The sequence below is a fragment of the Streptomyces sp. OR43 genome, from assembly GCF_008042275.1.
Lineage (GTDB): Bacteria > Actinomycetota > Actinomycetes > Streptomycetales > Streptomycetaceae > Streptomyces.
In genome coordinates, this window is sequence record NZ_RDBK01000043.1 from 3666076 (window position 1) to 3721943 (window position 55868).

General features: G+C 69.5%; 56 protein-coding genes and 3 pseudogenes (1 of these 59 running past the window's edge). 28 read left to right on the forward strand and 31 right to left on the reverse strand.

Features of this window, described 5'->3' with window-relative positions; genetic code table 11:
* Positions 1 to 158 (reverse strand): annotated as a pseudogene (locus EAO72_RS35705) (ATP-binding protein); the annotation flags it as partial.
* A 66-nt stretch (positions 159 to 224) separates the two neighbouring features.
* On the opposite strand from EAO72_RS35705, the gene dprA reads away from it, so the two are divergent.
* The 3 genes from dprA to EAO72_RS35720 all read left to right on the forward strand — a co-directional run bounded on the left by dprA (position 225) and on the right by EAO72_RS35720 (position 3378).
* Positions 225 to 1379, forward strand: a complete 1155-nt coding sequence (gene dprA, locus EAO72_RS35710; RefSeq protein WP_148021165.1) for a DNA-processing protein DprA — start codon at positions 225 to 227, stop codon at positions 1377 to 1379.
* 290 nt (positions 1380 to 1669) lie between these two features.
* Positions 1670 to 2506, forward strand: a complete 837-nt coding sequence (gene whiG / locus EAO72_RS35715; RefSeq protein WP_148021166.1) for an RNA polymerase sigma factor WhiG — start codon at positions 1670 to 1672, stop codon at positions 2504 to 2506.
* Positions 2507 to 2802: 296 nt separating this feature from the next.
* Positions 2803 to 3378, forward strand: coding sequence for a TetR/AcrR family transcriptional regulator (locus tag EAO72_RS35720; protein ID WP_148022225.1), 576 nt, complete (start codon positions 2803 to 2805; stop codon positions 3376 to 3378).
* 62 nt (positions 3379 to 3440) lie between these two features.
* Here the strand turns inward: EAO72_RS35720 and EAO72_RS35725 are convergent.
* Positions 3441 to 4013: pseudogene (locus EAO72_RS35725) on the reverse strand (peptidoglycan DD-metalloendopeptidase family protein); the annotation flags it as partial.
* A gap of 489 nt (positions 4014 to 4502) precedes the next feature.
* Here EAO72_RS35725 and rpsB point away from each other — a divergent pair.
* The 5 genes from rpsB (at position 4503) to EAO72_RS35750 (ending at position 9109) form a co-directional block, all read left to right on the forward strand.
* Entirely contained in the window at positions 4503 to 5426 is a 924-nt protein-coding gene (gene rpsB, locus EAO72_RS35730) for a 30S ribosomal protein S2 (protein ID WP_148021167.1), read from the forward strand.
* Positions 5427 to 5525: 99 nt separating this feature from the next.
* Positions 5526 to 6362 (forward strand): translation elongation factor Ts, encoded by an 837-nt coding sequence (tsf, locus tag EAO72_RS35735; RefSeq protein ID WP_148021168.1) that lies wholly within the window; start codon positions 5526 to 5528, stop codon positions 6360 to 6362.
* A gap of 158 nt (positions 6363 to 6520) precedes the next feature.
* Entirely contained in the window at positions 6521 to 7297 is a 777-nt protein-coding gene (gene pyrH, locus EAO72_RS35740) for a UMP kinase (protein WP_148021169.1), read from the forward strand.
* Positions 7298 to 7466: 169 nt separating this feature from the next.
* On the forward strand, positions 7467 to 8024 hold the full coding sequence (gene frr, locus EAO72_RS35745; RefSeq protein WP_024488459.1) for a ribosome recycling factor: 558 nt from the start codon (positions 7467 to 7469) through the stop codon (positions 8022 to 8024).
* Positions 8024 to 9109: a phosphatidate cytidylyltransferase gene (locus EAO72_RS35750; protein WP_148021170.1), complete on the forward strand. Its 1086-nt coding sequence runs from the start codon at positions 8024 to 8026 to the stop codon at positions 9107 to 9109. The genes frr and EAO72_RS35750 overlap by 1 nt, the downstream gene beginning before the upstream one ends.
* Before the next feature lie 186 nt (positions 9110 to 9295).
* On the opposite strand, the gene EAO72_RS35755 is transcribed toward EAO72_RS35750, so the two are convergent.
* From EAO72_RS35755 to EAO72_RS35795, 9 genes and pseudogenes are all read right to left on the reverse strand, one after another.
* The gene (locus tag EAO72_RS35755; protein ID WP_148021171.1) at positions 9296 to 10564 is read right to left on the reverse strand and encodes a tyrosine-type recombinase/integrase; all 1269 of its coding nucleotides are present in this window, start codon (positions 10562 to 10564) and stop codon (positions 9296 to 9298) included.
* Between the two features lie 66 nt (positions 10565 to 10630).
* The gene (locus EAO72_RS35760) at positions 10631 to 10873 is read right to left on the reverse strand and encodes a helix-turn-helix transcriptional regulator (RefSeq protein WP_148021172.1); all 243 of its coding nucleotides are present in this window, start codon (positions 10871 to 10873) and stop codon (positions 10631 to 10633) included.
* A 440-nt stretch (positions 10874 to 11313) separates the two neighbouring features.
* Positions 11314 to 12792, reverse strand: coding sequence for an ATP-binding protein (locus tag EAO72_RS35765; RefSeq protein ID WP_148021173.1), 1479 nt, complete (start codon positions 12790 to 12792; stop codon positions 11314 to 11316).
* 2 nt (positions 12793 to 12794) lie between these two features.
* Entirely contained in the window at positions 12795 to 13634 is an 840-nt protein-coding gene (locus EAO72_RS35770; RefSeq protein ID WP_148021174.1) for a bifunctional DNA primase/polymerase, read from the reverse strand.
* Positions 13631 to 14359, reverse strand: a complete 729-nt coding sequence (locus EAO72_RS35775) for a DNA cytosine methyltransferase (RefSeq protein WP_148021175.1) — start codon at positions 14357 to 14359, stop codon at positions 13631 to 13633. The genes EAO72_RS35770 and EAO72_RS35775 overlap by 4 nt, the downstream gene beginning before the upstream one ends.
* Positions 14360 to 14446: 87 nt before the next feature.
* Positions 14447 to 14709: pseudogene (locus tag EAO72_RS43535) on the reverse strand (hypothetical protein).
* 197 nt (positions 14710 to 14906) lie between these two features.
* Entirely contained in the window at positions 14907 to 17003 is a 2097-nt protein-coding gene (locus EAO72_RS35785; protein ID WP_148021176.1) for an FtsK/SpoIIIE domain-containing protein, read from the reverse strand.
* Positions 17004 to 17038: 35 nt separating this feature from the next.
* Positions 17039 to 17359, reverse strand: a complete 321-nt coding sequence (locus EAO72_RS35790) for a hypothetical protein (RefSeq protein WP_148021177.1) — start codon at positions 17357 to 17359, stop codon at positions 17039 to 17041.
* A gap of 74 nt (positions 17360 to 17433) precedes the next feature.
* Positions 17434 to 17808, reverse strand: coding sequence for a DUF6251 family protein (locus EAO72_RS35795; RefSeq protein ID WP_148021178.1), 375 nt, complete (start codon positions 17806 to 17808; stop codon positions 17434 to 17436).
* A 35-nt stretch (positions 17809 to 17843) separates the two neighbouring features.
* Between EAO72_RS35795 and EAO72_RS42320 the strand changes: the two genes are divergently transcribed.
* Complete coding sequence (locus tag EAO72_RS42320) at positions 17844 to 18005, forward strand: hypothetical protein (protein ID WP_187285321.1); 162 nt, start codon at positions 17844 to 17846, stop codon at positions 18003 to 18005.
* Here EAO72_RS42320 and EAO72_RS35800 read toward each other — a convergent pair.
* Genes EAO72_RS35800 through EAO72_RS35820 form a run of 5 tightly spaced genes read right to left on the reverse strand, consistent with a single transcriptional unit; the run spans position 18002 to position 19941 of the window.
* Entirely contained in the window at positions 18002 to 18337 is a 336-nt protein-coding gene (locus EAO72_RS35800; RefSeq protein WP_148021179.1) for an RRQRL motif-containing zinc-binding protein, read from the reverse strand. The two genes, EAO72_RS42320 and EAO72_RS35800, sit on opposite strands and share 4 nt — an antisense overlap.
* Positions 18337 to 19200 (reverse strand): protein spdB, encoded by an 864-nt coding sequence (locus EAO72_RS35805; RefSeq protein ID WP_148021180.1) that lies wholly within the window; start codon positions 19198 to 19200, stop codon positions 18337 to 18339. The genes EAO72_RS35800 and EAO72_RS35805 overlap by 1 nt, the downstream gene beginning before the upstream one ends.
* On the reverse strand, positions 19197 to 19481 hold the full coding sequence (locus EAO72_RS35810; RefSeq protein WP_148022226.1) for a DUF6303 family protein: 285 nt from the start codon (positions 19479 to 19481) through the stop codon (positions 19197 to 19199). The genes EAO72_RS35805 and EAO72_RS35810 overlap by 4 nt, the downstream gene beginning before the upstream one ends.
* Entirely contained in the window at positions 19481 to 19678 is a 198-nt protein-coding gene (locus EAO72_RS35815) for a hypothetical protein (protein WP_148021181.1), read from the reverse strand. The genes EAO72_RS35810 and EAO72_RS35815 overlap by 1 nt, the downstream gene beginning before the upstream one ends.
* Positions 19675 to 19941: a DUF6284 family protein gene (locus EAO72_RS35820; RefSeq protein ID WP_148021182.1), complete on the reverse strand. Its 267-nt coding sequence runs from the start codon at positions 19939 to 19941 to the stop codon at positions 19675 to 19677. Before EAO72_RS35820 ends, EAO72_RS35815 begins: the two co-directional genes overlap by 4 nt.
* A gap of 449 nt (positions 19942 to 20390) precedes the next feature.
* On the opposite strand from EAO72_RS35820, the gene EAO72_RS35825 reads away from it, so the two are divergent.
* Genes EAO72_RS35825 through EAO72_RS35835 form a run of 3 tightly spaced genes read left to right on the forward strand, consistent with a single transcriptional unit; the run spans position 20391 to position 23058 of the window.
* Positions 20391 to 21149: a GntR family transcriptional regulator gene (locus tag EAO72_RS35825; protein ID WP_148021183.1), complete on the forward strand. Its 759-nt coding sequence runs from the start codon at positions 20391 to 20393 to the stop codon at positions 21147 to 21149.
* A gap of 53 nt (positions 21150 to 21202) precedes the next feature.
* Positions 21203 to 21742: an AAA family ATPase gene (locus tag EAO72_RS35830; RefSeq protein WP_315986330.1), complete on the forward strand. Its 540-nt coding sequence runs from the start codon at positions 21203 to 21205 to the stop codon at positions 21740 to 21742.
* The gene (locus EAO72_RS35835; RefSeq protein ID WP_148021185.1) at positions 21742 to 23058 is read left to right on the forward strand and encodes a hypothetical protein; all 1317 of its coding nucleotides are present in this window, start codon (positions 21742 to 21744) and stop codon (positions 23056 to 23058) included. Before EAO72_RS35830 ends, EAO72_RS35835 begins: the two co-directional genes overlap by 1 nt.
* Positions 23059 to 23429: 371 nt before the next feature.
* Here the strand turns inward: EAO72_RS35835 and EAO72_RS35840 are convergent, their stop codons facing one another.
* The 3 genes from EAO72_RS35840 to EAO72_RS35850 form a co-directional block, all read right to left on the reverse strand.
* A complete protein-coding gene (locus EAO72_RS35840; protein ID WP_148021186.1) occupies positions 23430 to 24140 on the reverse strand; it encodes a hypothetical protein in 711 nt (236 codons plus the stop codon).
* Positions 24141 to 24224: 84 nt separating this feature from the next.
* Entirely contained in the window at positions 24225 to 24437 is a 213-nt protein-coding gene (locus EAO72_RS35845; protein WP_148021187.1) for a hypothetical protein, read from the reverse strand.
* A gap of 26 nt (positions 24438 to 24463) precedes the next feature.
* The gene (locus EAO72_RS35850) at positions 24464 to 24805 is read right to left on the reverse strand and encodes a DUF6233 domain-containing protein (protein ID WP_148021188.1); all 342 of its coding nucleotides are present in this window, start codon (positions 24803 to 24805) and stop codon (positions 24464 to 24466) included.
* 219 nt (positions 24806 to 25024) lie between these two features.
* Between EAO72_RS35850 and rlmN the strand changes: the two genes are divergently transcribed.
* The 4 genes from rlmN to EAO72_RS35870 all read left to right on the forward strand — a co-directional run bounded on the left by rlmN (position 25025) and on the right by EAO72_RS35870 (position 30201).
* Positions 25025 to 26131, forward strand: a complete 1107-nt coding sequence (gene rlmN, locus EAO72_RS35855; RefSeq protein ID WP_148021189.1) for a dual-specificity RNA methyltransferase RlmN — start codon at positions 25025 to 25027, stop codon at positions 26129 to 26131.
* A 238-nt stretch (positions 26132 to 26369) separates the two neighbouring features.
* Positions 26370 to 27473: a thiamine ABC transporter substrate-binding protein gene (locus tag EAO72_RS35860; RefSeq protein ID WP_148021190.1), complete on the forward strand. Its 1104-nt coding sequence runs from the start codon at positions 26370 to 26372 to the stop codon at positions 27471 to 27473.
* Between the two features lie 86 nt (positions 27474 to 27559).
* Entirely contained in the window at positions 27560 to 29173 is a 1614-nt protein-coding gene (locus tag EAO72_RS35865; RefSeq protein WP_148022227.1) for an ABC transporter permease, read from the forward strand.
* 2 nt (positions 29174 to 29175) lie between these two features.
* Positions 29176 to 30201 carry an ABC transporter ATP-binding protein gene (locus tag EAO72_RS35870; protein WP_148021191.1) on the forward strand — a complete coding sequence of 342 codons (1026 nt, stop codon included), beginning with the start codon at positions 29176 to 29178 and terminating at the stop codon, positions 30199 to 30201.
* A 176-nt stretch (positions 30202 to 30377) separates the two neighbouring features.
* On the opposite strand, the gene EAO72_RS35875 is transcribed toward EAO72_RS35870, so the two are convergent.
* The 5 genes from EAO72_RS35875 to EAO72_RS35895 form a co-directional block, all read right to left on the reverse strand.
* Entirely contained in the window at positions 30378 to 31499 is a 1122-nt protein-coding gene (locus EAO72_RS35875) for an LOG family protein (protein ID WP_148021192.1), read from the reverse strand.
* A gap of 49 nt (positions 31500 to 31548) precedes the next feature.
* The gene (locus EAO72_RS35880; protein ID WP_187285322.1) at positions 31549 to 32733 is read right to left on the reverse strand and encodes a hypothetical protein; all 1185 of its coding nucleotides are present in this window, start codon (positions 32731 to 32733) and stop codon (positions 31549 to 31551) included.
* Positions 32715 to 33452: an ABC transporter ATP-binding protein gene (locus tag EAO72_RS35885; protein ID WP_148021194.1), complete on the reverse strand. Its 738-nt coding sequence runs from the start codon at positions 33450 to 33452 to the stop codon at positions 32715 to 32717. Before EAO72_RS35885 ends, EAO72_RS35880 begins: the two co-directional genes overlap by 19 nt.
* Before the next feature lie 255 nt (positions 33453 to 33707).
* Positions 33708 to 35087 (reverse strand): aspartate aminotransferase family protein, encoded by a 1380-nt coding sequence (locus EAO72_RS35890; RefSeq protein ID WP_148021195.1) that lies wholly within the window; start codon positions 35085 to 35087, stop codon positions 33708 to 33710.
* Positions 35072 to 35563, reverse strand: a complete 492-nt coding sequence (locus tag EAO72_RS35895; protein ID WP_187285323.1) for an Lrp/AsnC family transcriptional regulator — start codon at positions 35561 to 35563, stop codon at positions 35072 to 35074. Before EAO72_RS35895 ends, EAO72_RS35890 begins: the two co-directional genes overlap by 16 nt.
* Positions 35564 to 35741: 178 nt before the next feature.
* Here EAO72_RS35895 and EAO72_RS35900 point away from each other — a divergent pair, with 178 nt between their 5' ends.
* The 3 genes from EAO72_RS35900 to EAO72_RS35910 all read left to right on the forward strand — a co-directional run bounded on the left by EAO72_RS35900 (position 35742) and on the right by EAO72_RS35910 (position 39362).
* Entirely contained in the window at positions 35742 to 37181 is a 1440-nt protein-coding gene (locus EAO72_RS35900; protein WP_148021197.1) for a gamma-aminobutyraldehyde dehydrogenase, read from the forward strand.
* Positions 37182 to 37598: 417 nt separating this feature from the next.
* The gene (locus EAO72_RS35905; protein WP_148022228.1) at positions 37599 to 38762 is read left to right on the forward strand and encodes an extracellular solute-binding protein; all 1164 of its coding nucleotides are present in this window, start codon (positions 37599 to 37601) and stop codon (positions 38760 to 38762) included.
* Positions 38763 to 38816: 54 nt separating this feature from the next.
* Positions 38817 to 39362 carry a hypothetical protein gene (locus EAO72_RS35910; protein ID WP_187285324.1) on the forward strand — a complete coding sequence of 182 codons (546 nt, stop codon included), beginning with the start codon at positions 38817 to 38819 and terminating at the stop codon, positions 39360 to 39362.
* A 1-nt stretch (position 39363) separates the two neighbouring features.
* Here the strand turns inward: EAO72_RS35910 and EAO72_RS35915 are convergent, their stop codons facing one another.
* The 6 genes from EAO72_RS35915 to EAO72_RS35940 all read right to left on the reverse strand — a co-directional run bounded on the left by EAO72_RS35915 (position 39364) and on the right by EAO72_RS35940 (position 45222).
* Entirely contained in the window at positions 39364 to 40566 is a 1203-nt protein-coding gene (locus tag EAO72_RS35915; RefSeq protein WP_148021198.1) for a serine hydrolase domain-containing protein, read from the reverse strand.
* Between the two features lie 84 nt (positions 40567 to 40650).
* Complete coding sequence (locus EAO72_RS35920; protein WP_148021199.1) at positions 40651 to 41379, reverse strand: response regulator; 729 nt, start codon at positions 41377 to 41379, stop codon at positions 40651 to 40653.
* A complete protein-coding gene (locus tag EAO72_RS35925; RefSeq protein ID WP_148021200.1) occupies positions 41376 to 42575 on the reverse strand; it encodes a sensor histidine kinase in 1200 nt (399 codons plus the stop codon). The genes EAO72_RS35920 and EAO72_RS35925 overlap by 4 nt, the downstream gene beginning before the upstream one ends.
* Positions 42575 to 43381, reverse strand: coding sequence for an SAM-dependent methyltransferase (locus tag EAO72_RS35930; protein WP_148021201.1), 807 nt, complete (start codon positions 43379 to 43381; stop codon positions 42575 to 42577). Before EAO72_RS35930 ends, EAO72_RS35925 begins: the two co-directional genes overlap by 1 nt.
* Before the next feature lie 62 nt (positions 43382 to 43443).
* On the reverse strand, positions 43444 to 44163 hold the full coding sequence (locus EAO72_RS35935) for a glycerophosphodiester phosphodiesterase (protein ID WP_148021202.1): 720 nt from the start codon (positions 44161 to 44163) through the stop codon (positions 43444 to 43446).
* Between the two features lie 24 nt (positions 44164 to 44187).
* Positions 44188 to 45222 (reverse strand): adenosine deaminase, encoded by a 1035-nt coding sequence (locus tag EAO72_RS35940; protein ID WP_148021203.1) that lies wholly within the window; start codon positions 45220 to 45222, stop codon positions 44188 to 44190.
* Between the two features lie 119 nt (positions 45223 to 45341).
* On the opposite strand from EAO72_RS35940, the gene EAO72_RS35945 reads away from it, so the two are divergent.
* A complete protein-coding gene (locus tag EAO72_RS35945; protein WP_148021204.1) occupies positions 45342 to 46136 on the forward strand; it encodes a DUF4190 domain-containing protein in 795 nt (264 codons plus the stop codon).
* Between the two features lie 117 nt (positions 46137 to 46253).
* Here EAO72_RS35945 and EAO72_RS35950 read toward each other — a convergent pair whose 3' ends face one another.
* Positions 46254 to 46841: an NADAR family protein gene (locus EAO72_RS35950; RefSeq protein ID WP_148021205.1), complete on the reverse strand. Its 588-nt coding sequence runs from the start codon at positions 46839 to 46841 to the stop codon at positions 46254 to 46256.
* 206 nt (positions 46842 to 47047) lie between these two features.
* Here EAO72_RS35950 and EAO72_RS35955 point away from each other — a divergent pair, with 206 nt between their 5' ends.
* From EAO72_RS35955 to EAO72_RS35990, 8 genes are all read left to right on the forward strand, one after another.
* The gene (locus EAO72_RS35955) at positions 47048 to 48562 is read left to right on the forward strand and encodes a gamma-aminobutyraldehyde dehydrogenase (protein WP_148021206.1); all 1515 of its coding nucleotides are present in this window, start codon (positions 47048 to 47050) and stop codon (positions 48560 to 48562) included.
* Positions 48563 to 48605: 43 nt separating this feature from the next.
* Entirely contained in the window at positions 48606 to 49856 is a 1251-nt protein-coding gene (locus EAO72_RS35960) for a polyamine ABC transporter substrate-binding protein (RefSeq protein ID WP_148021207.1), read from the forward strand.
* A gap of 60 nt (positions 49857 to 49916) precedes the next feature.
* A complete protein-coding gene (locus EAO72_RS35965; protein WP_148021208.1) occupies positions 49917 to 51065 on the forward strand; it encodes an ABC transporter ATP-binding protein in 1149 nt (382 codons plus the stop codon).
* Positions 51062 to 51988, forward strand: coding sequence for an ABC transporter permease (locus EAO72_RS35970; protein WP_148021209.1), 927 nt, complete (start codon positions 51062 to 51064; stop codon positions 51986 to 51988). Before EAO72_RS35965 ends, EAO72_RS35970 begins: the two co-directional genes overlap by 4 nt.
* Positions 51988 to 52788, forward strand: a complete 801-nt coding sequence (locus EAO72_RS35975) for an ABC transporter permease (protein WP_148021210.1) — start codon at positions 51988 to 51990, stop codon at positions 52786 to 52788. Before EAO72_RS35970 ends, EAO72_RS35975 begins: the two co-directional genes overlap by 1 nt.
* A gap of 23 nt (positions 52789 to 52811) precedes the next feature.
* Positions 52812 to 54227, forward strand: coding sequence for an NAD(P)/FAD-dependent oxidoreductase (locus tag EAO72_RS35980; protein ID WP_148021211.1), 1416 nt, complete (start codon positions 52812 to 52814; stop codon positions 54225 to 54227).
* Between the two features lie 157 nt (positions 54228 to 54384).
* On the forward strand, positions 54385 to 54858 hold the full coding sequence (locus tag EAO72_RS35985) for a bifunctional DNA primase/polymerase (protein WP_148021212.1): 474 nt from the start codon (positions 54385 to 54387) through the stop codon (positions 54856 to 54858).
* A 63-nt stretch (positions 54859 to 54921) separates the two neighbouring features.
* Positions 54922 to 55868: the 5' portion of a chitinase gene (locus EAO72_RS35990; protein WP_148021213.1), read on the forward strand. It continues 880 nt past the right edge of the window; only the first 947 of its 1827 coding nucleotides appear in the window; it begins with the start codon at positions 54922 to 54924; its stop codon lies beyond the right edge, outside the window.

Consider the following 55868-nt stretch of genomic DNA (forward strand, 5'->3'; position numbering starts at 1 on the left):
GTCACCCGCAGGTCCACCCGGTCGAGCAGCGGCCCGGAGAGCCTGGCCTGGTACCGGCGGACCGCCGAGGGCGGGCATTCGCACCCGGCCCCGCTCAGGGTGTGCCGCCCGCACGGGCAGGGGTTCGCGGCGAGCATCATCAGGAACCGGGCCGGCCGGGCGAGCCGCGAGGACGGGCGGCCGGTGACCGGCAGACGCCCGGCTGCACGGGTGCCCGCGACGGGGTGAGTGACGGGGAGCGGCTGGCCCGGGCGGCGCTGACCCGGGTGCTGGAGCCGGGGGACGTGCGCGGTGGGCGCTGGCTGCGGGAATGCGGTGGTACGGAGCTGATGCGGCGGATCACCACCCCGGACGGTTCGGCCGAGCAGCTGAGCGGGATGACGGCGAGACGGCTGGCCGGCTACCGGCTGCGGGCCCGGACCGCTGAGCCCGAGCGGGATCTCGCGGCGGCGGCCTCGGCAGGCGGGCGCTTCGTCTGCCCCGGAGACCGGGAGTGGCCGAGCCAGCTGGACGACCTGGGCGACGCCCGGCCGACGGGGCTCTGGGTGCGGGGGAGGCCAGATCTGCGGCTCTGGGCGCTGCGCTCCGTCGCCGTCGTCGGGGCCCGTGCCTGTACACCGTACGGGGCCCACATGGCGACGACCCTCGGCGCGGGGCTCGCGGAACGGGGGTGGGTGGTCGTCTCGGGCGCCGCCTTCGGGGTCGACGGGGCGGCGCACCGGGGCGCCCTGGCAGCCGGTGGCGCGACGATGGCGGTCCTGGCCTGCGGGGTGGACGTGGCGTACCCCCGCGGTCATGCCGAACTGATCGGACGCATCGTCGAACAGGGGATCGTCCTCGGCGAACTGCCACCCGCCGATCACCCCACCCGCAGCAGATTCATCCTTCGGAACCGGGTGATCGCCGCGTTGACGCGGGGCACGGTCGTCGTCGAGGCCGAGTACCGCAGCGGCTCACTGGTCACGGCCCGGTGCGCGCAACGGCTCGGCCGTCACACCATGGGAGTACCGGGTCCTGCCACCAGCGGCCTGTCAGCAGGCGTCCATGAACTCCTGCGGGGCGAGGGCGTGCTGGTCACGGACGCCGCGGAAGTCGCGGAAATGGTCGGTGACATAGGGGATCTGGCTCCGCCGAGGCACGGTCCGATGCTGCCCCGCGACTACCTGGATCCCGTCTGCGGCAGGGTGCTTGACGCACTGCCGGCCCACGGCTCCGTCAACGGACGGGAGGTGGCGCGTGCGGCGGCGACGAGTGAGGACGAGGCACTCGGCAAGCTGTACGAACTGCACTCACTGGGGTTCGTCGAACGCGAAGGCGACGGATGGAGGTTGACGAAGCGGCCGACATGCAATGGCGACGCGCGGCGAGGCGGTTCTTGACCTGGGGCATTCGGGTGAAAAGGTGATGCCGATGACCTCGGTGGATCCTTCGGCGGCGCCTCCGGGGCCGGCGTGTGACGCGGCGGCCCCGGGCGTCCGTCATGTCCTCGCCCAAGTGCGCGGTCGTGTCCGCCGCCGCGCCCCACTCCATGTCCGTTCGCCGGGAAGGCCGCGGCACCGATCCCTTATCCTGCGCGGACCGCGACACCTCAGTCACGCTACGCTCACAAGGATTCCGGCCCAGACGCAAGTCCCCCAGCACTTCACGGCAGAACGGCTCAAGGCACCACATGCCCCAGCACACCTCCGGGTCTGACCGCGCGGCAGTACCACCGGCTGCGCGTGGCACTGTGCGCCCGCCCGCGCCCTCCTCGCTCGACGAGTTGTGGCGTTCGTACAAGACCACGGGCGACGGGCGGCTGCGGGAGCAGCTGATCCTGCACTACTCACCTCTGGTGAAGTACGTCGCCGGCCGGGTCAGCGTGGGCCTGCCGTCCAACGTCGAGCAGGCGGACTTCGTCTCGTCGGGCGTCTTCGGGCTGATCGACGCGATCGAGAAGTTCGACATCGAGCGCGCGATCAAGTTCGAGACGTACGCGATCACCCGTATCCGGGGCGCGATGATCGACGAACTGCGGGCGCTGGACTGGATCCCGCGCTCCGTACGGCAGAAGGCGCGGGCGGTGGAACGCGCCTACGCCACCCTGGAGGCGCAGCTCAGACGCACGCCCTCGGAGGCGGAGGTCGCCGCCGAGATGGGCATCCAGCTGGAGGAACTGCACGCTGTTTTCAGCCAGTTGTCGCTCGCCAACGTCGTCGCCCTGGAGGAGCTCCTCCATGTGGGCGGTGAGGGAGGCGACCGGCTGAGCCTGATGGACACGCTGGAGGACACCGCCGCCGACAACCCGGTGGAAGTGGCCGAGGACCGTGAGCTCAGAAGGCTTCTCGCCCGTGCGATCAACACCCTCCCGGACCGTGAGAAGACGGTCGTGACGCTCTACTACTACGAGGGCCTCACCCTCGCCGAGATCGGCAACGTCCTCGGGGTCACCGAAAGCCGGGTCAGCCAGATCCACACCAAGTCGGTGCTGCAACTGCGCGCGAAACTGGCCGACGCCGGCCGTTGAGGCGGCCCGGACAGGCCCGGACGCCCCGGACGCGTCCCGCGCAGGCCCCGGACGAGCCCTGAACGCCCCGGACACGCCCCGAACAGACCCCGGGCGCTGCTCCGGACGGGCCCCGGCAGAGGCGACCGGGCGCCGGGCAGAGTTCGGACGGGCCGGACGGGCCCCGGCAGGCGTGGACGGGCCCCGGGCGGACCGGCAGCGGCGCTGGCGCTTCGGCCAACGATCGGGGCCGCCCGCCCCCTCTCCGGCACCGGTCGCCGTAGAGTGGTCGTGTGCCCAGGATTCGAGCGGCCTCCGTGGCCGAGCACCGGACCATGCAGCGCGGCGCCCTCCTGGACGCAGCGCGCTCCCTGCTGTCCGAGGGAGGCACGGAGGCGCTGACCTTCCCCGCCCTCGCCGAACGCACGGGCCTCGCACGGTCCTCCGTCTATGAGTACTTCCGTTCGCGGGCCGCCGTCGTCGAAGAGCTCTGCGCCGTCGACTTCCCCGTGTGGGCGGCGGAAGTCGAGAGCGCGATGGAGCGGGCGCGGACGCCCGAGGAGAAGATCGAGGCGTACGTCAGGCGTCAGCTCGACCTCGTCGGGGACCGTCGCCACCGGGCCGTCGTCGCGATCTCCGCGAGCGAACTGGACGCGGGTGCGCGCGAGAAGATCCGGGCGGCGCACGGCGGTCTGATCACCATGATCGTGGAGGCGCTCGGCGATCTCGGACATGAGCAGCCCCGGCTGGCGGCCATGCTGCTCCAGGGCTCCGTGGACGCGGCGGTCCGGCGTATCGAGCTGAGCGTGGCGGAGGAACCCGCCGTGATCGCGGACACCACCGTCGCGATGGTCCTGAACGGCGTCCGCGGCATCGGCGACGACCAGGGCTGACCGCCCACGCCACCGGGGCCGGTCAGGGCGCTTGCCGCCTTCGCCAAGGCCTGTGGGGCACCGGGTGCGGGTACGCCCCATACCGGCAGCAGCCGCGAGGGCCCGCGCCGCAGCAGGGACGGCGGCAGCAGCGAGAGCGGGTCCAGATAGGCCTCCGCGCGCCGCAGGCCCCAGTGCAGACAGCCGGAAGCGCAATGGGACGCCCCGGCCGACAGGGCCGCCACCACCTGTCCCGCCGCGACCTCGTCGCCCTTCGTGACCAGCGGGCGTACCGGCTCGTAGGTGGTACGCAGCGGCGGATCGCCCGTCCCGGCGAGTTCGATCACGACCACTCCGCGCCCCGCCACGCCACCGGCGAAGGACACCCGGCCCGCCGCGGCCGCGAGCACCCGCGCGCCGGGTCCGGCGCCGAGGTCCACCCCGCGATGCCCCCGCCCGTACTCGGTGGCCGGAGGCTCCCACCCGCGTACGACCGGAGGTCTTCCCTCCAGCGGCCAGCCCCGCCCGGCGGCCGGAGCCGCCGGGACGGCTTCCCGGCCGCCGGGAGCACCGTGAACCACCACCACGTCCGCGGCTCCTGCCGTGCTCGGCGGTGGCCGCTGTGCCGCCCGGGCGTACAGCCCGCCGCACCCCATCGCGAGCAGTCCCACAAACAGCAGCCCCGAGACGGCCGCCACCGCCCGACCGGCCCGCAGTCCGGAGATACCGCCCCGCCGTCCGGAGGTGCCGGCCGGCTGTCCGGAGGTGCCGGCCCGCCACTCCCTCCCGCCGTCCGGCACGCCGCGGCGCACGGCAGGGCGGTGGCCGGACCGGATCCGCTGACGACGACGTTCCGATGTGAATCGCATGTCCTCACCGTCCCCCGCCCCGGGGATCCGCGGGGATCATGGAGCGGATCTGTGGACTACCGGCCGGTTGTGGACAGCGCCGTCACCCGGCACCCGGTGGGTCCCGTACACTTCTTCTGGCGATCCGGGTCACCGGGTCGACTTCGCACGCCCCGCCACCTCCTTCTCTGCGGAGGTGGCCGCGCTCCTCGGTCCTTCGTGGCACGGCGCGTCGGGGCGTCAGGCGCGACAGCAAACCTGCGGTCGCGATAACCGAGTACCTCAAGGAGTACGGCCATGGCCGTCGTCACGATGCGGGAGCTGCTGGAAAGCGGCGTCCACTTCGGTCACCAGACCCGTCGTTGGAACCCGAAGATGAAGCGCTTCATCTTCACGGAGCGCAACGGCATCTACATCATCGACCTGCTCCAGTCGCTGTCGTACATCGACCGCGCCTACGAGTTCGTCAAGGAGACCGTCGCCCACGGCGGCTCCATCATGTTCGTGGGTACGAAGAAGCAGGCCCAGGAGGCCATCGCCGAGCAGGCGACGCGCGTCGGCATGCCGTACGTCAACCAGCGTTGGCTCGGTGGCATGCTCACCAACTTCTCCACCGTCTACAAGCGCCTTCAGCGTCTGAAGGAGCTCGAGCTCATCGACTTCGAGGACGTGGCCGCCTCCGGCCTCACCAAGAAGGAGCTCCTGGTTCTCTCCCGCGAGAAGGCCAAGCTGGAGAAGACCCTCGGTGGTATCCGCGAGATGCAGAAGGTGCCGAGCGCCGTCTGGATCGTCGACACCAAGAAGGAGCACATCGCCGTCGGTGAGGCGCGCAAGCTCCACATCCCGGTCGTCGCGATCCTCGACACCAACTGCGACCCCGACGAGGTCGACTACAAGATTCCGGGCAACGACGACGCGATCCGCTCCGTCACCCTGCTCACCCGCGTGATCGCCGACGCCGTCGCCGAGGGCCTCATCGCCCGCTCCGGCGCTGCGACCGGCGACTCGAAGCCGGGCGAGAAGGCCGCCGGCGAGCCGCTCGCCGAGTGGGAGCGCGACCTGCTCGAGGGCGACAAGAAGGCTGACGCCGAGGTCCAGACCTCCGCCGAGACCGAGAAGGTCGCGGACGCGGAGGCCGCTGACGCCCCCGCCGCCGAGGCTGCTGCCGAGGCCCCCGCCGCCGAGGCTCCGGCCGCGGACGCGGACGCCGAGCAGGCCTGACACCCGTCACGGCTGAAGACGGCGGGGGCCGGTGCCACAGGCACCGCCCCCGCCGTTCACCCGTAGATCTTTCAGACTTCGAGAGAGAAATACAGACTCATGGCGAACTACACCGCCGCTGACGTCAAGAAGCTCCGTGAGCTCACCGGCGCCGGCATGATGGACTGCAAGAAGGCGCTCGACGAGGCCGACGGCAACGTCGACGGAGCCGTCGAAGCCCTCCGTATCAAGGGCCAGAAGGGCGTCGCCAAGCGCGAAGGCCGTTCTGCCGAGAACGGCGCGGTCGTCTCCGTCGTCTCCGAGGACAAGACGTCCGGCGTTCTGCTCGAGCTGAAGTGCGAGACCGACTTCGTCGCCAAGGGTGACAAGTTCCAGGCCGTCGCCAACACGCTCGCCGCTCACGTCGCCGCGACCTCCCCGGCCGACATCGAGGCGCTCCTCGCCTCCGAGATCGAGCCCGGCAAGACCGTCCAGGCGTACGTGGACGAGGCCAACGCCAACCTCGGCGAGAAGATCGTCCTGGACCGCTTCGCGCAGTTCCAGGGTGCTTTCGTCTCGGTGTACATGCACCGCACCATGCCCGACCTGCCGCCGCAGATCGGTGTCCTGGTCGAGCTGGACAAGGCCGACGCCGACCTGGCGAAGGGCATTGCCCAGCACATCGCCGCCTTCGCGCCGAAGTACCTGTCCCGCGAGGACGTTCCGGCCGAGGTCGTCGAGGCCGAGCGCCGCGTCGCCGAGGAGACCACGCGCGCCGAGGGCAAGCCCGAGGCCGCGCTCCCGAAGATCGTCGAGGGTCGCGTCAACGGCTTCTTCAAGGAGGCCACCCTCCTCGGCCAGCCGTACGCGCTGGACAACAAGAAGTCCGTCCAGAAGGTCCTGGACGAGGCCGGTGTCACCCTGAAGCGCTTCTCGCGCATCAAGGTCGGCATCTGAGTCCGTCCGCGAAAAACGGTGGACCCCGATAGGGTCTGGTGCAGTCGACGGCCGCACACCGCCGTACGACCGCAGATCTGACGAGGAGGCCATTGCCGCTGAGGGACACCAGACCCACCGGCAATGGCCTTCTTCGTATGTGCACGAGGAGAATCTCCATGAACAAGGGCGCGGACGCCGCCACAGGTGACCACAAGCGCGACGACGGCAAGGTGCGCGGACGCTTCATGCTGAAGCTGTCCGGAGAGGCGTTCGCCGGCGGCGGGGGTCTCGGTGTCGACCCCGACGTCGTGCACGCCATCGCCCGCGAGATCGCGGCCGTCGTCCGTGACGGCGCGGAAATCGCGATCGTCATCGGCGGCGGCAACTTCTTCCGCGGTGCCGAGCTCCAGCAGCGCGGCATGGACCGGGCCCGGTCCGACTACATGGGCATGCTCGGCACCGTCATGAACTGCCTCGCTCTCCAGGACTTCCTGGAGAAGGAGGGCATCGACTCCCGCGTCCAGACGGCCATCACCATGGGCCAGGTCGCGGAGCCTTACATTCCGCTGCGCGCCGTACGGCACCTGGAGAAGGGCCGCGTCGTCATCTTCGGCGCCGGCATGGGCATGCCGTACTTCTCGACCGACACCACCGCGGCACAGCGCGCCCTGGAGATCGACGCCGAGGCGCTGCTGATGGGGAAGAACGGCGTGGACGGGGTCTACGACTCCGACCCGAAGACCAACCCCGGCGCGGTGAAGTTCGACGCGCTGGAGTACAGCGAGGTGCTCGCCCGCGATCTCAAGGTCGCCGACGCCACCGCCATCACGCTCTGCCGCGACAACCAGCTGCCGATCCTCGTCTTCGAGCTGACCACCGCGGGCAATATCGCCCGCGCGGTCAAGAGTGAGAAGATCGGCACGCTCGTGAGTGACCAGGGCACCCGGGCCTGACAACCGGGGGGCCGCGCCGGGGAACCGGTGAGGCCCCGGGGGCCCGTGGGACGACGCCCCCGAAGATGGACAACGGCCTGCCGGTCGGACACCGTGCAGGTGAGGACGCGACGCAGGATCCGCCGGGCCCGAGCACGCCGGGCCCACTCAAGACACGCAGGAGCACGTGGTGATCGAAGAAACCCTCCTCGAGGCCGAGGAGAAGATGGAGAAGGCCGTCGTGGTCGCGAAAGAGGACTTCGCCGCGATCCGCACCGGCCGTGCGCACCCGGCGATGTTCAACAAGATCGTCGCCGACTACTACGGTGCGCTGACCCCGATCAACCAGCTCGCCTCGTTCTCGGTGCCCGAGCCCCGTATGGCCGTCGTGACGCCGTTCGACAAGACCGCACTGCGCAACATCGAGCAGGCCATCCGCGACTCGGACCTCGGCGTCAACCCGAGCAACGACGGCAATATCATCCGGGTGAACTTCCCCGACCTCACGGAAGAGCGCCGTCGCGACTACATCAAGGTCGCGAAGACGAAGGCCGAGGACTCCAAGATCTCGATCCGGGCCGTCCGCCGCAAGGCGAAGGAGACCCTGGACAAGCTGGTCAAGGACAAGGAGTCCGGCGAGGACGAGGTCCGCCGCGCCGAGAAGGAGCTCGACGACACCACCGCGAAGTACGTCGCGCAGGTGGACGAGCTGCTGAAGCACAAGGAAGCCGAGCTGCTCGAAGTCTGATGAACGACTCCTCCTGGGGCGTCCCGCAGGGCGTCGGTCATCGGGCTGCGCCCGAGATGCGGGCCGCTCCGGCGGGTCCTGCATACGATGTGCATGACGCCCAGCAGACTCGGCCCATGCCCATCGTGCCGGACGTTCCCGACGCAGGTAGAGACGCTGACGACCGTGATGACCGGGACCAGGGGGCCGGACGCCTGAGCGGCGGCCCCCTGTTCCGCGACGAGAAGCCGCAGGAGCCCATGTCCACCGCGCCACCACCCCCGCAGAAGAAGCGTGCGGGCCGTGATCTGGGAGCCGCCATAGGGGTCGGCGTGGGGCTCGGTGCCGTCGTCGTCGCCTCGCTCTTCATCGTCAAGGCCGTCTTCGTCGGTGTGATCGTCGTCGCCGTCGTCGTGGGCCTGTGGGAGCTCACCTCCCGGCTGGAGGAGCGCAAGGGCATCAAGGCGCCCCTCGTACCGCTCGCGATCGGTGGCGCCGCCATGGTCGTGGCCGGTTACGCGCGGGGCGCGGAGGGTGCCTGGGTCGCCATGGCGCTGACCGCCCTGGCGGTGCTGGTCTGGCGGATGACCGAGCCGCCCGAGGGCTACCTCAAGGACGTCACGGCCGGCGTCTTCGCCGCGTTCTACGTGCCGTTCCTGGCCACCTTCGTCGCCATGCTCCTGACCGCCGACGACGGGCCGCAGCGGGTCCTGACCTTCCTGCTGCTGACCGTGGTCAGCGACACGGGGGCGTACGCCGTCGGCTGGCGCTTCGGCAAGCACAAGCTCGCCCCGCGCATCAGCCCCGGAAAGACCCGCGAGGGCCTCTTCGGTGCCGTGGCGTTCGCGATGGTGGCCGGTGCGCTGTGCATGCAGTTCCTGATCGACGACGGCACATGGTGGCAGGGTCTGCTGCTCGGCCTCGCGGTCGCCGCCAGCGCCACCCTCGGCGACCTGGGCGAGTCCATGATCAAGCGTGACCTCGGAATCAAGGACATGGGTACGCTCCTTCCCGGACACGGCGGGATCATGGACCGGCTGGACTCCCTGCTGCCGACCGCCCCGGTGGTCTGGCTGCTGATGGTGATTTTCGTCGGTTCCGGCTGAGAAGCTTGCGGGTCACCCCTTCTGACCTGCGTTTTTACGAGTGAGGGTCCGTTGTCCACAGGGCGGCGGGCCCTCACTGTTCTGTCTGCGACACTGGATGAACCATGCCTAAGCCCGGAGAACTCAGCCGGGAACGGGAAACGAACAGGCTTTGACCTGCGCGTTTCCCGTTGCTCCGGGTGCCTCCTAGGCCGCCTGGGCCGTCTCTGGGCCGTCATCGCTCTCGCCGGCAGGCTCGTAGAGCTTGTTCACGGCCTTTCGCGTGCGTCCCTCGCTGCTCGGCATGAGGTGCGTGTAGACCCTGAGGGTGAAGCCAGGGTCTGTGTGACCGAGGTAGTTACTCAGAGCCTTGATGTTCTCTCCCGCGTCCAGAAGAACGGACGCATAGAAGTGCCGAAGCGCATGCATCCCGTGTTCGCGGGCGGACGGTAGGGGCTCCTTCCCCTCCGGCTTCGTGATGAGCCCTGCGGCAGCAAGGGCAGGCTTCCAGGGGCTGATGTTGAAGTTGCTTCGGTAGACGTGATTGCCACGCGGCCCGGTGAAGACGAGTGAGCGAGTCAGCGGGGGACCGTCTGGCTTCAACCAGGGGAGCGTCACGCTCACGGGCGGATGCTCCGTCATGTGGCGCGCCAGTACCTGTCCTACCTGCTCGGGGAGCGGCACATCACGCACCTTCTCGCCCTTCGGTAAGGCGAAGAACGCCCGCCCCTTCACCACCTTGATCTGCAACCCCACGTGGAGCCAGCCCGTCAGGAATCCCACGGCGTCAACGGTGAGACCAAAGATCTCACCCTGGCGGAGGCCGCAACCCGCTCCGACATCCACCATGGCTTGGTATCGCTTGGGAAGCGCCGCCCGGACGGCGAACGTCTGTTCAGCGGTCCAGGGAGCAACGCGCTCGCCACTCGGCTTTGGTGGGGTCACGGAACTGGAGCGGCAGGGATTGCGAGGCATCAGGGTGTCGTCCACGGCCGCGGTCATCACTGAGGAAACCGTGGCGAAGATGCTCCGGCGGTACGAGGACGACAAGCCGGCGTCTTCCAGCTGACGCGTCCACGTACGAATGTGGCTGGGGCGGAATGACGCGAGCGGCCGCGTTCCGAGGTACGGGAAAGCGTGCAGCCGAAGCTGGGTTTCTGTCGTTGCTCGTGATGCCACGTTCGTGGTCTGCGCAGCGATCCAACGATCCGCGTACTGCCGGAAGGTGGTGCGGCTGGAAGCTGGGTCGATGTAGTGGCCGCGTGACATATCGGCTTCGACTTGAGCCAGCCATTGTTCTGCGAGGCGCTTCTGACGGTCGGCGAAGGACTTGGACTTCTCTGTGCCGTCGGGGCCGACGTAGCGGGCGCGGTAGCGGAGTCCGAGCCCGTGGCGGTCTGTCTTTACGCGGATGGTCTTGCCGTCGGCGGCAGTGGTCTGGGTCTTGAACCAGCGGTCTTGGATGTGGCCGGCCAAAGGATGCTCCTGGGCATGCGGCAGGGGCACGACCGTGTGGGTCGTGCCCCTGCTGGTGGTGGGATGTCAGGCGGCGGTGATTTCGGTGTTGCTTTCGACCCAGGCCCGGACAGCGGAGGGGTCATAGCGCAGGTACTTGCCGATGCGGATGGCGGGTGGGCCGACGCCCGTCTTGCGCCAGGTGTAGAGCGTCTCGATGCTCGGCAGGCTGAACATCTGCATGAGGTCGTCGGGGGTGAGGTACCGGTCAGGGAGGCCTGCACGCAGGGTCGTCTGCGGGGCAGTCTCTGGAGCACGTTTCGGGGCCACGGTGCGACTCCTTGGAGAGGGCGACGGCTGTGCCTGTCCTATGTGCGGATTTCTGCGTCACAGCGTCACCAGCGTCACGCGTGCTTCTGACCTGCGGTTTTGCGTGACGCAGCGGTGTGCGGGTGCGTCATCGGTGCGTCACGGGCTGCGTCACGGCGTGACGCAGGTGACGCAGGATGACGCAGAGATTTCCGTCTGCGTCACGCCTGTAGCCGCAGGCCAGGGGCGGTTTTTGCCGTCCGTGTGACGCTGTGACGCAGAGCTTCCCTACTTAGGAAAAGAAGAAGGGGTGTCTGTAGTGGTCCGGTGGCTTCTCAGAACGTGAATGAGGGGCCGCTGCGCGGCGCGACCATTGGGCGGCGTTCCGCCGAACAGCAAGAAGAGCACGCGCCCCCGGGGGCTGGTGCTCTTCTTGCTTGTCTGGGCGAACGTGGTCGCGGTTAGAACGCTTCCGTCTGTTCGTCGTGGGGTGGGGTGGCGTCCCGGCGGGTCATTTCGAGGTAGCGGCCCTCGCGGGTGCGGCCGGAGTCGATGAGGACTCCACGGGCGGCCAGGGTCGGTTGGAGGCGCTTGAGGCGGTCGGAGAGGACTTTGCCGGTGGTCGGCCACCCTTTGGGCAGGGGGCGCAACTCGTCGCCGCTGTAGACGCCGCTGAGGCAGTGCAGCCACTGGGTGGACGTCATCTGCTGCTCGCCGCCCGGTTCGATGCTGTCGGCGTGCGCGAGGACGGTCTGGGCGAGCAGGTCACCTTCGATCACGTCGTCGTTCAGGTCGTCCAGGCTGGCCCGGTAAGCGTTCAGCGCTCCGAGGCTGGACGCCGCGTCGAACTGCGCGCACAGGTGGGCGAAGTCGGCCATCCGCAGGTCGGTCGGCGTCTCCGCCTCAGCGGCGCGGACCTTCACCGCAAGATCCAGGAGCGAGCCGAGGATGACGGGCAACGCGTCCTCGAACTCTGCCCACAGCTCGGCCTCGGTGCGGCGGACGGTGGGGCGCTCCAGGCGCAGGGGCAGGAGCCGTTCCGCGAGGTCGGGCCGGATGACCCCCACGTCGATGCCGGTCAGGAGCAAGGGGCGGCGGTAGCGGGCCCGGTGGACATCCCCGTCGGTGAACAGCGCCCTTTTGACGCTCTCGGCTCCGGTGACGATGCAGCACATGGCGTCGGATAGGTCCGGCGTCATGTGGGAGAGGTTGTCCAGCGCGGTGACCCACCCGGCGGCCACGGCCGCGATGAGGTTCTCCTCGTCCTTCGGCGCGCGGCGCAGGTCGCCGCTCATGCCCTCGATGATCCGCACGAGCATCCGGCCGGCCGTGGACTTCCCCGCGCCCTGCGGCCCGGTGAGGAACGGGGCGGGGACGGGTACGGACGGGCCCAGGCAGCCGATCAGCCATGCCATGGCCAGGCACTCGGTTTCGGCGTTGGTGAAGTTCGTCAGCCTGAACAGAAGGTCGATGCCTTTGCCGTTGGTGTCCTTGGCCGGCAACGGAAGCTCCCCGGTGAGCTGGGTGCGCCGCCAGCACACTTCCCGGGGGTCGGGCACGGTGATGTCCCAGCCGGTGGGGTGGATGCGGACGGACTGCCCGTCGTTGCGGCCCAGGTCCAGCCACGTCGCTCCGTCGAAGCCGGGGGCGACGCGGATCTGCACGGCCTGGGTGGCCTCGGTTAGCGCCAGCGCCTCGATGAGGTCCAGCGCTTCTTTGAGAGCGGTCCCGTTGAACACGCCGCGCCCGTCCTTGAACAGCCCGACCATGAGTTCCTGGCGGTGGCTGCCGGTGGTGCCCTGGGAGCGGATGGGGCGGGCGACGGGGTGGCCGTTCTTCTGCGCGTAGACGGTGCCGTCGGCGGTGCGGAAGTACCGGAAGTGCTCCTGCGCGTAGTCGGTGATGATCTCGCGGGCGGGGTTCTTCTCGTCGTCAGCCATGGTCACAGTCCCAACCGGGTGAGGGCGTTGGTCCACGCATCGGTGCAGTGCCGGGCCGTTTCGCCCTTGGTCTGGGCGGCGGTGAACAGCCGCGTGATGTGGGTGTCGGTGAGGCAGCCGCACCGGCCGTGGGCGGACAGCACCGCAAGGAACGTGCGGTACACGGTGGCGTGGACCGCACACGTGGCCTCGGTGATGCGCTGCTCGGCCATGGAGATGCCACGGTCCAGGTAGGCAGGCACGCGGTGGGGACAGTTGCCGCCCCTGGCCTGTGCAGGCACGGTGATGGCGTGCGGCGCCGGCCGGGCCGTAGGGGGGTCCTTGACGGCCAGGGCGCGCACAGCGTCCGGCAGCTGGGTCATGGTGCCGGTGCCGGGGCCGAGCCACCGGGCGTAGGACATGGACGACTTGATGTCGACGCCGTCACGGACACCGTTCGCGGAGCGCATAGCACCGCTGTAGAGCCAGTGCTCCCCGCGCGTCGTGGGCACGGTCCTGGTGGCGGGCAGCGTCTCGCGGGCCCAGGCCATGGCGTCGGTGTGGTCCAGGTCCACGACGGTGAGTCCGACGCCGCCGGGGTGGTAGCCGACACATACGGCCTGCCGCCAGGCATCGCCCCAGGCGGGGGAGGCGATCACGGTGGGGTCGGTGGTGGCGGCCGCCCAGGCGTGGCAGACGTGGGGGCACTGGCACGGCCCGGGACTCTTCATGTTCGGCCGGCCGCCGCATGCGTTGTCCCGGCAGTCGGGGCAGTTCCCGAACGGGACCTTCCCCGCCCGCAGCGGCAGGACCGGCACACCGCGCGGAGCCAGGCGCAGAGCGGTTCCCAGATGGGCGTTCATGCGGCCACCGCCCGCATGGAGACGAGCCGGGCTGCGCCGATCAGCTCCGTGTAGTCCGGGGGGATCGCTTCGGTCAGTTCCTCGCGGACGTTGGTCCAGGTGATGCCCATGGCCTGCTGCATCTCCGGGACGGTGGCTTTGCCGCCGCCGGCGCCGTACGCGGCGACGTAGGGGCCGTCGCGGTAGACGCCGTGGCGGTAGCCGCGTACGTAGCCCCGGTGCCGGGGGTGTGCGGGTTGCGGCACGCTCCACCCGCCCCCGAGCTCGAACACGCGGTGACGCAGGACATCGAGCTTGAACATCTCCCCGCACAGCCGCAGATCGGCTCGGACGGGGGCTTTCCCGTTGGGCTGCTCGATGACGTACGGCAGGCCCGTCGCATCGAGCAGGGTGCGGAGTTCGGGGATGAGCTGGACGTGGGTGCGGCCCCAGCCGCGCGCCTTGTTGGTGCCGACGGTGAGGGCGCATCCGGCCTGGCACGGCGGGGAGGCGTGCACGGCCGCGTACCGGCGGATCTCCCCGGACGTGATGAGTGCGGCGAGGTATTCGAGGGCGTCGGCGCGGTGGAAGGTGAAGGGGTAGTTCGGGCGGTCGACGATGTCGATGCCGGTGACCTTGAACCCTGCCCGGTTGTAGCCCATGGCCGCGCCGCCGGCGCAGGAGAAGAGGTCCAGTAAGGCGGGCCGGTGGTCGGCTGCTCGCCGGATCGGGACGTGTTGAGTCATGCTGGGTGTCTCCAGTTCTGTGTTGAGTGCTGGCAGGCAAGGGCGGCCCCGTTTCATTGGCGTGAGAGGGGGGCCGCCCTTGGCATGTCAGAAGGGCGGTTCGTTGCTCCAGGGGTCGCGAGCGGTCCGGCGGCGGGGGACGTGCGGGAGGGTCAGCAGGGTCCAGCGCCGGTGCTCGTTCCAGCACGTGCAGGGGTCCCACTCGGTGCCGGCGTACTCGCCGGTGTGGTCGCCGTAGTCGTAGGCGTGTCCGCCATCGCCGTCGCAGTCGGGCAGTCGGGGCGGGGGGCGTCGGTCAGGACGAGGGTTCTGCGGTCCCAGCCGGTGAGCTGGAAGCGGAATCGGATCACGGGTTCCCTTTTCCTGGGGCAGGGAGGCGGACGCACCCCCTGGGGTGAGCGTGTGGAGCGGGGTTTCGGGGCTCTGACCTGGGGCGCCTCCCTGACTCCCTGAACATCATTTACGCAGGTCAGGCCAGGGAGTTGAGGCAGGGAGGGGGTGAGGGAGTTCTCCCTGCCTCCCTGCCGTGCCGGGGTGCGCCTCCCTGTCACTGGGCGGTGGAAGCGGAACCGTCCTCGGGGCGGCCGGCGAGTGCGCGGGTGAGCCGGTCGCGACCGATGACCATGACGCCATCCGACTTGTAGGGCTCGGCGCCGGTGCCGTCCAGGGCGCTCTTGAGGTCGATGAACGACCAGTCGCCGTAGGCGTCCTCATTGAGCGTCGCGAGCTTCTTGAGGACGTCCTGGGTGCGCACGCGCGGGCGGTCGGCGAGCACGGTGAGGATGTCGGCGAGCGGGTCACGGTCCGGGTCGTGCTCGATGACGTGCAGGGTGGTGACCCCGTCGCGCATGGCCTTGGCGCGGTCGGTGATGACGGTGGCCGCGTCGTCGTCGATGTAGTGCGTGCGCACGGTGATGGATGACTGGCCGGCCGGGATGGTGATGCCGTCCGAGGCGACCACGAGCGTTCCCCGGTCCAGTCCGGGGCGCAGCAGGTTCGGTGCGGCGCCGCCGTCGACGGCCTTGTCTCCGAGGGCCATGCGGGCCTGGGATTCGGTGCCCAGGGCGAGGGAGGCGCGGGTGTGGGCGCCTTCGCGGACCAGTTTGGGCAGGTTCTGGTCGGTGGGGTCCTGGGTGCCCTGCCACATCAGGACGTTGACGGCCCGTCCCTGGTTGTGGATCTTGCGGACGGCCATGAAGTAGCGGGAGTTGGCCTTGGCCCCGCCGTACGGGCGCTTCTCCTCGTCCTTGACCGGGCACATGAACGCCACCTGCGCTTCGTCGACGAGGACGATCAGGGGCGGGAACGTGGTGCCGGGCGGGGCCTGGATGCGGCGGTTCATCTCGTTCACTGCACCCTCGACCATTTCCGTGACCTGGATGACGTGCTCGTCGGTCGGGCCCTGGATGAGGGTGGTGGCCAGGCCGTCGAACATGTTCCAGTCGCCGACGCCCTTGAGGTCGCCCATCAGGAACTGCACCGACTTGTCCAGCGCCAGCCACAGGGCGAGCGAGCGCAGGGCGACGGTCTTGCCCTGGTTGGACAGGCCGGTGATGAGGAGGTGGCGTTGGTAGACGCTGATCGCGGCGGCGTCCCCGCGCAGGTCTTGGCCCCACGGGGCTTTGCCGGTCTTGTAGTTGGCCTTGGTGTCGGGGTCGGTGACCAGCGGGGACGGGCCGATCGGCTCGTCCAGGGCGCCGGAGTCGGCGACCCAGAGCCGGACGGTGCGGGCGGCGGCGGGGATGGTGATGAACACTTCGTGCTCGTGACGGGCCAGGTTTTCGGCAAGCTTGCGCCGCCGGTTCTGCACCTCGTTCGTGGAGACACCGGAGGGCAGGGTGACGTCGACTTCGACGCCGCATCCCGCGATCCGGATCGGGCCGAGCATCGCCGCGCCGGCGTCGCCCATCTCCTTGATGGCGTTGCGCAGCGGGGCGACACCGAGGTCGCGCAGCGCGGTGACGACGATCGATGGGGTGAGCGGCGCCCCGGCATCCTCGCCACGGGCGTTGGTGGGCAGGGCCCAGGCGGGTGCGGCGCCACGGTGACGGCCGACCGCCCACACCCCGGCCAGCGCCACCCACGGGGCAGCGGCCACGAGCGGCCCCCACACGACGGTGGTGATGACGGCCAGGAGGCGGATGAGGTCGATGAACGCCATGAGCGGGGTGACGACGTCGGCCGGGTTCTTGTTCGCGACGGCCAGCGCGATCCCGATCACGATCAGGGTGCCGACCCCGCCGGCCGCGCCGAATGCCGCACCCTTCACCACCTTCTCCGGGGCATTGAGCAGGTCCATGCGGCGGCGGTGCCGGTCGGCGCGGAAGCGGTGCAGGCGCTCTTCCCACTCGCCCGCGGCTTCATAGTTGCCGACCGCTTCAGCGGCCCTGAGCATCCGCTCGTAGCGGGCCCCGGTACGGCCGTCCCACGCCCGACGGGTCACGATCCTCGTGCCACCGAGGACGTAGGAACCGTGCCGTACGGCGACCCGGGCAGCGGTGGTGGTGCGTTCGTGCCGCACCGCACCGGCGACCGCACGGCCGGTACGCCGCCACACCCGCACCGGCCGAACCGGGGCGGCCGGGGCGGCCGATGCATCAAGGGTTTCCGGGGTCTTGAACAGGTGGATCACGTTCTCGGACATGCCTGATCTCTCCTGATGCTCGACAGAGGGTCGGTTCAGCGCTCCGCGCGCAGCACGGCGCGCTCAGCGCGGCGTACTGCGTCCTCGGCGGCCTTGCGGGCCTGCCGGGCGGCGGGGCGGTCGGTGCGGGGCGCGGTGCGCTCGGCGGCCTTGGCGTTGGCCAGGGCCTGGCGGGCGTCAGCCTGCACCTGGTGCAGGGCCCGCAGCTCCTGGGCGCCGCGCTCGGCGGCCCGCTGGTCGATCTTCTCGATCCGGGCCTCAAGGCGGGGGTCGACGCAGTCGGCCATGGCCTGGCGGAATCCCTTGCGGAACAGCCGGGCACGCTCACGCTTCTCGGCGGGGGTGTAGCTCTCCACGGTGTCCTCCTCGGGCGGGCCGGGCTGTCCGGTCCTGCACCCGCCCGGTACGAGACCGGACGGACACAGGCACGTCAGCCCCGGCGACGGGCTCGGGAAACGGACTTGGAGGCGGTCTTGCCCTCACTGCCCCCGATGGACTTCACGACGGTGACCACGCCCCAGGCGGAGACTGCGGCGAGGAACGCGAGCATGGCCAGGTTGGCGGCGATGGCGGTGAGGACGCCGACCAGGAGCGGGCCGAAGTACACGCCGGCCGCGACCGCCCCGGCACCGACTCCGGAACCGAGCGCGATGCGCTGGACGGTGCGGTCCGGCGGGGCCTGGTGGATGTGCTGGTGAACGATCTGCGGCGCACTCTGCTGGACCGGCAAAGAGGCCTGGTCGGCGTAGGTGTAGGTGCCGTCCGGGAGGCGGACGACGGGGGCGGGGACAGGCAACGAATCCATGGTCTTCCCTTACGGAGGGCCGCTAAGGTCGCGGCATGGGGGGACTGGACGTCAAGCTGCGGCTGAAGCCGTGCAAGTGGTGCAAGCGACCGATCAAGCAGGGCCGTTGGTGGAGGCCGAAGCGGTACTGCAACCGGTGGCACCAGGTGAAGTACCGGGTCGTCGACCTGGTCAGTAACGTGCTGGACGGCCTTTAACCGCCCCGTCCGGCACCGTCGGCGCAGGGCACGCACATGCCGAGCGAGCGCGGGATGCAGTACCCGGCATCGCGGCGGCAGTTCGGGCAGGTGCGCCGCGCGGCCATGGCCTTGGCGAGCGCTTGTGCGCGGCGGGGGGTCATGGGGCGTACGGGCTTGGCGTGGTCGATGCGGTAGAGGTAGGCGACCAGCGGTGCGCGGCGGCGGCGCGGGCGGTGGAGTACGGCGGCGACGTCCTGTCCGCCGGGCCGCAGCCCCAACGCCCGCAGCTGCCTGCGGGTCGCGTATCCGTCCGGGGCCAGCCGCCACCGGAACTCGGGGAGCGTGGCCATCAGGCGACCATGCGTTTCCACGCGCTCCGCAGCCGGACTTCGGATGCGGAGTGGCCGGCCGCCCGGAAGCGGGTGGCCATCTCGCGGTAAGACAGGGCCGGGGTTTCGCTGTGCCGGATCTCGTCGACGAGAGCGTCCAGCGCGTCTTCGGTGAGGGCGGGGGCCGCTTCCAGGGCGAGCGCCGGGACGGGCTCGGTGGGTCCCCAGACGGGGAGTTCCCAGCGGGGTGTGACGCCGGGTGTGACAGGGGTCGTCACGCTGGTCAGGGCCCTGCTGGTGTCCTCGCCGTTGCGGGCTGTCTCCAGCGTCGACCACGCCTGTGAGAGGGTCTGGGCGGTCTTGGCCTGGACGCGTGCGACGCGTGACCCGGTTTCCGTCACGGCTGTCAGCCGGGTCTCCTCGGTCGCGGCCTCGGCCCGCAGCCGGGCGCGGGCCACGGCCGCTTCGTCGCGGGCCTCCTGCTGGATATCCCGGATCGAACCCAGCGCGGTCGGGGTGAGCGCGGTCTGTTCCCACAGCCCGTGCACCAGCCACAAAGCCTTGGCCGCGACGGGCAGCCAGGCCACGGCCAGCCACGCGCCGGCGGACTCCTCGGCCAGCAGGGCGTGGGCGACCAGGACGCCGGTCGCGATCAGGCCGAATGCCCAGCCGACCCCGGTGACCACGCGGCTGTGGTCGCCCTGCGCGGCGAGGCGGCGTTCGTAGGCGAGGGTGGCCAGCCACCCGCCGTCGATCCCGAGACCGACGACCAGAGCGACGGGCCACGGCATCGCCGTGCCGAGCCACATCATCACCACGGCCAGCGTGAGGACCATGGACACCGCCGTCATCGCGACGGCCGGCAGAACGGTCTTGGCCTTCATGCCGCACCGCCCCACAGCGTGGGCCGGACCCTCACCGAGGCGATCAGCCGGACCGGCGACGCGGGGTCGCCGGGGATGTCGCTGTCCTCGATCCAGGACCACTCATCACCCGGCACGCTCTCGTAGCCGAGACCGTTCAGCGCGTGCTCGCGCTCCGCGATGGTCGGGACCGCGGCCGTGCGGGGCCAGATGTGCTCGGGCCACGCGGTCGGGGTGTTCATCAGCGGGACGTACAGGTGCCACGTGCCGCCACTGTTCGACATCTGCGCGGGAAGCGTCATCACGACCGTTCACCGCCCCGCCGGGCGCGGCTGTAGCGCACCCACCCGATGACCTGGACGAGCACGCCGCCCGTGGCCAGACACCGCCACGACGGCTCATCCAGCAGGGACGCCAGACCCGCCCCGGCCAGCGCCAGCGCGATACCGACGAACACGACGACCAGGGCGCGCCGCTCGGAGGTGAGGTTCACGCTCATGCCGCACCGCCCGTCAGGGGCGACGTGGCGCGGTTGGTGAGGTCCCGCCGCGCCGCCATGACCCGGTTACGGGCCCGGCGAACGCGGCGTACGTCCAGCTCGTTCGCCGGCCGGTCGATGGTCATGATCTGCGCGTCCAGCAACTCGACTTCCGCCCGGATGAGCGGCATCTCCAGCTCAATCGCGTCCAGCTCGGCCCCCGTCGGCTCGAAGTCGAGCGAGGCGGCCGTAACAGTGGCCTGAAGTGCAGCGATGGTCTTCATGGGTCGTTGTCTCCTAGCGGTAGGACGGCCCAACAACAGCGGCCCCGGTGTGTCACCACCGGGGCCGCGCGCCGTCTGCGGGTGAAGCAGGAAGGAAGTGCTCCAGCTCCCCTCAGCGCCGCACGTCCGAGACGTGCGGCGGAGGCAACCGGCCGCAGCTCGAATGCTGCGGAGGGGTCGAATCGCGCTGTACCTCACACGGGGAGCCCGTGTGGCCGCCTACTTGGCCGAGGAGAGGCGGCGTAATCCCCATTCAGTTGTCATAGAACTTGCGCTTCCTTGGAGCCCGTTTCACGGAGCCCTCCGGGCGACAGACACAGGTGTGTCGGGGCGCCCTCCGCTCGATCGAGTCGACCGGCGGGCACATCCCTAAGGTTCCCTAGGGTTCCCTGCGGTGTCAAGCGGTAAGGTAGGGAACCTCAGGGATGTCACGCGAAGGAGCAAGCGAAATGGCAGGCCAGGCCGACAATCGAGCCCCATACGCAAAGATTGCCGCTCACTACTCAGAGCTGATCTCATCTGGCGACCTACGGCCGGGGTCGCTCCTGCCGAGCATCAAGAACCTCGCGGAAGAGTGGAAGGTCAGCACCGCCACGGCAGAAAAGGCGCTGCGGAAGCTGCGCAGCGAGGGGCTTGTCCGAGGTATCCACGGAATCGGGACCGAAGTCCTGGACCAGCCGGCCCCGATGTCCTCGGGTGCCCAGCGGCAGGACCGGGGACGCCGTACCGGCTCCAGCTGGGGGACGGGCGAACGGTCCGACTCGCACCAGGCAGCCGTTGTGCCGGCACCCGCCGACGTGGCGCAGGCCCTGGACATCAAGCCCGGCTCGAAGGTCGTACGGCGCAGCCGGGTGTACCGGGACCGGCACGGCATCGTCGCTCACAGCACCTCGTGGATTCCCGCCCGGTACGGGAAGCTGGTGCCCCAGCTGGCGGAGAGCGAGCGCCTGACGGGAGGAACGTCGCTCCAGCTCATCGCGCAGGCAACAGGCCACCCGATCACTCGCCGCATCGACACGGCATCGTCCAGCCGTCTCACGCCGGAGCACGCGAGGCTCCTGGAGCTGGACCCGGAGAACCCGCCGGTCGACCCCGTGGTCGTGATGTCAGCGAAGTTCCTCGACAGCGAGGACACCGTCGTGGAGTACGGCGTCGACCTCGGCGCCCCAGGTCGTACGTGGCGCACTGAAACCGAGGTCACCCTGTGACAGGCGCGAACGGATCACCTCCGATGCCTACACGCCCGCCGTTCTGCGTCCTGATGGCCGGACTCCCCGGCTCTGGCAAGACGACGCTTTCCCGCGCCCTTACGGATCGGGGATTTGTTCGGCTTTGCCCGGATGAGGAAATGTTCCGCCGCCACGGCGTTTACGGAGTCGACTTCCCCCGGGGCGTCTTCCCCACCCTGGAGCGCCCCGTCCTTGAAGATGTTGCCGCAGACCTCGGTGAACAACTCAGGGTCGGACACGATGTCGTTGTCGACCACGGCTTCTGGACGCCAGAGGATCGAGCTAAGTGGCAGGCTATCGCCGCTGCCGCCGGCGCTGTCCCCGTACTCGTCTATCTCGCCGCCAGCCATGAAGAACTGTGGGCGAGGGTCAGTAAGCGTAACGAGTTCCATGTGGAAGACCCGAACGCAATCTACTTCGCGGAAAGCGACCTTCAGCGATACCGCAATCGCTTTGTACCGCCCACGGCAGATGAACCGCACCTGTCGTACCAGGGTGACCCCGCTGCCGTCATCGCGGCCCTACGCCTCGCACCCGCGAAGCGCTCGACCTTTAGCAACGGAGAGCGATAATGAGCACGCCGCAAGACGGAAACTTCAAAATCGACCGTAAAACCCTGCTGAAGGGAATTCAATGTGCGGTTCCTGCGGCTAAGGAAACAGATGCCGGAATACTGCTACATTGGACTGGAGTCGAACTACCCGATGGAAAGTGGTCGAATCTTCTTTCAAACGAGGAGATCGAAGAGATCATCGAAAATCTCAAAACCGCAACCTTGACGGAGGCGTCAGTTGAATGGTCTACGTATGCCGAATTCTCTCTTCTTTCGCTATCCCCTGGAGGACTCTTTGAAGACTATTTTGAAGAAAATTCAATCGTAGGGAGTGGTGAACATCCCATTAAGTACACCGTAGGTATTCCTTCGAAGGAGTTTCTGTCTTACCTGCTCTGCGAAGCGGCACAGATCCCTGCCGAGAAGCGCGCGAAAAAGTGGCGCTTCATGAGAATTCGGACCAGACATATTGCGGCTCGCTTGAAAGATCAAGCAGCAGCGCAAGACCTAGGGGTTGCGTGCGCACTCGATGTAATTGCGCAGGCTACGCACACCATCTCACTCCGCATAGAATCACCGAAAATTAGGACCGACTACGAGGATCTCGCCAATTCTTTCTTGTTCCATGCGGCCTATAATCTAGATGCCGCTGCTCGAATCGGAAGAGATCCGATTTTTCAGGAACCAGTCGCACAGCGCTACGACCGCACACAGGCAGGCTCGCTTGATGCTCCTAGGCAATGGTACGAGAAGGATCTTGTCCATCACTATCTGATGGGCGTGGCAGCGGAAATTCCACTCCTAGAGTTTCTGGCGCATTATCACATTGCGGAGCATTTTTTCGAAAAGGTCTTCAATGACGACCTTGTAAATACCGTAAGGAAGGAAATTACGGATCCGGGGTTTTCGGTGCGCCGCGCCAAGGATATCCAAAATGTAATCAAAACCATCAGAGACGCGCAGCGGCAAGTCCGGGAGGAAGGGGGAGTGAATGAGCTGAAGGCTTTGAAGCTAACGTTCGAAAAATTCGTTACCCTTCGTCGCCTCATTGCGGACTTGAACTCATACGATGCGTCACTGATTGACTATTATAAGGCAAATCGCGTCTCATTCGCCGACGCGGAGAAGGTGGATTTGCTTAACCCTGATGAGCAGGTGGTGTTCAAAGCTTTGGCGGCGCGGGTGTATAAAGTGAGAAATTCTCTGGTCCACGCCAAGGAGGGGCGTTCTCCTCGTTATGCACCTTTCGCTCATGATGTTGAGCTTTCAAAAGAAATTCCCATCATGCGCTTCGCGGCTGAGCAGATCATTATTGCGCAGGGAAAGCTCATCTAGATCTCAGCGGTCACGAGGTGAGGTGTCCCGACTTCTTGCGCTCGTTGTCCTGCTTTGTTCAGCTCACTCGTGCTTTCCGTAGTACGCCGACGCTCTCTGACCTGCCGCGTGTTCGCACACGAACGCTCGCGAACAGCCACCCGCGCGGTCGGAAAGCTCCGCTCTATCAGCGCACTGGAACGGGCTACAAGGGACCTTTGCGGCATCTGTGGGTCAGAGGCATCTTCTCAGGATTCGAAACCGCTCCTGGGCAGGGCGTGCGTACCGCACGCTTGACTATCGCGGCGCTTACGAAGCCCGCCGTGAACGGAAACGTACGCAGGACCAGCGGGAGCAGACCCCAGTTTCCGTGCTGGCGCCTTTCGGTCGCCCTAGCTCAAGATGGAGAGGAGGCCAGCCCATCTACCCATGTCTGGTGCAGGAAACGGCCAGCCGGCGTACGGGCATCTGGCGTCACCACACACCCCGCCTCTGAACAATTGGACGCCAGCGGCTTGCATCTCCGAGGCCAGGGATCCCGGTGAGAGCACAACCGTTTGGGGGCCGGTAAGCGCCGTGCGTTCCAGGATCAGCCGGTCACGGGTCAGGAAGGCATGGGCACCAACAGCTTGCGCTTCGAGCACCAGGTCGCGGTCGGCCCCCTCCGGCAGTCCTGTTTCATCGCCGAACGCGGCAGGGGGTACCCCTTCCGACGGCGGAGGGAAGTTCCAGTCTCCCAGCTGGAAGGCCAGACTCTCTGCGAGCGCGTCGATGGCCGGGAGCCGGGTGTCAAGGAAGCGTTGGGAGAACTTCTTGGCATCGGTCTTTGAGCGCGGAGTCACGATGAACCGTATGTCCCGCAGTAACCAAGTATTGAGAAGGTCCGCTAGGCCATCTAGATCTTGGAGGTAGGCGGCGTCTGCCGCGACGCGGTCAGGCAGCGGATCATCGTTCATGAGCGCGGCCCCATGCTGCTGCAAGTCGATTAGCACGTTCGAGTCGAGTGCGACGACCAGCGGACCGTGGTATTCGTCAGGCAGCAAGGTCGGCAGTTCTTGATGGCAGAACCCGAGTCCGCCGTCCAGGCTAGCTTCGTGCAACATCACCGCAGATTACGCTGGCCCTGGGCCGTGGTCACGTCCGTGCACGCGGCCAAGCGCCACACCGTTGTCGTGGTCTTTGTCCAGTTAGATCGCGCCGTACTCGTGCGGGCGGCCACCCTGCCACTGCACCCACTGCTGGTCATCCAGGATGTCGCCCCCATCTGGCAGGCCGGCGCGGCGCAGGAACTCGACCACGTCGGCGTCGCTACGAGCGAGGCCTGCACTCTGAGAGTGGATGCTTACCCGTCTGCCACTCGTACCCGCCGGATTGTGGATCACGATCGGTGCGTCGCTCATGTCGTCAGGCGCCGCGGGTCCGTAGTTCAAAGCACTCCGAGTTCTCTGTCTGGCCGGCAGTAAGGGCAGGCCGTGATGCCGCCCTCCGTCAGCGCGCGCAGGGCCTGCTCTCGGGTCATCGCCTGCGTCCTCTTGCCGCTCATGCCGCAGTCGCCCGTATGTACTGCGTCGGCCTGGGCACCACTGCTGGCGCGCAGCACGGAGAGTTTCCATGTAGGTGCTGGCGGTGGCAGCACGCGCGCAGCCCTGGCGGCCGCAGCATCGCGTTCCTCCAGTTCGGCGATGGTGCGATCGGTTCGCCCTAGCTGGTACGCCTGCCACTCGCGCACGATGCGCAGGCGATCCAGACGAGAGAGGTTATCGGACACGTATTCGATTCTAGGTCGTGGTGGACGGCCGCGCGTACCTCCTGTCCGTCGTGCGATCGGTCACGATCCCAACGGCGCTCTGGGCCGTCTGTGGGCCGTCAAAGGGCCGCCGACGTCGACTGATGACGACTAACGACAACCGGGACCGCCGCCCCCTCACTGCTTCTGAGCTGGCAGATGTCTCTACGACCACGGCGTGTCTGTAACACTGGAAGAACCATGCCTAAGCCCGGAGAACTCACTTTCGTCGCGCCCCGCGGAGCCAAGAAGCCCCCGCGGCACCTCGCCGACCTCACGCCCGCCGAGCGCAAGGAAGCAGTCGCCGCGACCGGCGAGAAGCCGTTCCGCGCGCAGCAGCTCTCGCAGCACTACTTCGCGCGGTACGCGCACGACCCGTCGGAGTGGACCAACATCCCGGCCGGGTCGAGGGACAAGCTCGCCGAGGCGTTGTTCCCCGATCTGATGTCCGTGGTGCGCCACATCAGCTGCGACGACGACACCACGCGCAAGACGCTCTGGAAGCTGCACGACGGGACGCTGGTCGAGTCCGTCCTGATGCGCTACCCCGAGCGCGTCACGATGTGCATCTCCTCGCAGGCCGGCTGCGGCATGAACTGCCCGTTCTGCGCCACCGGACAGGCCGGTCTCGACCGCAACCTGTCCACCGCGGAGATCGTCCACCAGATCGTGGACGGCATGCGCGCGCTGCGCGACGGCGAGGTGCCGGGCGGTCCGGCACGGCTCTCCAACATCGTCTTCATGGGCATGGGCGAGCCGCTCGCCAACTACAACCGCGTGGTCGGTGCGATCCGTCGGCTGACCGACCCCGAGCCCGACGGTCTCGGGCTCTCGCAGCGCGGGATCACGGTCTCCACCGTCGGCCTCGTGCCCGCGATGCTGCGGTTCGCCGACGAGGGCTTCAAGTGCCGTCTCGCCGTCTCGCTGCACGCCCCGGACGACGAGCTGCGCGACACCCTCGTGCCGGTGAACACCCGGTGGAAGGTGCGCGAGGTGCTGGACGCCGCGTGGGAGTACGCGGAGAAGTCCGGCCGTCGCATCTCCATCGAGTACGCGCTGATCCGCGACATCAACGACCAGGCATGGCGGGGCGACCGGCTCGGCCGGCTGCTCAAGGGCAAGCGGGTGCACGTCAACCTGATCCCGCTGAACCCGACCCCCGGCTCGAAGTGGACCGCCTCGCGGCCCGAGGACGAGAAGGCGTTCGTCGAGGCGATCGCCGCCCACGGGGTGCCGGTCACCGTCCGGGACACCCGCGGTCAGGAGATCGACGGGGCCTGCGGGCAGCTGGCGGCATCCGAGCGCTGAGGCCGGAAACGGCCGTGTAGCCTGGGCTCGAAATCAACTTCATATTCCGACAGGGGAGCGCCACAGCGCTGAGAGTGCGGCACCAAGGACAGGTTGGCCGCAGACCCTCTGAACCTCGCCCGGGTCATTCCGGGTAGGAAGTTCGGACCTTACTCAAGCTGTTGCGCCCTGCCCGCTTCCGGTTTCCACCGGTGCGGGCAGGGCCGCGTCTCTTCCTGGTCACTCCAGGAGGAATCACATGAGCACCACCCAGAAGATCGCGGTGACGGCCGTCGCCGCCGCACTCGGCGCCACCGCGCTGGCCGGCTGCGGAAGCTCCGACGACTCGGCGTCCGGCTCCGGACCCACCGGGAGCTCGGGCTCCAAGACGGTCACCCTGGTCAGCCACGACTCCTTCAACGCCTCCAAGGAGGTACTGAAGGAGTTCACCGCGCAGACCGGCTACACCGTCAAGGTGCTGAAGAGCGGTGACGCCGGCGCCGCCCTCAACCAGGAGATCCTGACCAAGGGTTCGCCGCGCGGGGACGTGTTCTTCGGCGTCGACAACACCCTGCTCTCACGCGCTCTCGACAACGGCCTGTTCACGCCGTACGAGGCCAAGGGTCTCGACCAGGTCGCGGCCGATGTCCAGCTGGACGCCGGGAAGCACCGGGTCACCCCGGTCGACACCGGAGACATCTGCGTCAACTACGACAAGAAGTACTTCGCCGACAAGAAGCTCGCGCCGCCGAAGACCTTCGACGACCTGGCGAAGCCCGCGTACAAGGACCTCCTCGTCACCGAGAACGCGGCGACCTCCTCGCCCGGCCTCGGCTTCCTCCTCGGCACCGTCGCCACGTACGGCGAGGACGGCTACCAGGATTACTGGAAGAAGCTGAAGGACAACGGCGTCAAGGTCGTCGACGGCTGGGAGCAGGCGTACAACGAGGAGTTCTCCGGCTCCGCCGGCGGCAAGAAGGCAAAGGCGGACCGGCCGCTCGTCGTCAGCTACGCCTCCAGCCCGCCCGTCGAGGTGCTGTACGCGGACCCGCAGCCGAAGAGCGCCCCGACCGGCGTCGCCACCGGCACGTGCTTCCGCCAGATCGAGTTCGCCGGGCTGCTCGACGGGGCGAAGAACGAGGCGGGCGGCAAGGCCCTGCTGGACTTCCTGATCGGCAAGAAGTTCCAGGAGGACATGCCGCTCAACATGTTCGTCAGCCCGGTCACCAAGGGCGCGAAGGTGCCGGACCTCTTCACGAAGTTCGGTGCCACGGTCGACAAGCCGACGACCGTCGCCCCGGACGAGATCGCCAAGAACCGTGAGCAGTGGGTCCAGTCATGGTCCTCGCTCGTAGTGAAGTAGCGAAGACTCCCGCACGCGGACCGGGCGCGCGCGGGAAGTCCGCGCGCGCCCGGTCGCTGCGCGGGGGCGCGGTGCGGCTCGGGCTGATGGCCGTGCCCGTCGCGTTCTTCGCGCTGTTCTTCGCCTACCCCGTCGTCGCGATCGTCGGGCGCGGGCTCAAGGACGGTGGGGTCTGGCAGTTCGGGCGGTTCGGTGAGGTGCTGAGCCGGCCGGACATCCAGGATGTCCTGTGGTTCACCTTCTGGCAGGCCCTCGCCTCGACCGCGCTGACCCTGCTGATCGCACTGCCCGGCGCGTACGTCTTCGCCCGGTTCGACTTTCCCGGCAAGCAGGTGCTGCGGGCGGTCGTCACCGTGCCGTTCGTCCTGCCGACCGTGGTGGTCGGGACCGCGTTCCTCGCGCTGCTCGGCCGCGGTGGCTTCCTCGACGAGTTGTGGGGCGTACGGCTCGACACCACGGTGTGGGCGATCCTGCTGGCCCATGTCTTCTTCAACTACGCGGTCGTCGTGCGCACCGTCGGCGGACTCTGGTCGCAGCTCGACCCCCGGCAGGAGGAGGCCGCTCGGGTCCTGGGGGCCGGACGGTTCGCCGCCTGGCGCCGCGTCACCCTTCCCGCGCTCGGTCCCGCCGTGGCCGCCGCCGCCCTCATGGTCTTCCTCTTCACCTTCACCTCCTTCGGAGTCGTCCAGATCCTCGGCGGTCCCGGGTTCTCCACGCTGGAGGTGGAGATCTACCGGCAGACCGCGCAACTGCTCGCCCTGCCCACCGCCGCGGTACTCACCCTGGTGCAGTTCGTCGCGGTCGGCGCCGTCCTCGCCGTGCACGCGTGGACCGTCCGGCGCCGGGAGACCGCGCTGAAACTCGTCGACCCGGCGCAGACGGCCCGTCGGCCGCGCGGCGCGGGGCAGTGGGCGCTGCTCGGCGGGGTGCTGCTGACCGTGCTGGTACTGATCCTGCTGCCGCTCGTCGTCCTGGTGGAGCGGTCGCTCGATGTGTCCGGCGGTCACGGCTTCGCCTTCTACCGCGCGCTCGGATCGGCGGAGGCGAACAGCGGTACGTTCCTGGTCGCCCCCATCGAGGCGATCGGGAACTCGCTGCGCTACGCCCTGGTCGCCACCCTGATCGCCCTGGTCGTCGGAGGGCTGGCCGCGGCGGCCCTGACCAGGAAGGCGGGCCGGCTCGTCCGGGGATTCGACGCGCTGCTGATGCTGCCGCTCGGCGTCTCCGCCGTCACCGTCGGTTTCGGCTTCCTGATCACGCTCGACGAGCCGCCGCTGGATCTGCGTACCTCCTGGATCCTCGTGCCGCTCGCCCAGGCCCTGGTCGGGGTGCCGTTCGTCGTACGCACCATGCTGCCGGTCCTGCGAGCGGTGGACGAACGGCTGCGTGAGGCAGCCGCGGTGCTCGGTGCCTCGCCGTGGCGGGCCTGGCGCGAGGTGGACCTGCCGCTGGTGCGCCGGGCCCTGCTGGTCGCGGCGGGCTTCGCGTTCGCCGTGTCGCTCGGCGAGTTCGGTGCCACGGTCTTCATCGCACGCCCCGACAACCCGACGCTCCCGGTGGCTGTCTCCCGGCTGCTGGGACGCTCCGGCGAGCTCAACTACGGCCAGGCGATGGCCCTCAGCACCATTCTGATGCTCGTGTGCGCGGTCTCGCTGCTGTTGCTCGAACGTATCCGCACCGACCGATCCGGGGAGTTCTAGAGATGCTGACACTCGAATCGGCCACCGTGCGCTTCGGCGAGCGTGCGGCGCTCGATGCCGTGGACCTGGAGGTCGCCGAGCACGAGATCGTCTGCGTACTCGGGCCGAGCGGCAGCGGGAAGTCCACGCTGCTGCGGATCGTCGCCGGCCTCCAGCAGGCCCACGGCGGACGAGTGCTGCTCGACGGCGCGGACCAGGAAGGCGTTCCGGTCCACCGGCGCGGCCTCGGCCTGATGTTCCAGGACCACCAGCTGTTCCCCCACCGTGACGTCGGCGCCAACGTCGCCTTCGGGCTGCGGATGCACGGGGTGAAGCGCGCCGAGCAGGACCGAAGGGTCGCCGAACTCCTGGAGCTGGTCGGCCTGCCCGGCGCCGAACGGCGGGCCGTGGCCGCGCTCTCGGGCGGCGAACAACAGCGCGTCGCCCTCGCCCGGGCCCTCGCCCCCCGCCCCAAACTCCTGATGCTGGACGAACCCCTGGGCCAGCTGGACCGCAGTCTGCGCGAACGCCTCGTCGTCGAACTGCGCACGCTCTTCGCCCGGTTGGGTACGACGGTGCTCGCCGTCACCCATGACCAGGGTGAGGCCTTCGCGCTGGCCGACCGGGTCGTCGTGATGCGCGACGGACGCATCGCTCAGGTGGGCACCCCCCTGGAGGTCTGGCAGCGTCCCGCCTCCGCCTTCGTCGCCCGCTTTCTCGGCTTCGACAACGTGGTGGAGGCGACGGTCAGTGGCGAGGCAGCCGACACGGACTGGGGCAAGGTGCCGGTGCCTGCCGGATCGCCGCAGGGTGCGTGCGATCTGCTGGTGCGGCCGGCCGGGGTGCTGATCGGCGCCCCGCGCGACGGACTGCGCTGCACCGTGGGCGCGCGTACCTTCCGCGGCAACCATGTCGCGGTGAAGCTGCATCCCGAGCAGGGGCCGGTCCTGGACGCGGAGTGCCCGCTGCACAGCACGCCGGACGAGGGCGCGCCGGTCGGTGTGACCTTCGCCGCGGCGGAGAGCGTCGTGCTGCCCGCCGTGCTGTGACCGGGCGCGGGGCGGGACGGCTGCACCGCCGCCGTCTCGCGCGGGACAGCGGCACCTCCGCCGCGATGGGGGAGAAGGGCGGGTGCGGGCGGAACCGGGCTGGGACGGAACGTACGAGCGGCCGGCGGGGCTGCTGGACGGGTTCCCGCCGCGGTGAGGTCACCCGGTGGCCGGGGCTACTGCTCCGACAGCCGCGCGAGCGCCCCGGGCGCTTCCTCCACCGTGTCCACGAGCGCGATCCGCGACTCCATCGGCCGGCCCGCCGCGAGGGCCCGAAGCAGTGGCCAGGCGGGGAGTTCCCGTGTCCAGTGGTCCCGGCCGACCAGCACCATCGGGGACGGTTCGCCGCGTGAGCCGTAGTAGTTCGGGGTGGTGCTGTCGAAGATCTCCTGGACGGTGCCGGCCGCGCCGGGCAGGAAGACGACGCCCGCGGTCGAGCGGGCCAGCAGGCCGTCCTCGCGCAGGGCGTTGGCGAAGTACTTGGCGATGTGGCCGGCGAACGGGTTCGGCGGCTCGTGGCCGTAGAACCAGGTGGGAATCGACACCGACCCGCCGCCGCCCGGCCACTGCTCCCGTACGGCGAACGCCGCCAGCGCCCAGTCGGTGACCGACGGGGTGAACGAGGGGACCGCGCCCAGGAGTTCGCAGGCCTTGTCCAGCACCGCGTCGGGGTGCGGGGCCGCGTAGGCGCCGAGGTTCGCCGCCTCCATCGCGCCCGGGCCGCCGCCGGTGGCCACCGTCAGGCCGCTGCGGGCCAGGTTCCTGCCGAGGCGGGCCGCGGCCGTGTACGGGGCGCTGCCGCGGGGTGTCGCGTGGCCGCCCATCACGCCGACGACCCGTTCCCCGACGAGGAGTTCGTCCAGCGCGTCGGAGACCGCGTCGTCGTGGAGCGCCCGCAGCATCGAGGCGAACGTGTCGCCGTCCGAGCGGGTGCGGCAGAACCAGCGGTAGGCGCGGGCGTCGGGTGTCGCCTCGTAGCCGCCCCGGGCCAGCCCCTCGTAGAGCGCGTCGGGGGAGTAGAGCAGACCGCGGTACGGGTCGAAGGGGAGCCCCGGAACGGGAGGGAAGACGACCGCGCCGTCGGCCCGTACCTTCTCGGCGGCCCCGGGCTCCATCCGGCAGCCGAGGAAGACGGCGCCGGAGGTGTCGGTGGCCAGCAGCGCCGCGCTGCGCCCGGTCAGGTCGACGGACTGGACGCGGTGTCCGGCCAGCGGGCCGGCTGCGACCGCCGCGTCGAACTCGGCGAGCGTCTCGATCTCGATGCCCGGTGCGGGGTTGCTCTCTCGCGCGTTCTGCACACCGTCATGCTACGGACCGGCCGGGGAGCACGCCCCGGCCGGAACCGGTTCAGGCGGTCAGCGGAAGCGCGGCCAGTTCGGCGATCGCCCAGGTCAGCGGAGCGAACACGAGCAGCAGGGCGGCCGCGCGCAGCGCCGTCGCCGCGCGCAGCGCCGAGGCCGGGGCGCCGAGCCGCAGCAGCGCCCGAGCCGTGTCGGCACGCGCCTGCTTCGCCTCCAGCGCGGAGGTCAGCAGCGTCGCGGTGGTGCAGCCGATGACGAGTACGGCGCCGAGTGCGGTGAGCGGGCCGAAGGGCCGTGGCCCCGTCCCGTACAGCGCGAACGCGGCGATCACCGCGGCGACGACCGCGCAGACGACGCCCAGCGGCCGGCCGATCCGGCGGGCCTCGTTCATCAGGACGCGGCCCGCCAGCAGGCGTACGGCTCCGGGACGCACCGCCTGGAGCAGCCGCCCGCACAGGTAGGTCAGCCCCGGGCCCGCCGTGGCGAGACCGATCGCGGTCAGCGTCCACCCCACCAGGACCCAGGCTGGTGTGGAGTCGAGCTTGCCGGGGAGAGGGAAGGGGCTGCCGGTCGAACCGCGGTTCGCGTACGCCTCGACGGCCAGTCCGGCGGCGGCCAGAGCGACGCCCCACGGCAGCCCGGTGGGCGGCGCCGCCGGGGCCGGGATCTGCTCCTCGGGCAGCAGGTCGTCCGCGTCCTCCGGGGTGCCCGTGGCCCGCGGCGGGGCGGTGCGCAGCGCCATCGCGCTCGCCGTCGCGGCGGCCGCGGGCACCAGGGCCAGCAGGACGAGGGCGGCGGCCAGGGGCAGCGGAGCCCCGGCGCCGAGCAGGCCGGCCGCGGCGCCGTCGAAGGGCAGCCCGGACAGGTCGCCGCGCAGGTGGAGGAAGAAGAGCAGCGCCACCATCGAGCCGAGGGTGCACGAGACGGCGGTGGAGACCGCGGCGAGCACGCTGAGCCGCACCGGCCCGAGGCCGACGGCGGACAGTCCGGCGCGCGGGCGGGTGCTCGGGTCGGTACGCGCCACCGCGACCGCGAACTGCACCGTGGCGGCGAGCGGTACGAAGCACCACAGCAGCCGCAGTACGGAACCGGCGGAGTGCGCCGGGTGCCCGGAGGCGTAGCCGAGGGTGCACAGCAGGAGGAAGCCGACCCCTGCGGAGGCGGCCGCGACGAGCAGGCGCCGCATCAGGACCAGTGGGTGGGAACCGCGGGCTAGACGGAGAGCGAGCACGCCGCGCGGCCCTCCGTATCGGCCTCGGCGGGCAGGGCGACCGTGGCGACCCGGCGTCCGTCCAGCAGCGGCACCACACGGTCGGCGAGCGCGGCGATCTCCGCGTCGTGCGTGGCGAGCACCACCGTGATGCCGTGCGAGCGGGCCGCGCTGGTGAGGGTGCGCAGGACATGAGCGCGGTCGGTGCGGTGCAGCGTGGCGGTCGGCTCGTCGGCGAAGATCACCGAGGGCGCGGCGGCCAGCGCGCGGGCCACCGAGATCCGCTGCCGCTGGCTCTGCTGGAGGGTGTGCGGCCGCTTCCGCGCGCACATGCCGATGTCGAGGCGCTCCAGCCACTCCATGGCGGCCTTCTTGGCCTCCCGGCGCCCGGTGCCGCGCAGCATCAGCGGCAGGGCGGTGTTCTCCCAGGTGTTCAGTTCCGGGACGAGCTGGGGTTCCGGGGCGATCCAGCCGAACTTGTCGCGGCGCAGCCGCTCCCGCAGCCGCGGTCCCATGGTGTGGACCGGGACGCTGTTGAACCACACCTCGCCCTGCTGGGGCACCAGCTGGCCGGAGAGACAGTGCAGCAGGGTCGTCTTGCCGCTGCCGCGCGGGCCGGTCACCGCGAGGATCTCGCCGTCGCGGATCCCCAGGGAGACCCCGCCGAGCGCGGGTGAGCCGTTGTGGGAGTGCTGCAGGGAACGCGCCCAGATCACGTCGTTGTCCGGCGGGGCCACCATGGCGTACACCTCGGTTCAGATCAGATATCCCGTTCCCCCGTACGGGGGAACGAAGGCGGGGCCGATCGGTCACTCGGCACCGTAGGGATTCGGACCGCGGTGTGCGCACAGCACGCGGCCCGGGTGCGCTTCTTCCCACTCGAATGGGCGCATCCGGGCCGCGTGGACCGTATGAAATGACCGCTGGAGGGTCCTCGGGGGACGGTCAAGCGGTGGTCAAGCCGCTGCCGGCCGTTGGGCCGTCCGGCCCAGCGGTCAGAGCTTCGTCCAGGCCTCCGTCAGGACGGACCGCAGGATGCCCTCGATCTCGTCGAACGTGGACTGGTCGGAGATCAGCGGCGGTGCCAGCTGGACGACCGGGTCGCCGCGGTCGTCGGCCCGGCAGTACAGGCCGTTGTCGTACAGCGCCTTGGAGAGGAATCCGTACAGGACGCGCTCGGTCTCCTCGTCGGTGAAGGTCTCCTTGGTGACCTTGTCCTTCACCAGCTCGATGCCGTAGAAGAAGCCGTTGCCCCGGACGTCGCCGACGATCGGCAGGTCGTGCAGCTTCTGGAGTGTGGTGAAGAAGGCGTTCTCGTTGTCGAGGACGTGCTGGTTGAGGCCCTCGCGCTCGAAGATGTCGAGGTTGGCGAGGCCGACCGCCGCGGACACCGGGTGGCCGCCGAAGGTGTAGCCGTGCAGGAAGGTGTTGTCGCCCTCGTAGAACGGCTCGGCGAGCTTGTCCGAGATGATGCAGGCACCGATCGGCGAGTAGCCCGAGGTCATGCCCTTGGCGCAGGTGATCATGTCCGGCACGTAGCCGAACTTGTCGCAGGCGAACATCGTGCCGAGGCGGCCGAAGGCGCAGATGACCTCGTCGGAGACGAGCAGCACGTCGTACTTGTCGCAGATCTCGCGGACGCGCTGGAAGTAGCCGGGCGGGGGCGGGAAACAGCCGCCCGCGTTCTGTACGGGCTCCAGGAACACGGCCGCGACGGTGTCCGCGCCCTCGAAGAGGATCTCCTGCTCGATCTGGTCGGCGGCCCAGCGGCCGAAGGCCTCCGGGTCGTCGCCGAAGAGCGGGGCGCGGTAGATGTTGGTGTTCGGAACCTTGTGTGCGCCGGGGACCAACGGCTCGAAGGGTGCCTTGAGCGCAGGCAGGCCGGTGATCGACAGGGCGCCCTGCGGGGTGCCGTGATAGGCGACCGCACGCGAGATGACCTTGTACTTGGTCGGCTTGCCCTTGAGCTTGAAGTACTGCTTGGCCAGCTTCCAGGCGGTCTCGACCGCCTCACCGCCACCGGTGGTGAAGAAGACCTTGTTGAGGTCGCCCGGGGCGTAGTCCGCGAGGCGCTCGGCCAGCTCGACGGCCTTCGGGTGGGCGTAGGACCACACCGGGAAGAAGGCCAGCTCCTGGGCCTGCTTGTACGCGGCCTCGGCGAGCTCGTGACGGCCGTGGCCCGCGTTGACGACGAACAGGCCGGACAGCCCGTCGAGGTAGCGCTTGCCCTGGTCGTCGTAGATGTAGGTGCCCTCACCACGCACGATGGTGGGAACGCTTGCGTTCTCGTAGTCCGACATGCGGGTGAAGTGCATCCACAGGTGGTCGTACGCGGTCCGGCTGAGGTCCTTGCTCACGGCTATCGGGTTCCCCACATATAGGTCTGCTTCTTGAGCTTGAGGTAGACGAAGCTCTCGGTGGAGCGCACACCGGGAAGGGCCCGGATGCGTTTGTTGATCGTCTCCAGCAGGTGGTCGTCGTCCTCGCAGACGATCTCCACCATCAGGTCGAAGGAGCCCGCGGTCATCACCACGTACTCGCACTCGGTCATGGCCGTCAGGGCTTCCGCGACGGGGTCGAGGTCGCCCTCGACGTTGATCCCGACCATCGCCTGCCGCCGGAACCCCACGGTGAGGGGGTCGGTGACGGCGACGATCTGCATCACGCCCTGGTCGAGCAGCTTCTGGACGCGCTGCCGCACGGCCGCCTCGGAGAGGCCGACGGCCTTGCCGATCGCGGCGTACGGGCGACGCCCGTCCTCCTGGAGCTGCTCGATGATTGCGAGGGACACGGCATCGACCGCTGGGGACGATCCGTTCCCGGTCCTGGAGTCTGCGCTGCGACTGGCCACGGAGCCACTCTGCACCGGGACTCGTCTGTCTCGCAACCCTCAATCGATGAAATTCGTTGTCGATGGCCTCGGATCACACTGAATCCGAAGTTCGCGGCGGTTGGGTATGTCGAGACCGTTACCCATGCGACTAGGCTGGGCGTCTCACCCATTGGACGTGTCGACAGGAGGGGTGGTTGTGACCACCGAGGTGCGCCGTCTGCGCAACTACATCAACGGCGAGTTCCGGGACGCTGCCGACGGGCGGACCATCGACGTGGTCAACCCGGTGACGGAGGAGGTCTATGCGACCTCCCCGCTGTCGGGCGAGGCCGACGTCGATGCCGCGATGGCCGCCGCCGCTGCCGCCTTCCCCGCGTGGCGTGACGTCACGCCCGCCGAGCGCCAGCGAGCCCTGCTGAAGATCGCGGACGCCTTCGAGGAGCGGGCCGAGGACCTCATCGCGGCCGAGTCCGAGAACACCGGCAAGCCCATCGGGCTGACCCGCACCGAAGAGATCCCGCCGATGGTGGACCAGATCCGCTTCTTCGCGGGTGCCGCCCGGCTGCTGGAGGGCCGCTCGGCCGGCGAGTACATGGAGGGACTGACCTCCATCGTCCGCCGCGAGCCGGTCGGTGTCTGCGCGCAGGTCGCGCCGTGGAACTATCCGATGATGATGGCCGTCTGGAAGTTCGCCCCGGCGCTCGCCGCGGGCAACACCGTCGTCATCAAGCCGTCCGACACCACCCCGGCGTCCACCGTGCTGATCGCGGAGATCATCGGGCAGATCCTGCCCAAGGGTGTCTTCAACGTCATCTGCGGCGACCGCGACACCGGCCGTGCGATGGTCGAGCACCGGACCCCGGCCATGGCCTCCATCACCGGTTCGGTCCGGGCCGGGATGCAGGTCGCCGAGTCCGCCGCCAAGGACGTCAAGCGGGTCCACCTGGAGCTCGGCGGCAAGGCTCCCGTCGTCGTGTTCGAGGACACCGACATCGCCAAGGCCGTCGAGGACATCTCGGTCGCGGGCTACTTCAACGCCGGGCAGGACTGCACGGCGGCGACCCGTGTGCTCGTCCACGAGTCGATCCACGACGAGTTCGTCACCGCACTGGCCAAGGCCGCCGCCGACACGAAGACCGGGCAGCCGGACGACGAGGACGTGCTCTACGGCCCGCTCAACAACGCCAACCAGCTCGCCCAGGTCAGCGGCTTCATCGAGCGGCTCCCCGCCCACGCCAAGGTCGAGGCCGGCGGCCACCGGGTCGGCGAGAAGGGCTACTTCTACGCCCCGACCGTCGTCTCCGGGCTCAAGCAGGACGACGAGATCATCCAGAACGAGGTCTTCGGACCGGTCATCACCGTCCAGTCCTTCACGGACGAGGCGCAGGCCCTGGAGTGGGCCAACGGCGTCGACTACGCGCTGGCCTCCTCGGTGTGGACCAAGGACCACGGCCGCGCCATGCGGATGTCCAAGAACCTCGACTTCGGCTGTGTGTGGATCAACACCCACATCCCGCTCGTCGCCGAGATGCCGCACGGCGGGTTCAAGAAGTCCGGCTACGGCAAGGACCTCTCCGCCTACGGCTTCGAGGACTACACCCGCATCAAGCACGTCATGACCTCGCTCGACGGCTGACCTTCACGGCATCCGTCACGGACACGGCCCCGGGCGCACTGTGCGAGCGCCCGGGGCCGTGTCCATGCCCCGCCACCTAGGTGTTTTGACCCGCAGCCGTGTCAACGAGGCTGCGGGTCAAAACACCTAGGGCCTGGTGTCGAACTGCCGTCTGCCGCGCGACGCCACGCACGCACTCTCGCCGTACCGGTCCCAGGCCCCGGTACGGTCCAGTCCAGGGGCCTGGAGCCGGCACGCCGAGAGCACGCACCGGACGCCGCGCGGCCGCCCTTCGGGCGACGAAGGCAGTGTGTCGAGAAGCCCTGGCTCCTCGACAGGGTGTGCGCAGCGGGCGGGCGGCGCTGGACGGTTGGTCCATTGCCCGCCGCACCGGCCGACCGGCATCCTGCGCAGGTGCGAGCGATCCCGAACCACCCCATGTCCCGCCGGTCCCTGCTCCGTGCCTTCGGGGCGGGAGCGGCCGGCGTCACGCTGGCCGGCTGCGGAGTCCCCGCCGCCTTCGTGGAGCCGGGCGACCGTGCCGGACGCGACTACTCCGCCGGCGATCACACCCTGCACTTCGCCAACTGGCCCCTCTACATCGACACGGACGACGAGGACGAGTCGAAGCGGCCCACCCTCGACGCGTTCAGCGAGCGGACCGGGATCTCCGTCACGTACACCGAGGAGATCAACGACAACGACGAGTTCTTCGGCAAGATCAGCCCGTCCCTGATGAACCACCAGCAGACCGGCCGCGACCTGATCGTCATCAGCGACTGGATGGCGGCGCGGTTCGTCCGGCTGGGCTGGGTCCAGGAGATGGACCGGGCGAAGCAGCCCAACGTGGCGAAGTACCTCGACCCGCAGTTGCGTTCACCCGCCTTCGACAAGGGCCGGACGCAGAGCGTGCCCTGGCAGTCCGGCATCACCGGCATCGCGTACAACCGCAAGAAGCTCGGCCGGGAGATCAGGCACACGAGCGAACTGTGGGCGGACGACCTGCGGGGCAAGGTCACCCTGCTGTCCGGGCTCGACGAGTCCTTCGCCCTGCTGATGCAGGGCAACGGCGTCGACATCACCCGCTGGAAGCGGGACGACTTCTATGACATGTGCGACCAGGTGGAGAAGCTGGTGAAGACCGGACACATCCGCCGCTTCACCGGCAACGACTACATCAAGGACCTCTCCACCGGAGACGTGCTCGCCTGCCAGGCGTACTCCGGTGACGTCATCCAGCTCCAGGCCGACAACCCCGACATCGAGTTCGTGGTGCCCGAGGAAGGGGCCGAGCTCTGGGCGGAGTCGCTCATGATCCCCAACCTCGCCCGCCACAAGCGCAGTGCGGAGAGGCTCATCGACTACTACTACGAGCCCGAGGTCGCCGCCGAGCTCGCCACCTGGGTCAACTACGTCTGCCCGGTGCCGGCCGCACGTGAGGTGCTCGCCTCGTCCAAGGACGAGGAGACCGCCGCGCTGGCGGAGGACCCGCTGATCTTCCCCGACGACGGCATGCGCAAGCGGCTGGCCATCGCCCGCGACATCACGTCCGAGGAACGCACGGAATTCGCCAAGAAGTGGAACGCCGTCGTCGGCTTGTGAAGTCCTCTCAGGGGCGGCGTAAAGGGCCGGTAAACGCGGGCGTACGCTGCGGACATGAGCGAGCGACGCGCCCTGCGGAGGCGTATACGCGTGTGGTTGGCCGTCTTCATCGTCTGTCTGGTTCTGAGCGGGCTGACCGCCTTCCCGCTCGTCCATGAACTGCGCTGGGCCGAGGACCTGCTGAGCTCCTCGGCCTCGCCCGTGCCCGAGCACTTCCCGGCCCTGATGGAGTGGATCACCCGTGTCCGCACGGGGATCGACACGGCCGACGCCGAGTATCCGTTCGTGCTGTACGGCACCGACTGGCTGGCCTTCGCCCATCTCGTGATCGCGGTCGCCTTCTACGGCCCCTACCGCGATCCGGTCCGCAACATCTGGGTCATCGAGTTCGGCATGATCGCCTGTGCCGGAATCATCCCGCTCGCCCTGATCTGCGGTCCGATCCGCGACATCCCCTTCTGGTGGTCCGTCATCGACATGTCGTTCGGCGTCTTCGGGGTGATCCCGCTGCTGATCGTGCACCGCAAGATCAAGCGGCTGGAGGCCATGGAGCGGACACCGGAGCCGATGCCTGCCGCGGCGCCCGCCCCGGCGGCCTGAGTCACCCGCCCGTCGGGGCGCCGAAGGCGGCCACCACGATGTCCAGCGCCGTGGGATTCATGTCGTTTCCCTTCGCGTCCGTCGCGTTGACGCTGTAGACGAGGGTCCGGGAGAGATCACGGGTGGCGGCGACGGCCGTGTTGTAGCCCCAGCGGCCGCCCGTCTTGCCCCAGACCTGGCGACCGCCCAGCGTCATCACGGAGAGACCGGCGCTGAACGCGGCAGGCTTGCCCGTGCCGTACTCGCGCACCGAGGCATCGGGCAGCGTGAACATCTCCTCCAGCAGCGGTCCGCGCACCACCTGGCCACCGAACAGTGCCCGTGTGAACCGCTCCAGATCGGCTGTGGTCGAGATCAGATCTCCCGCCGCCCACGCGTCGCTCGCCCCCCACACCGTCACATCGCGGAGCTCTCCCTCCGTGCCGAATATCTGGTAGCCGCGGTTGTGCCGTCCGCGTATCGACGGATCGGTGCCGGGGAAGTAGGTGTCCTTGAGACGCAGTGGCTCCAGGACGCGGCGCGAGACCTGGGAGGCGTAGGCGTCACCCGTGACCCGCTCGATGAGCAGGCCCGCCACCGTGTAGCCGATGTTGGCGTAGTGCTGCTGGGTGCCGGGCGCGAAGTCCGGGCGGTGCGTGGTGGTTTCGCGCACCACGTCCGCCGGGTCGATCAGGTCGAACCGGTGCTCGTACCACTCCTCCACCGTGTCGCCGTTGCCCGGGTCGACGGACGGAAGGCCGCTCGTGTGGTTCAGCAGCTGGCGCACCGTGACCTTTCCGTACGTCGCCGGGATCAGGTCGGGCAGGTAGTGCCGGACCGGGCGGTCCAAGCCGATCCTGCCCTCCCCGGCCAACTGGAGGACCACGGCCGCCGTGAAGACCTTGGTGACCGAACCGGCCCGGAAGCGCCCCGCCGGATCCGCCGGCCGCCCGGACACCAGGTCGTGGACCCCGGCGCTGCCCCGCCAGACACCTCCGGTGCCCGAGACGCGCACCAGCGCGGCCGTGGCGTCATCCGACGGGAGCCCGCTGATCGCGGCCCGCAGCGCCTCGGCCTCCGACGCTCCGACGGGCGATGACCGCTGGCCGGCCGGGCCGGACACCGGTGACGCGGCCGCCGCCAGGGCCGGTGGGGCGGCCGGGCCGGCGGCGATGCCGAGGAGCAGGGCGGCTGCGATGACGGTGCGGGACGTGCGGGCGTTCATGTCCGGTGCCTCCTGGGCGTGGAATCGGGTGGAGTCCTCAACTGCTGTCGGAATCCATCCTGTTCGTCCACGCATCCGGGCGGATCACCCGAGCGGGGGTTTCCCCGGGGGAGGCTTCCTCCCCTGCGCGGGGGAGGAGCCTTCGGGCCCTCCCTCCGCGGAGGGAGAGACGACACCGCATTCGTAGGCGCAGATCACCGCCTGGATCCGGTCGCGCAGCCCCAGTTTGGACAGCACGTTGCCGACATGCGTCTTCACCGTGTGCTCGCTGACGACCAGCGCGGCCGCGATCTCCGCGTTCGACAGCCCGCGCGCCAGGTGGAGCAGCGTCTCGTGCTCCCGCGTGGTCAGCACGTCCAGGCGCGCGGACGGCTCCACCACCGCGGCGGGCGGCCGTGAGGTGTACTCGGCGATCAGCCGGCGGGCCACCGAGGGCGCCAGCAGCGAGTCCCCGGCCGCCACCACGCGTACCGCGTGCACCAGATCGTCCCGGCGCACGTCCTTGAGCAGGAAGCCGCTCGCCCCTGCGCGCAGGGCTTCCCAGACGTACTCGTCCGAGTCGAACGTCGTCAGCATGACCGTCCGGCAACCGCTCCCGGCCGTGATGGTGCGGCAGGCCTCGATGCCGTCCGTGCCGGGCATCCGGATGTCGAGCAGCGCCACCTCGGGGGCCAGCCGCCGCACGGCCTCGACCGCCGCGGCGCCGTCACCTGCCTCGGCCACCACCTCGATGTCCGGTTGCGCGTCCAGGATCATCGCGAAGCCGCTGCGCACCAGTTCCTGGTCGTCGGCGACCACCACGCGGATCGTCACTGCTCCACCCCTGTCCGTCGTTCCGTTGCGGATTCCGCCCGCGGGTGCGGAATCGTGACCGCGACCCGGAAGCCACGGCCGTCCGGGCCGGGGCCGGTGCGGGCCGTGCCCCCGTGCGCGGCGGCACGCTCCCGGATGCCGGTCAGCCCCAGCCCCGGCCCACCGCCGGGACCGCGCCCGTCATCGGTGACCGTCAGGGTCAGCGCATCGCGCCCGTGCTCCAGCCGCACCCGGACCGAGGCCGCGTCGGCATGCCGGACCACGTTCGTCAGGGCTTCCTGCACGATCCGGTAGACGGTGGCCTCGACCGCCGGGCCGGGCGGCCGGCCGTCGCCCGTGACCTCGTACGAGACCGCCGGACCGCCCGCCCGTACCCGCTCCACCAGGCCCGGCACCCCGTCCAGCAAGGGCTGGGGCGCGCGGGGCGCGGATGGTTCTCCCTCGCCGTCGCGCAGCACGCCGAGCATCCGGCGCAGCTGCACCATCGCGTCCCGTCCCGTCTCCGAGATCGCGTCGAAGGCGGCCTCGGCACGTTCCGGAGCCGTACGGACCGCCACCGGGCCGGCCTCGGCCTGCACGATCATCAGACTCACCGCATGGGACAGGACGTCGTGCATCTCCCGGGCGATCCGCGCCCGTTCACGGGCGGCGGCCTGCTCCGCCTCGATGACGTGCGTCAGCTCCAGCTGTCGGGCCCGGTCCTCCACCGCCCCCAGATACGCCTTGCGTGTCACGGCGAGCCGGCCGAAGGCGTAGGCCGCGGCGAACACGAACAGGGAGAAGAGCAGCTCCCTCAACGCGTCGCTGTCGAACCCGACGGAGACCAGGACCGCCAGCGTCGTGAGCAGCGCGATCCCCGTCCGCTTCGGCGGCGAGGAGAGTTCGGCCACCGTGTAGAACGCCACGAGGCCGGTGTACGGGAGCGGCTGGCCCGGGCCGTCGACGGCGAACTTGTACAGTCCGCCGGCCACGAGCACGGCAAGGAGCACCGCGACCGGCGCCCGGCGGCGGGCGACCAGCGGCAGCACCATCAGGGTGGTCAGCCCGTACGTCGCCCACGTCGCCTCCGGCAGATCGGGGCCGCGTGGCACGACGAACGGCATGGTCATGGCGGCCTGGACCAGCAGCGCGATGAGCAGGTCGGCAGTGAGGGGGTCGGCACCGCGGGCTTTCGCCACGAGGCCAAGCGGACGCATCAGGGCTTCCGCGCCACCGCGCCGAACTGGGCGACCTCGGCCCCGGCCGGGCCGGGACCGGGGCGCCAGCGCGCACACGAGACGATGCCCGGATCGAGGATGTCCAGCCCGTCCAGGAACGTGGCGAACTCGAAACGGCCGCGGGCGGTGATCGGGGGAGTGGCGTTCTCGTTCCAGAACCGCATCGCCGCCTCGTTGCCCTCGCCGCCCAGCTCCAGCGTGGGGTGGGTGAGGACCAGGTAGCTGCCCGACGGCACCGCGGCCATCAACTGCCGCACGATCCGCAGCGCCTCGTCCGTGTCGAGGACGAAGTTCAGGATGCCCAGCAGCATGACCGCGACCGGGCGCTCCAGGTCGAGAGTGGGCTGCGCGGCCCGCAGGATCCGGTCCGGGTCACGGGCGTCCGCGTCGATGTACTCGGTCGCGCCCTCCGGTGAACTGGTGAGCAGTGAGCGGGCGTGCGCCAGCACGATCGGGTCGTTGTCGACGTAGACGACGCGGGCGTCGGGCGCGGTGTGCTGGGCCACCTCATGGGTGTTGTCCGCCGTCGGCAGGCCGGTGCCTATGTCCAGGAACTGGCCGATGCCCGCGTCGCCGGCCAGATGCCGCACCGCCCTGCCCAGGAACGCCCGGTCCGCCCGGGCCACTTCGCCGATGCTCGGATACATGCCGGTGACCTGGTCACCGACCGTCCGGTCCACCGGGAAGTGGTCCTTGCCGCCGAGCCAGTAGTTCCACACGCGGGCGTTGTGGGCGACGTCGGAACGGACGTGGGCGGGAAGGGAATTGCTGCGGGGGGCGGTCACGTCTGGCTCCTTGGCGCCGGCCTGGCATCAGGAATGAGGTCCCGTCCATGATGCCGGACCGGTCAAGATCCGTGAGCCGTGCCGGAGTTGAGGATCACCTTGTGCAGGACGTCGATCCGGTTGGTGGTGATGGAGTCCACGCCCCGGCGGATCAGCCGGCGCATCGTGCGGCCGGTGTCCGCCGTCCACGCCGACACCAGCAGCCCGTCCCGGTGATTGCGGTCCGTCAACTCCCGGCTCACCAGTCCGAACCGGTAGTTCAGCCAGCGCGGCCGCACCGCGTCCAGCAGGGCCGCGCGGGGCGGGGCGAGCGTCGTCCAGGTCATCGCGACCTCGGCGGACGGGTCGGCTGCCCGCACCCGCAGCATCGCCTCGGGCCCCGCGCAGTAGTAGACGCGCTCACCGGCCCCGCACTCACGGACCACGCCGACGGTCCTGCGGACGGAATCGGCCGTGGACCCGGGCAGATCGAGCATGAGGCGGTGCGCCCCGGCGGCGACCAACGCCTCGCGCAGGGTGGGCACCGAGCCCTCGGCCAGCTCGGTCAGCTCCTGATGCGTGAGCCGGTCCAGCCGCACGTCATGACCCCACAGCCGCTCCAGCGTGGCGTCGTGCAGCAGGACCGGCACGCCGTCGCGGGTGACCCGGACATCGATCTCGACCGCGTCCGCCCCCCGTTCGATGGCGGAGCGGATCGAGCGGAGGGTGTTCTCGCGGACACGGTAGGGATCTCCGCGGTGCGCGACGGCGGTGACGGAGGTGACAGGAGTGACAGTGGCCATGGGGCCATTGTCACCACTGACGGGTCACCGGCCGGTGCGCTCCAGCCAGTCCGTCGTGTACGTGTCGATCTCGGCGGACAGCGTGCGCTTGCCGGCCGCGTCGAGGAAGGACGCCTCGACGGCGTTCTTCGCGAGGGCGGCGAGACCCCGCTCGTCGAGTCCCAGGAGGCGGGCCGCCACCCCGTACTCGCTGTTGAGGTCGGTGCCGAACATCGGCGGGTCGTCGCTGTTGATGGTGACCAGGACACCGGCCTCCACCATCTCCTTCACCGGGTGCCGCTCGATGTCCGTCACCGCCCGGGTCGCGATGTTGGAGGTGGGGCACACCTCCAGGGCGATGCGGTGCTCGGCGAGATGGTCCAGCAGCTTCGGGTCGCGGACCGAACTGGTGCCGTGGCCGATGCGCTCGGCCCTCAGCGAGGTCAGCGCGTCCCAGATCGTCTGCGGTCCCGTGGTCTCCCCGGCGTGCGGCACGGAGTGCAGGCCCTCGGCGATCGCCCGGTCGAAGTAGGGCTTGAACTGCGGGCGGTCCACGCCGATCTCCGGGCCGCCGAGACCGAAGGAGACGAGCCCTTCCGGCCGCAGGTCCACGGCGAGGCGGGTGGTCTCCTCGGCGGCCTCCAGACCGGCCTCGCCCGGAATGTCGAAGCACCAGCGCAGGACGACCCCGAGCTCGGACTCGGCGGCCTTGCGGGCGTCCTCGATGGCCTCCATGAACGCCTGCTCGGGGATGCCGCGGCGGGTGGAGGAGAAGGGGGTGACGGTCAGCTCCGCGTAACGGATGTTCTGCCGTGCCATGTCCCGGGCGACCTCGAACGTCAGCAGCCGGACGTCCTCCGGGGTGCGGATCAGGTCCACGACCGAGAGGTACACCTCGATGAAGTGGCCGAAGTCGGTGAAGGTGAAGTAGTCGGCCAGCGCCTCGGGGGCGGTGGGGACCTTGGAGTCGGGGTGGTGCGCGGCCAGTTCGGCGACGATGCGGGGCGAGGCCGAGCCGACATGGTGGACATGGAGCTCGGCCTTGGGCAGCCCCGCGATGAAGGGGTGCAGATCGGTCATCGGATCCTCCGGGGGCAGGAGTGGTGCGGGCCCGGTAAGTCGGGGAACCGGGCAGGGGACGGGAGTCATCGTAGGACGGGGCGGCCCGTAGCATGACGGCATCACGATGGGGGAGGCCCATGTCAGACAGCTCAGAACGGCCCGCGGACGGGTCCGCGCCGCGCGATCCGTGGGCTCCGCCGGACGCCAAGGTGCCGTTGGCCAAGAACACCGGCGACACCCGTCCGCAGACGGACGAGGGCACCGGGAATCCGGGGCCGCCGCCCGTGCACGATCAGCAGACGGTCACGTCGATGCCGAACTCCGGGACGGGCCCGATACCCACGGCCGGTTTCGGCCCGCCCGGCCAGGGACAGCAGGCCGGCCCCTGGCAGGACCCGGGGACGGGTGCTTGGCAGGACCCGGGGACGGTGCCGCCACCGCCGGTCGGTCCGAACGGTCCCGGTCAGGTCGCCCCGCCGCCCGCCGGACAGTACGGCTACCCGGCTCCGCCGCAGGCGCAGTACGGCTACCCGGTCCCGCCGGCCCCGCAGTACGGCGGCTACCCGGGCTACGGCGGCCAGCCCGCGTGGGGCGCGGGGCCCTCGAACGGCATGGGAACGGCATCGATGGTGCTGGGCATCCTCGCCGTCTGCCTGTTCTGCATCTACGGCATCCCCAGTCTCATCCTGGGCACGCTGGCGCTGATCTTCGGCATCATCGGCCGCAAGCGGGCCTCGCGCGGGGAGGCGGACAACGCGGGCCAGGCGCTGGCCGGGCTCATCCTCGGGTCCATCGGCATCGCCATCGGCGTCATCATCATCGGTGGCCTCATCTGGCTCTTCGCCACGCACGCGGATGAGTTCGACGACGACTCCACCTACAGCGACGACAGCACCTACGGGACGTCCCTCGTCATCGAGGACGCGCGGTGACGTCCCCGGTCGTCGCGGGCGCGTAACGTCCCGGCCGCGCAGCGGGTGGTGCCCGGTGAGCGGCCGGGAAAACGGGCCCGCGGGCTGTGGAGCACATTCCACACCCCGCGGGCCTTTTCATATGCCGTCCGCGCCGTCCGCGCCGTCCCGCAGCGCGGCCCGCGCCTCCATCAGCGCGAAGCCCAGCAGATTCAGGCCCCGCCACGTCGCCGGATCCTCCGCGCGCGGGTCGTCCGCAGCGAGCCCGATGCCCCAGATGCGGTCCATCGGGCTCGCCTCGACCAGCACCCGGTCGCCCGTGCCCAGCAGGAATCCGCCCAGCTCCGCGTTCTGGCCGAACTTGTGGACGCTGCCCGCGACCACCAGCCCGAACCGCTCGCGCTCCCACACGTCTGCGTCGAAGTCGCGGACCAGCCGGCCCACCTTCTTCGCCTCGGCCGGGCTCTTCGCCGCCACCGCCCGCTCCGCGGCCTCCGCGTCGCCGAACAGCCTCGCCTTGCCGGCCATCATCCAGTGCTCGGCCGACGCGTACGTCACCCCTTCGACCGTGAACGGCGAGAGCCACCACTGGCTGAGGCAGCTCGCGCCGATCCGGCCGTCCGGGCGCGGCCGGTGCCCCCAGAACAGCAGGTACTTCACCCTGTCGCCCGCGCCGGTCCGCGACACGAGACCGCCGACATCCCGGACATCCCCGATGTGTTCCATGACACGCGAGTCTGGCATCCGCCACTGACACTCCGTACGCGGAAGTCCGCACCGACACGACACATGGTCGACAGATTCCGTCGCGTAACCAAAAGGCAACAACGGAATCACTTGTTGGGCTCGGTCTCCTCTGCCAGGATCGGCACTCAAATCGAGCAGAAGCTACGCCGCCCCCGGTCTGCGGGGCAGCGGCGGAGGAGAGCGTGATGGGCAACAGCTTCCAGGTGCAGGACCGCTTCGCGGACGGCGCGCAGTACATCGGCGGAAGGCTGCGGTCCGGCACATCAGGACACAGCCACGAGGTGGTGGATCCGGCCACCGGGGAGACCGTCTACACCTATGAGCTGGCCGGCACCGCGGACGTGGACGCGGCCGTCGCGGCGGCCCGCGAGGCGTTCCCCGGCTGGTCCGGAGCGACCCCCGCCGAGCGGTCCGAGGCCATGCACCGCTTCGCCGCCGTGCTCGCGGAGCAGGCCGATGACTTCGCGTACGCGGAGTCCCTCCAGTGCGGCAAGCCGCTCAAGCTCTCGACCGGCTTCGACGTCCCCGGCACGGTGGACAACACGTCCTTCTTCGCCGGTGCCGCCCGCCACCTGGAGGGGAAGTCCGCCGCCGAGTACGACGGCGACCACACCTCGTACGTACGGCGGGAGGCGATCGGTGTCATCGGCTCCATCGCTCCCTGGAACTACCCGCTCCAGATGGCCGCCTGGAAGGTTCTCCCCGCCATCGCCGCGGGCAACACCATCGTGCTCAAGCCCGCCGAGATCACCCCGCTGACCTCGCTGATGTTCGCGCAGGCGGCCACCGAGGCGGGGATCCCGGACGGCGTGATCAACATCGTCACCGGCGCTGGAAAGGACTCCGGCGAACACCTCGTCGGCCACCCGGACGTCGTGATGACCTCGTTCACCGGCTCCACCGCCGTCGGCAAGCGCGTCGCGGAGATCGCCACCTCCACCGTCAAGCGCCTCCACCTCGAACTCGGCGGCAAGGCCCCCTTCGTGGTCTTCGACGACGCCGACCTGGAGGCCGCGGTCAACGGGGCCGTCGCCGGATCCCTCATCAACACCGGCCAGGACTGCACGGCGGCCACCCGCGCCTACGTCCAGCGCCCGCTCTACGACGCCTTCGTCCAGCAGGTCGCCGCGCTGATGGAGACCGTCCGCCTCGGCGACCCGTTCGACCCGGCGACCGACCTCGGCCCGCTGATCAGCCACGCCCAGCGCGACCGGGTCGCCGGCTTCGTCGAGCGCGCCCGCGCCTACGCGACCGTCGTCACGGGCGGCGAGGCCCCCGGCGGCGAACTGGCCCGAGGCGCCTACTACCGGCCGACCCTGGTCGCCGGTGCCGCCCAGGACAGCGAGATCGTCCAGGCCGAGATCTTCGGCCCGGTCCTGGTCGTGCTGCCCTTCGACACCGACGACGAGGGCATCGCGCTCGCCAACGACACCCCCTACGGACTCGCGGCCTCCGCCTGGACCCGCGGCCTGTACCGGGCCAACCGCGCCACCCGCGAGATCAAGGCGGGCTGTGTGTGGATCAACGACCACATTCCGATCATCAGCGAGATGCCGCACGGCGGATACAAGGCCAGCGGCTTCGGCAAGGACATGTCGTCGTACTCCTTCGAGGAGTACACGCAGGTCAAGCACGTGATGTACGACAACACGGCGGTCGCCCGCAAGGACTGGCACCGCACGATCTTCGGGGACCGATAACCCGGCCGGTCCGGCCGCACACCCACCCGAAAGGGCAACGCGTATGGAGCAGTACGAGCCCGAGCGACTCTCGGCGGCCCAGCTGGCCGCGATGCGCCGGAGCCTGACCAACGGCAGGGGAGCCCTCACCCGCCGATCGCTGCTGCGCGCCTCAGGCATGGGCGCCCTCGCGCTCGGCGGTCTGGGGACGCTGAGCGCGTGCGGCATCCCGCCCGCGAAACGCGAGGGCGACGCGGCCGCGGCCTCGGACGACCACTCGGCCAAGGAGAAGCAGGTCAACTTCTCCAACTGGACCGAGTACATGGACGTCAGCGAGGACGAGAAACACCGGCCCACCCTGGACGCGTTCACCGAACGCACCGGGATCAAGGTGAAGTACACCGAGGACATCAACGACAACGTCGAGTTCTTCGGGAAGATCAAACCGCAGCTCGCGGCCGGCCAGGACACCGGCCGCGACCTGATCATCGTCACCGACTGGCTGGCCGCCCGCCTCATCCGGCTCGGCTGGGCCCAGAAGCTCGACCCGTCGAACCTGCCGCACGCGTTCGCCAACCTCTCGCCCCAGTTCCGCACCCCCGACTGGGACCCGGGCCGCGCCTACTCCTATCCCTGGACCGGCATCCCGACCGTCATCGCGTACAACTCCAAGGCGACCGACGGCCGCAAGGTCGACTCCGTGACGCAACTGCTCGACGACCCCACCCTCAAGGGACGGGTCGCGTTCCTCTCCGAGATGCGCGACTCCGTCGGGATGACCCTGCTCGACATGGGCAAGGACCCGGGGAAGTTCACCGACGCCGACTACGACGCCGCGATAGGCCGGATGCAGAAGGGCGTCGACAAGAACCAGATACGCCGCTTCACCGGCAACGACTACACCGCCGACCTCGACAAGGGCGACATCGCCGCCTGCGTCGCCTGGGCCGGTGACATCATCCAGCTGCAGGCCGGCAACCCGGACATCAAGTTCGCCATCCCGGCCGCCGGATACATCACCTCCAGCGACAACATGCTGGTCCCGGCCAAGGCCCGGCACAAGACCAACGCCGAGAAGCTCATGGACTACTACTACGAGCCCCCGGTCGCCGCCCAGCTCGCCGCGTACATCAACTACGTCTGCCCGGTCGACGGGGTCCGCGAGGAACTCGCCAGGATCGACAAGGCGATGGCCGCCAACACGCTGATCCTGCCGGACAAGGCGATGGCCGCCAGGTCGCACGCCTTCCGCTCCCTGACCGCCGAGGAAGAGACGGCGTACGAGGAGAAGTTCGCCAAGCTCATCGGCGCCTGACCGTCAACGCCACGCCCTTCCTCCCCTGATCTCCCTCTGACACCACTGGGACTGCGATCCATGACACAGCAGCAGACAGGCGGCGACGTCCGCCTCACCGGGATCAGCAAGACGTACGGCTCCTTCGCCGCCGTCCAGCCGCTCGATCTGACCGTCCCGCAGGGTTCCTTCTTCGCGCTGCTCGGCGCGTCCGGCTGCGGCAAGACCACCACCCTGCGGATGATCGCGGGCCTGGAGGAGGCCACCACCGGAACCGTCACCCTCGGCGGCCGGGACATCACCGGCCTCCCCCCGTACAAGCGGCCCGTCAACACCGTCTTCCAGAGCTACGCGCTGTTCCCGCACCTCGACATCACCGAGAACGTCGCCTTCGGACTGCGCCGGCGCGGCATCAAGTCGGTCAAGAAGCAGGTCGACGACATGCTCGAGCTCGTCCAGCTCGGCGACTTCGCCCGGCGCAAGCCCCATCAGCTCTCCGGTGGCCAGCAGCAGCGCGTCGCCGTCGCCCGCGCCCTGATCAACCACCCGCAGGTGCTGCTCCTCGACGAACCGCTCGGCGCCCTCGACCTCAAGCTGCGCCGCCAGATGCAGCTCGAACTCAAGCGGATCCAGACCGAGGTCGGCATCACGTTCATCCACGTCACCCACGACCAGGAGGAGGCCATGACCATGGCTGACACCGTCGCGGTGATGAACGGGGGCCGGGTCGAGCAGCTCGGCGACCCGGCGGACCTCTACGAGAACCCCCGGACCACCTTCGTCGCCAACTTCCTCGGCACCTCGAACCTCATCGAGGGCGAGGTCGTCTCCACCGGCACGGACCTCGTCGTGGAGGCGGGCGGCGGCAAGCTGCGGCTGCCCGCCGACCGCTGTCCGGCGCCGACCGCGACCGGCGGCAGGCTGCTCCTCGGCATCCGCCCCGAGAAGATCTCCCTCGCCCACCGCGACGACGCCGACGAGATAGCCGAGGGCCGCAACCGGGTCACCGGCCGCATCGTCGACTCCAGCTTCATCGGGGTCTCCACGCAGTACGTCGTGGAGAGCCCGGCGGGCAAGTCCCTCCACGTCTACGAGCAGAACGTCGAGAGGCGCGCGGGGCTCACCACCGGGGCCGAGGTCGTCCTGCACTGGAACCCGGACCACACCTTCGGTCTGGACGCCGCCCAGGACATCGACGCCGGCGTGGAGACGGTGGAGGACGCGGCGTGAGTCTCACCAAGGAGGCGCCACCGGCCCCCGCGGCCGAGCCGGTCCTGCGCAAGCCCTCCACCCGCAAACGCCTCGTGCCGTACTGGCTGCTGCTCCCCGGCATCCTGTGGCTCGTCGTCTTCTTCGCCCTGCCGCTGGTCTACCAGGCCTCGACCTCCGTACAGACCGGATCCCTGGAGCAGGGATACGAGGTCACCTGGCACTTCCAGACGTACTGGGACGCGCTGACCGACTACTACCCGCAGTTCGTCCGGTCCCTGCTGTACGCGGGCACCGCCACCATCCTGTGTCTGCTGCTCGGCTACCCGCTCGCCTACCTCATCGCCTTCAAGGCCGGCCGCTGGCGGAACCTGGTGCTGGTGCTGGTCATCGCGCCGTTCTTCACCAGCTTCCTGATCCGTACGCTCGCCTGGAAGACGATCCTCGCGGACGGCGGCGCGGTCGTCGACGTACTGAACACGCTGCACGTCCTGGACGTCACCAGCTGGCTCGGCTGGACCGAGAACAACCGCGTCCTGGCCACACCGATGGCGGTCGTCTGCGGTCTCACGTACAACTTCCTGCCGTTCATGATCCTGCCGCTCTACACCTCGCTGGAGCGGATCGACGGCCGGCTGCACGAGGCCGCCGGGGACCTGTACGCCACGCCCGCCACGACCTTCCGCAAGGTGACGTTCCCGCTGTCCATGCCGGGTGTCGTCTCCGGGACACTGCTGACCTTCATCCCGGCCAGCGGTGACTACGTCAACGCGGAACTGCTGGGCTCCACCGACACCAAGATGGTCGGCAGCGTCATCCAGACCCAGTTCCTGCGCGTCCTCGACTATCCGACGGCGGCCGCGCTCTCCTTCATCCTCATGGCGGTCGTCCTGATCGCGGTCACCTTCTACATCCGCCGCTCCGGGACGGAGGACCTGGTCTGATGCCCGTACTGCGCTGGCTGCGACGCCATCTGATCGTCATCGCGGGTCTGCTGACCCTCGCCTACATGATCCTTCCGAACATCGTCGTGATGGTGTTCTCCTTCAACAAGCCCAACGGGCGCTTCAACTACTCCTGGCAGCGCTTCTCGACCGACGCCTGGAAGGATCCCTGCGGCGTCGCCGACATGTGCGGCTCGCTCTCGCTCTCCCTCCAGATCGCCGTCTGGGCCACGGTCGGCGCGACCGTCCTCGGCACGATGATCGCGTTCGCCCTGGTCCGCTACCGCTTCCGGGCGCGCGGGGCGATCAACTCGCTGATCTTCCTGCCGATGGCGATGCCCGAGGTCGTCATGGCCGCGTCCCTGCTCACGCTGTTCCTCAACATGGGTGCGCAGCTGGGCTTCTGGACGATCCTCATCGCCCACATCATGTTCTGCCTCAGCTTCGTCGTGACGGCCGTCAAGGCGCGCGTCATGTCGATGGACCCGAGGCTGGAGGAGGCGGCCCGCGATCTGTACGCGGGACCGGTACAGACCTTCGTGCGGGTGACCCTGCCGATCGCCGCCCCCGGAATCGCCGCGGGAGCGCTGCTCGCCTTCGCGCTCTCCTTCGACGATTTCATCATCACCAATTTCAACGCGGGTTCCACCGTCACCTTCCCCATGTTCGTCTGGGGCTCGGCACAGCGCGGCACGCCCGTACAGATCAACGTCATCGGCACGGCGATGTTCATCATTGCGGTACTGGTGGTTCTCGCCGGTCAGCTGATCGCGAACCGGCGCAAAAAAGCACGGCCCTGAAAGTCCCGAAGGAGTTGGAAACCATGGCCCCAGCTGCCATGCGTACTGCCGCACAATCACTCGCCGACGCGAAGCCGGTGTCGTTCTGGCTGGACGACCCCGGCCGGCCCGAGGCGCTCCCCGCGCTCACCGGTGACGAGCACTGCGATCTGCTCGTCATCGGGGGCGGGTACAGCGGACTGTGGACCGCGCTGCTCGCCAAGGAACGCGAACCGGAACGCGATGTCGTCCTGATCGAGGGGCACGAGACGGGCTGGGCCGCCTCGGGCCGCAACGGCGGATTCTGCGCCGCCTCCCTCACCCACGGCCTGCCCAACGGGCTGGAGCGCTGGCCCGGCGAGATCACGAAGCTGGAGGAGCTGGGCGCGCGCAACCTCGACGCCATCGAGGAGGCCGTGGCCCGCTACTCCATCGACTGCGAGTTCGAGCGCACCGGCGAGATCGATGTCGCCACCCAGCCCCACCAGCTGGAAGAGCTTCGCGAGTGGCACCAGGAGGCCGAAAGCCACGGCTTCGGCGGGACCGAGTTCCTCGACGAGGACGAGCTGCGCGCCCAAGTCGACTCACCGACATTCCTGGGCGGTCTCTGGGACCGCCGCGGTGTTGCGATGCTGCACCCGGCCAAGCTGGTCTGGGGCCTGAAGCAGGCCTGCCTGGACCTCGGAGTGCGGATCTACGAGCACACCCGGGGACTCGAACTGGCCAGAACCGGAACCGGAATGGCGGTCCGGACGCCGTACGGCAAGGTCCTCGCCCGCCGCGTCGCCCTGGGGACGAACATCTTCCCCTCGCTCGTGAAGCGGGTCCGCCCGTACACCGTCCCGGTCTACGACTACGCGCTGATGACCGAACCGCTGACCGAGGACCAGCTCGCCTCCATCGGCTGGAAGAACCGCCAGGGACTCGGGGACAGCGCCAACCAGTTCCATTACTTCCGGCTCTCCGCGGACAACCGGATTCTGTGGGGCGGATACGACGCGATCTATCCGTACGGTGGCCGGCTCAGCGCCGAACTCGACCAGCGGCCCGAGACGTTCCTGAAACTCGCCGGACAGTTCTTCGCGTGTTTCCCGCAATTGGCGGGTGTGCGCTTCAGCCACGCCTGGGGCGGTGCGATCGACACCTGCTCCCGGTTCTCCGCGTTCTTCGGTACGGCCCATCAGGGACGGGTCGCCTACGCCGCCGGATTCACCGGGCTGGGCGTCGGTGCCACCCGGTTCGGTGCCGATGTCATGCTCGACCTCCTCGCGGGCCGGCCGACCGAGCGGACCGCCCTGGAGATGGTGCGCACGAAGCCGATGCCCTTCCCGCCGGAGCCCCTCGCCTGGGCCGGGATCGAGCTGACGAAGCGGTCGCTGGCCAGGGCCGACGACAACGGCGGCCACCGCAACCTGTGGCTGCGGACGATGGACCGGGTGGGCCTCGGCTTCGACAGCTGAACCACGGGCCGCGGCCGGTGAACCGTGTGCGGCCGCCTGGTGACCCAGATCACTACCGATGGGTAGCCGAACCCGCGTCATGGATCGGCCCGGCCGCTCTCTCCCTGGTGAACGCACCGGCGCCTCCTGCCGGTGCGACACGGAACGGAGGCCGGTCATGACGGGCGCGGGGGTCAGGGCAGCAGTCGAGTGGCTCGTATCGGTGGCACCGGATCCCGGCGCCTGCCGGTGGGCATGGGAGCGCGATCCGCGAGGGGTCGCGCTCCTGCCCGCCGGCCGGCGCTGGGACGTGCTGATTCTTCCGGGGGAGCTGGGCTATCCGACGCTCGACGTGCTCACCCGCCTCATCGACCGGCCGGGACCGGTCCTCGCCGGCTTCGGCGACGCCCGCATGGGCTTCTTCGTGCCTCCGGGCACGGCCGCCCGCTGGGTGGGCACCGGAGTACGGGGCGCGGGCCGCGGTACCTGGATCGTCGTGCCCCATCCGTCGCGGGCCGTCGCCGGCAAGGTGCGCTGGCTGATCCCGCCGGACGGATCCGGCACGCTCACCGACGCCACGCTCCTGGAGCTGGCGATGCACGAAGCCGCGGCGGGAGGCCGGGAACAGCAGGGTGGATGCCAGAGGTCTTGACAACCTGATTGGTCTGGACCATGTTGTGCGCCACACTCAATTCCCCCCTGCACGGAGGCCGTTGTGGAACGCACGGGACCCCCCGCCCGCATGACCGGACTTCTGGCGGCCTTCTCGGCCGCCCTGCTGGCCGTCGGCGGCCTGGCCGCGAGCGCGCCGAGCGCCGCGGCGGCCGACGCCGATGTGGCGCGCAACGGCACCTTCGAGGCCGGCCTGACCGGCTGGAACTGTACGGGCGGCAGCGGAGCCGTCGTCAGCACGCCCGTACACGGCGGCACCTCGGCGCTGAAGGCGACCCCGGCCGGCAGCGACAACGCCAAGTGCTCCCAGACCGTGACGGTCAAGCCCGACTCCACGTACACGCTGAGCGCCTGGGTGCAGGGCAGCTACGTCTACCTGGGCGCGGCGGGCACCGGCACCACCGACGTGTCCACCTGGACACAGTCCGCAGGCGCCTGGAAGCAGCTCACCACCACCTTCAGGACCGGCGCCTCCACCACCTCCGTGAGCGTGTACACGCACGGCTGGTACGGCACCCCCGCCTACTACGCGGACGACCTCACCCTCGTCGGCCCCGGCGGCGACCCGGTCGTCCTCCCGGCGGTCCCCGCGGGTCTCAGGGCCGGCACGCCCACCTCGACCTCGGTGCCGCTGTCCTGGACCGCCGCCACGGGCGCCACCGGCTACAACGTCTACCGCGGCGGTACGAAGGTCCTCTCCACCACCGGCACCTCGGCGACCGTGACGGGCCTGACCGCCTCGACGGCGTACAGCTTCCAGGTCACCGCCACCAACGAGGCGGGCGAGTCCGCGAAGTCCGCCACGGTCTCCGCGACCACCACGACGGGCGGCGGAGGCGGCGGCGGATCGGACCTCCCGGCCCACGCGCTCGTCGGCTATCTGCACTCCAGCTTCGCCAACGGCTCCGGCTACACCCGTATGGCGGACGTGCCCGACTCCTGGGACGTCATCGACCTGGCCTTCGGCGAGCCGACCTCCGTCACCTCCGG

Excerpts from the sequence above, each read along its gene's own strand:
- EAO72_RS35770 (WP_148021174.1), bottom strand. The coding sequence starts at position 13,634 with ATGAACGCCCATCTGGGAACCGCTCTGCGCCTGGCTCCGCGCGGTGTG.
- EAO72_RS35965 (WP_148021208.1), top strand. The coding sequence starts at position 49,917 with ATGACACAGCAGCAGACAGGCGGCGACGTCCGCCTCACCGGGATCAGC.
- EAO72_RS35905 (WP_148022228.1), top strand. The coding sequence starts at position 37,599 with ATGTCCCGCCGGTCCCTGCTCCGTGCCTTCGGGGCGGGAGCGGCCGGC.
- EAO72_RS35765 (WP_148021173.1), bottom strand. The coding sequence starts at position 12,792 with ATGGCTGACGACGAGAAGAACCCCGCCCGCGAGATCATCACCGACTAC.
- pyrH (WP_148021169.1), top strand. The coding sequence starts at position 6,521 with ATGAACAAGGGCGCGGACGCCGCCACAGGTGACCACAAGCGCGACGAC.
- EAO72_RS35795 (WP_148021178.1), bottom strand. The coding sequence starts at position 17,808 with ATGGATTCGTTGCCTGTCCCCGCCCCCGTCGTCCGCCTCCCGGACGGC.
- EAO72_RS35820 (WP_148021182.1), bottom strand. The coding sequence starts at position 19,941 with ATGAAGACCATCGCTGCACTTCAGGCCACTGTTACGGCCGCCTCGCTC.
- EAO72_RS35775 (WP_148021175.1), bottom strand. The coding sequence starts at position 14,359 with ATGACTCAACACGTCCCGATCCGGCGAGCAGCCGACCACCGGCCCGCC.
- EAO72_RS35955 (WP_148021206.1), top strand. The coding sequence starts at position 47,048 with ATGGGCAACAGCTTCCAGGTGCAGGACCGCTTCGCGGACGGCGCGCAG.
- EAO72_RS35950 (WP_148021205.1), bottom strand. The coding sequence starts at position 46,841 with ATGGAACACATCGGGGATGTCCGGGATGTCGGCGGTCTCGTGTCGCGG.
- EAO72_RS35750 (WP_148021170.1), top strand. The coding sequence starts at position 8,024 with ATGAACGACTCCTCCTGGGGCGTCCCGCAGGGCGTCGGTCATCGGGCT.
- EAO72_RS35885 (WP_148021194.1), bottom strand. The coding sequence starts at position 33,452 with ATGGTGGCCCCGCCGGACAACGACGTGATCTGGGCGCGTTCCCTGCAG.
- EAO72_RS35915 (WP_148021198.1), bottom strand. The coding sequence starts at position 40,566 with ATGAACGCCCGCACGTCCCGCACCGTCATCGCAGCCGCCCTGCTCCTC.
- EAO72_RS35840 (WP_148021186.1), bottom strand. The coding sequence starts at position 24,140 with ATGTTGCACGAAGCTAGCCTGGACGGCGGACTCGGGTTCTGCCATCAA.
- EAO72_RS35985 (WP_148021212.1), top strand. The coding sequence starts at position 54,385 with ATGACGGGCGCGGGGGTCAGGGCAGCAGTCGAGTGGCTCGTATCGGTG.
- EAO72_RS35935 (WP_148021202.1), bottom strand. The coding sequence starts at position 44,163 with ATGGCCACTGTCACTCCTGTCACCTCCGTCACCGCCGTCGCGCACCGC.
- EAO72_RS35980 (WP_148021211.1), top strand. The coding sequence starts at position 52,812 with ATGGCCCCAGCTGCCATGCGTACTGCCGCACAATCACTCGCCGACGCG.
- EAO72_RS35960 (WP_148021207.1), top strand. The coding sequence starts at position 48,606 with ATGGAGCAGTACGAGCCCGAGCGACTCTCGGCGGCCCAGCTGGCCGCG.
- EAO72_RS35860 (WP_148021190.1), top strand. The coding sequence starts at position 26,370 with ATGAGCACCACCCAGAAGATCGCGGTGACGGCCGTCGCCGCCGCACTC.
- EAO72_RS35825 (WP_148021183.1), top strand. The coding sequence starts at position 20,391 with ATGGCAGGCCAGGCCGACAATCGAGCCCCATACGCAAAGATTGCCGCT.
- EAO72_RS35830 (WP_315986330.1), top strand. The coding sequence starts at position 21,203 with ATGGCCGGACTCCCCGGCTCTGGCAAGACGACGCTTTCCCGCGCCCTT.
- EAO72_RS35815 (WP_148021181.1), bottom strand. The coding sequence starts at position 19,678 with ATGAGCGTGAACCTCACCTCCGAGCGGCGCGCCCTGGTCGTCGTGTTC.
- EAO72_RS35975 (WP_148021210.1), top strand. The coding sequence starts at position 51,988 with ATGCCCGTACTGCGCTGGCTGCGACGCCATCTGATCGTCATCGCGGGT.
- whiG (WP_148021166.1), top strand. The coding sequence starts at position 1,670 with ATGCCCCAGCACACCTCCGGGTCTGACCGCGCGGCAGTACCACCGGCT.
- EAO72_RS35945 (WP_148021204.1), top strand. The coding sequence starts at position 45,342 with ATGTCAGACAGCTCAGAACGGCCCGCGGACGGGTCCGCGCCGCGCGAT.
- EAO72_RS35865 (WP_148022227.1), top strand. The coding sequence starts at position 27,560 with ATGGCCGTGCCCGTCGCGTTCTTCGCGCTGTTCTTCGCCTACCCCGTC.
- tsf (WP_148021168.1), top strand. The coding sequence starts at position 5,526 with ATGGCGAACTACACCGCCGCTGACGTCAAGAAGCTCCGTGAGCTCACC.
- EAO72_RS35805 (WP_148021180.1), bottom strand. The coding sequence starts at position 19,200 with ATGAAGGCCAAGACCGTTCTGCCGGCCGTCGCGATGACGGCGGTGTCC.
- EAO72_RS35925 (WP_148021200.1), bottom strand. The coding sequence starts at position 42,575 with ATGCGTCCGCTTGGCCTCGTGGCGAAAGCCCGCGGTGCCGACCCCCTC.
- EAO72_RS35940 (WP_148021203.1), bottom strand. The coding sequence starts at position 45,222 with ATGACCGATCTGCACCCCTTCATCGCGGGGCTGCCCAAGGCCGAGCTC.
- EAO72_RS35910 (WP_187285324.1), top strand. The coding sequence starts at position 38,817 with ATGAGCGAGCGACGCGCCCTGCGGAGGCGTATACGCGTGTGGTTGGCC.
- EAO72_RS35810 (WP_148022226.1), bottom strand. The coding sequence starts at position 19,481 with ATGACGCTTCCCGCGCAGATGTCGAACAGTGGCGGCACGTGGCACCTG.
- EAO72_RS35785 (WP_148021176.1), bottom strand. The coding sequence starts at position 17,003 with ATGTCCGAGAACGTGATCCACCTGTTCAAGACCCCGGAAACCCTTGAT.
- EAO72_RS35845 (WP_148021187.1), bottom strand. The coding sequence starts at position 24,437 with ATGAGCGACGCACCGATCGTGATCCACAATCCGGCGGGTACGAGTGGC.
- EAO72_RS42320 (WP_187285321.1), top strand. The coding sequence starts at position 17,844 with ATGGGGGGACTGGACGTCAAGCTGCGGCTGAAGCCGTGCAAGTGGTGC.
- EAO72_RS35870 (WP_148021191.1), top strand. The coding sequence starts at position 29,176 with ATGCTGACACTCGAATCGGCCACCGTGCGCTTCGGCGAGCGTGCGGCG.
- rlmN (WP_148021189.1), top strand. The coding sequence starts at position 25,025 with ATGCCTAAGCCCGGAGAACTCACTTTCGTCGCGCCCCGCGGAGCCAAG.
- EAO72_RS35835 (WP_148021185.1), top strand. The coding sequence starts at position 21,742 with ATGAGCACGCCGCAAGACGGAAACTTCAAAATCGACCGTAAAACCCTG.
- EAO72_RS35800 (WP_148021179.1), bottom strand. The coding sequence starts at position 18,337 with ATGGCCACGCTCCCCGAGTTCCGGTGGCGGCTGGCCCCGGACGGATAC.
- rpsB (WP_148021167.1), top strand. The coding sequence starts at position 4,503 with ATGGCCGTCGTCACGATGCGGGAGCTGCTGGAAAGCGGCGTCCACTTC.